Here is a 56,988-nt window from a genome sequence, read left to right as displayed (position 1 = left end):
GCTGGAAGATTTCGGCTGACGCGAAGGGGTGATGCGATGAGCTCATCAACCGCCAATCCTGGCGATCTGCCGGCCACCGAACTGCTCGGCCTGTATCGCAAGAAAGCCCTGTCGCCCGTCGAGGTGACGCAGGCAATCCTGACGCGCATCGAAGCAACGCAGCCGGCCTACAACGCTTATCGCCTGGTCGATGCCGACGCGGCGCTGGCCCAGGCGCGTGCCTCGGAGCAACGCTGGTTGCGTGGTGAAGCGCTGAGCGATGTCGATGGCATTCCTGCGGCGTTCAAGGACTTGTTGCACGTTCGCGGCTGGCCCACGCGCAAGGGCAGCCTGGCGACGCTGGACACGCCACAGGCGGAAGACTCGCCGGTCGCGGCACGCCTGCGTGAAGGTGGCGCAGTCCTGCTCGGCAAGACCAACACCGCGGAGTTCGGCTGGAAGAGCATCACCGAGAGCGCGCTCGCCGGCGTTACGCGCAATGCCTGGAGCACGGCACACACGCCGACCGGCAGTAGTGGTGGCGCGGCGACGGCTGCTGCACTTGGCCTCGGGCCGCTGCAGATCGCGACCGATGGTGGCGGCTCGATCCGCGTGCCTGCGTCGGTGAGCGGCGTGTTCGGTTTCAAGCCCAGCTTCGGTCGCGTGCCGGGCTACCCGCCCGCGCACAACGGCAGCCTGTTCCACCTCGGGCCGCTCACGCGCACGGTGAGTGACGCGGCGCTGCTGCTCAACACCATCAGCGGCTTCGACGCACGCGACTGGACCAGCCTGCCGCAGACCGGGCGTGACTGGCGCATCGGCCTCAATGACGGCGTGCGCGGCCTGCGCATCGCCTACAGCCGCACCCTGGGTTACGTGAAGGTCGCGCCGCATATCGCCGAGGTGATCGACAAGGCAGTCACCGTGTTCAGCGAGCTCGGCGCCATCGTGGAGGAGGTCGATCCGGGTTTTACCGATCCGCGGCCGATTCTCGATGTGCTGGCAGCGGAGCGCGCCATACGCCTCAAGCGCGAGATACCGCCTGAACGCTTCCATCTCGTCGATGAAGAGATCCGCGAGCATGTGGAGCGTGCCTCACCCTATACGCTCACCGACTACGTTGCCGCCAGCGAACAACGCCAGTCGCTGGCCATACTGCTACGGCACTTCCACGAGCGCTACGACCTGCTGCTCACGCCGGTACTGGCCGACTCGGTGCCGAAGCTCGGCGAGCGTGCGAACGCGCCGTTCAGTGTGCCCTTCAATCTCACGCAGCAACCTGCGGCCTCGGTGCCGGCGGGCTTCGATGTGAACGGCTTGCCGGTGGGCTTGCACATTGTCGGCCCGGCGCATCGTGATGATCTGGTGCTGCGTGCGGCGCGGGCCTTCGAGGCGACGCAGGTGCAGCGCTGGCCGTCGGTGGGGTGAGCCGAAGTAGCGCTTGGGCACCCACGTGGTGATGAGAGGCCGCTGGTTCAACCGAGGGGTATGCGCCGCAGTTCCCTCTCCCTGAGGGGCGAAGCAAGGGTTTCGTGCAGCATGCTGCACGCTTGCGTAGCCGACTGGCAGTGCAATGCCAGTCGTGGGGCGCGGAGCGGGGTGGTGCGTCAGCACCGGGAGAGGGGGAAAGCGTCCATGTACGACAGGCTTGGTTGTTGATTCCCCTTACCCCTCTCCCGCCCCTGACGGGGCACCCTCTCCCTAATGGAGAGGGAACGGCAACTGTTTGCCGGCGCTTTGCGTCGTGCCCTAAGCGCACAAACGAGGACAGCATGAGTACCACCCAACCCAACATCATCTTCATCCTCGCCGACGATCTAGGCTATGCCGACCTCAGCGTCTACGGACAGAACGAATACGACACGCCGCACCTCGACAAGCTCGCCGGCGAGGGCGTGCGCTTCACGCAGGCCTATGCGAATTCTGCTGTCTGCTCGGCGACGCGATTCGCACTGATCACCGGCCGCTACCAGTACCGCCTGCGTGGCGGTCTGGAAGAGCCGCTGGCGGGTACGGGCAGGGCGCATGGCTTGCCGCCCGAGCACCCGACCCTGCCATCGCTGCTGCGCGATGCCGGCTACACGACGGCGCTGATCGGCAAATGGCACCTCGGGCAATTGCCGAGCTTCGGCCCGCTCAAGAGTGGTTATGACCGCTTCTTCGGCAACTACGGTGGCGCCATCGACTACTTCACGCACAAGCCGGGCGTGGGCGACGCGCTGGCACCTGATCTCTACGAAGGCGAAGTGCCGGTCGAACGCACCGGCTACTACACGCAGATACTCGGTGACGAAGGCGCGAAGTACATCCGCGAGTCGACCGGCGAGAAGCCGTTCTTCCTGTCGCTGCATTTCACCGCGCCGCACTGGCCCTGGGTCGGGCCGGAGGACGAGGCTGTGTCGCGTAGCCTCGACGATCTGTTCCACTACGACGGTGGCAACCTCAAGATCTACGCGAAGATCGTGCAGGCGCTCGACGCAGCAGTCGGCCAGGTCACCGCAGCGCTTGACGAACGCGGCATTGCTGACAACACCATCGTCATCTTCACGAGCGACAACGGCGGCGAGCGCTTCTCGAAGATGTGGCCCTTCACCGGGCAGAAGACCGAGCTGCTCGAAGGCGGTCTACGCGTGCCGACCATCCTGCGCTGGCCGGCGCGCATCGCGCCGCAAGTTCAGGAGCAGGTGACGATCACCATGGACTGGCTGCCGACCCTGCTCGACGCAGCGGGCGCGAAGGTGGATGCCGATTACCCGCCCGATGGCGAGAGCATCCTGCCCGTGCTCACCGGCAGCCGCGCCAGCTACCCGCGTCAGCTCTACTGGCGCTACAAGGCCAATGCCCAGCGTGCGGTGCGCGACGGCAACTGGAAGTACCTCAAGATCAATGACCAGGAATTCCTCTTCGACGTCGTCGAGGACGTGCGCGAGCGCGCCAACCTCAAGGACAAGCAGCCGGAAGTCTTCCAGCAACTGCGCAACCAGTGGGAAAGCTGGAACAGCTGGCAGCTGCCGCTCAACGACGAGATCTACTCGGCCGGTGTGTCGCCGGACATCCAGGCAGACCGCTATGTGCCCGAAGCGAAGAAGCGGCGGCCGCCGGGTACGCCGTTGAGCTGAAGGCACGCGGAGACGTGTTGCATATGAAGCGACGCGTGACCTCGGTGCGATAGACCCCGACTCCGTCATTCCCGCGAAAGCGGGAATCCAGTGGCTTTGCCGTGCTGGCCTAGGCTGGACGACAAGTTCAACGTCGCTGGATTCCCGCTTTCGCGGGAATGACGGACAGGGGCACGATCAGTCCCCGGCAAGCTTGCGCTGAGTCAAGCAAACGGGCTTTTGCAAAGATGTTATCTGCGTAAGCTTCACGGTTTTTCTTGGTTGGGGAGCCGCCTGCGTCTGGGTATCGTCGGCTCCTTGATTGCGGGGCATCGGTGCTCCGCGAGCCCGGTACGAAACCCGTTTCATGATCAGGATAGAACACCTCTCCCAGCACTATCGGGACGCGCAAGGCGGCGAGCTGCATGCCGTGCGCGACGTTTCGCTGCACATTCCCGCCGGCCAGATCTTCGGCATCATCGGCCGCAGTGGCGCTGGCAAGAGCACGCTGGTGCGCAGCCTGAACCTCCTGCATCGGCCCACGAGCGGCACGGTGCATGTCGCCGGGCGCGCGCTGACAGCACTCACGCCGGACGCACTGCGCCAGGCACGGCGCGAGATCGGCATGATCTTCCAGCACTTCAACCTGCTGACTTCGCGCAATGTGTTCGACAACATCGCGTTGCCGCTGGAACTCATCGGCCTGAGTCGCGACGAGATCCGTCGTCGTGTCGATCCGCTGATCGAACTGGTCGGGCTTTCGGATCAGCGCTTGCGCTATCCGGCGCAACTCTCGGGCGGGCAGAAGCAGCGCGTGGGCATTGCACGTGCGCTGGCGAGCCAGCCCAAGGTGCTGCTGTCCGACGAGGCGACTTCGGCGCTCGACCCGGAAACCACGCGCGCGATTCTCGACCTGCTGCGCAAGATCAATCGCGAGCTAGGCCTGACCATCGTGCTGATCACGCACCAGATGCAGGTCGTCAAACAGATCTGCGATCGTGTCGCAGTGATGGACGCGGGCCGCATCATCGAGGAAGGGAGCGTCATCGACGTGTTCCGTGCGCCCCAGCATGCCGTCACACGCGCACTGCTCGGCGACGTGATCGCGCATGAACTGCCGGCCAGCGTGCTCGCGCGCCTGCGCAGTCAGGCCGTGCGTGGTCGCGTGCTGCGCCTGTCCTTCGTCGGTGATGATGTCGACCGGCCCTTGCTGTCGGAAGCGGTCAGGCGTTTCGGGTTGGACTTCAGCATCCTGCATGGCCAGCTCGACGAGATCCAGGGCCAGCCCTTCGGCAGTCTCACGCTGCTGAGCCAGTCGGACGCGCAGACAATTGCCGCGGTGCAGACTTTCCTCGCTTCGCATGGCGTGCGTAGTGAAGAGTTCGATGTCTTGCCTGCCGTGCAGCCGGTCGAGCTTATAAGTGAAGGAGAGCGCCATGTCGCCTGAGCTGCTCGCGCTTTTCTGGAGCTCCTTTCTCGAGACCCTGCTCATGGTCGGAGTCGCTGGCGCAGTCGGTGGCCTGATCGGTATCCCGCTGGGCATCGCGCTGCACGTCACCGATGCGCAAGGCATGCTGCCGCACCCCTGGCTCAATCGCGTACTCGGCATCGTCGTGAATGCCGTGCGCTCCACTCCGTTCATCATTCTGCTGGTGGCAGTGATTCCCTTCACACGCCTGCTCGCCGGCTCGTCCATCGGTACGACGGCAGCCATCGTGCCACTGACCATCGCCGCCGCGCCCTTCATTGCACGCCTCGTCGAGACGGCTCTGCGCGAGGTTGATCGCGGGCTCGTCGAAGCGGCACAAGCGATGGGCGCCACGCATGTGCAGATCGTCCGCAAGGTGCTGCTGCCTGAAGCGCTACCCGGCATCGTCGCGGCGCTGACCGTCACGCTCGTGAGCCTCGTCGGTTACTCCGCGATGGCTGGGGCCATCGGTGGTGGCGGGCTCGGCGACCTCGGTATCCGCTACGGCTACCAGCGCTTCCTGCCCGAAGTGATGCTGCTGGTCGTGCTGGTGCTGATCGGTTTCGTGCAACTCGTTCAAAGCCTGGGCGACCGGCTGGTGCGGCGTCTTTCGCATCGCTGACGCAGCCTGTGAGAGGCCGTCATTCCCGCTTTCGCGGGAATGACGGAATAGGGATTCGATTTCTTTCTTGAGGGGATATACACATGCAATACCGTCGTCATCTATTGCTCGCCACCTTGTTGGCCACCGCATTCAGCCTGCCTGTCGTGGCGCAAGAAAAACCCATCAAGATCGGCGTCACCGCCGGCCCGCACGCGCAGATTCTCGATGCCGCGCGCAAGGTCGCCGAGCGTGAAGGGCTGAAGATCCAGATCGTCGAATTCACCGACTACATCCAGCCGAATGCAGCGCTGGCTGCGGGCGACCTCGACGCCAACAGCTACCAACACAAGCCTTATCTCGATCAGCAGATCAAGGATCGTGGCTATCCCTTCGCCTCGGTCGGTTACACGATAACCTTCCCGATGGGCGTGTACTCGCGCAAGACGAAGTCGCTGGACGCGTTGAAGGAAGGCGCACGCATCGGCATTCCGAACGACCCTACGAACGGCGGCCGTGCCTTGCTGTTGCTCGAAGCCAAGGGCGTCCTGAAACTCAAGCCGAACATTGGCCTCAAGGCTACGCCGCTCGACATCGCCGACAACCCGAAGAAGGTCCGCATCGTCGAGATCGATGCAGCCCAGTTGCCACGTTCGCTGGATGATCTGGATGCTGCAGCCATCAATGGCAACTACGCCGAGAGCGCCGGCCTCGATCCGATTCGCGACGGCATCGCCGTCGAAGGCCCGACCGGCCCGTATGCCAACTTGATTGCCGTGCGCGCTGCCGACAAGGACAAGCCCTGGGTGAAGAAGCTGGTGACGGCCTATCAGTCGGCCGAAGTGAAGCAATTCATCCGCACGACCTTCAAGGATTCCGTCATCCCTGCCTGGTAAGCAGTCCGTACTGGCCCGCCCGCCATGGATGCCTTGATCCGCGCGCTGCGTGAAGCTCTCGGCCACGCCGCAGTGCTGACTGGCGAGGGGATTCCGGTCGCACACGAGCGTGACTGGAGTGTCGTTCCGGCACAGCGTCCGCTGGCTCTGCTGCGACCCGCGAGTACTGCCGAAGTCGCGAGCGTGCTGCGCCTCGCACACGAAGCTGGCGTGGCGGTGGTGCCGCAGGGCGGGCTGACCGGTCTCGTTGGCGGCGCCACGCCGCGTGCCGATGCGCTGGCGCTGTCTCTCGCGCGCATGAGCGCCATCGAGGAAATCGACGCCACTGCGGCGACGATCACGGCGCAAGCCGGCGCGACGCTGCAGGCCGTGCAGGATGCCGCGACGGCGGCTGGTCTGCTGTTCGGCGTGGATCTCGCCCCGCGCGGCAGCTGCCAGATCGGCGGCCTGATCTCGACCAATGCGGGCGGCACTGGCGTCATCCAGTACGGCAGCATGCGCGCGCAGGTGCTCGGCCTCGAAGTGGTGCTTGCCGATGGCACGCTGCTGTCGATGCTGCGGCCCATGCTCAAGAACAACACGGGCTACGACCTCGCGCATGCCTTCATCGGTGCAGAGGGCACGCTGGGTGTCGTCACGCGCGCCATCCTGCGGCTGCACCCGAAACCACGTACCCGCCTGACCGCGCTGGTGGCTTTGCCCGACTACGCGGCCGCCACGCAACTGCTGCAGACGCTGCGCAGCGCATTGCCCGGCAGCATCGCCGCGTTCGAGCTGATGTGGGACGACTTCCTCGCTGCGGCATCCCGTGCAACTGCACAGGCCTTGCCGTTCGCCGGCGCGCCGCCGCTTGCTGCGCTGGTGGAGTTCAGCGGGCCGGACGCTTCAAGCCTGCAGGCAGGCATCGAAGCGCCGCTGGCTGCCTTGCTGGAAGCAGGCAAGGTGCTGGATATCGTGCTGGCACAGTCCGACACGCAGGCCGCAAAGCTGTGGCGCTTGCGTGAATCCGTCGGCGAGATACTCATGCGCTTCACGCCGCTCAACTTCGACATCAGCCTCCCGCTGGCCGCCATCGGCACATTCGTAGCGGCTTGTCGTGCGCAGCTGCAGGCGCACTGGCCGGGGTGCGAGGCGCTGTTCTTCGGTCACCTCGGCGACGGCAATCTGCACATCATCATCGACGTGACCGGGTTGCCCGATGCAGGCGAAGCGATCGAGGACGCGATCTATGCGCTCGTAGCGCAGGAGCGCGGCAGCATATCCGCCGAGCACGGCATCGGCCTGCTCAAGAAGCACTATCTCGCGCTGAGCCGCAGCCCGGCAGAACTGGCCGCCATGCGTGCCATCAAGCGCGCGCTCGACCCGCGGGGCCTGATGAATCCGGGAAAGGTGCTGGACGTCGATTGAGTAAAGGGGCGCACGAGGGCGTCACCGCTGGAGCTGCAGGCACGGATGCGTGATAATGCCGAAGTCATGTCCGATTGCTGAAGGAATCCGCGCGTGAAAAGCTTTTACGTCTCAGACCTCGACGGCACCTTGCTGGACGGCAGCGGCCAGCTCTCGTCGCAGTCGCTGAACATCCTCAACGAGCTGTTGCATGATGGTCTTGTTTTCACCGTGGCGAGCGCACGCAGCGTGTCGTCCATGCGGCCGATCCTGCATGGCCTGTCGTTGAACCTGCCCGTCATCGAGTTCAACGGAGCGTTCATCACCGACTTCACCACCGGCGAACACCTGAGCGTCAATGCGATGCCGCGCGAAGTGGTCGAGAGCATTTGCGCGCGCATGCGCTTGCATGGCGCCGAACCCTTCATTTCGAGCTTCGACGGCGTGCGCGATCGTGTGCACTACAACGAGATGCGCAACCTCGGCATGCAGAACTATCTGGCGCAACGCCTGGCGCAGCGGGACCCGCGGTTCGGCTGTCCTGCAAAGCTCGAAAAAGCCTTCGCCGAACAGGTCGTGTGCCTGACCCTGATTGGCGAGTACGCACCGCTGGCTGCCTTGCAGAGCGAGATCGAGGCCTTGCATGCCGATGCCGTCGAGACGCACCTGTTCGACGATCTGTACTTCCCCGGCTGGCCCTGGCTCACCGTGCATGACCGGCGTGCGACGAAGGATCAGGCCATACACAGGCTTGCAGTCGACTACGGTCTCGAATCACACGAGCGTGTCGTCTTTGGTGATCAGCTGAACGATGTGGGCATGCTCAAGGCCGCGCATCGAGGCATCGCCGTCGCCAATGCCGTTGATCTCGTGAAGCGCAGCGCATCCCATGTCATCGGCCACCATACGGAGCATGCCGTTGCGCATTTCATCCGTGAGGACTGGCTACGGCAGTAGATCTCACCGGAAGCAGGGCGGCGTGCCAGATCCGACTTGCGTGGCGACCGGTCCCGGATTGCGCTTTGCTTATCCAGGCTACGCAAACTGCATGACGCCGACGCGCCCGTGACGTAGCCTGGATGGAGGACCGCAGGCCCGCAACCCGCGATCAGCCTGCTCAGGACGCGCGCGGCTTGCGCGCCGTGATGAAGATCAGGTAACGCTCGAGCAGGATGCCTTCCGGTTTGCGATAGGCCTCCAGCTTGGTCTGCAAGGCACCGCGGAAGCGCGTTTCTTCGCTGGGGTCGAACTTGCCAAGCGAGTTGCCGAAGGAGCTGCTGCGGCTCCATTCGAGCAGGTCCTGTGCGTGCGGTACGGTGTCGACGATGGTGCGCGTGCCGCCGCGGTAATCGCTGAAGCCGGCGGCGTCGATGAGGGCTTGCAGCTGAGCGTTGCTGACGGCACCGAGCTGGCGACCGTGCGGTTGTTTGTCAGCGGGAATGCCGGCGGCATCCGCTGCGTCGCGCAGCAGGGTGGCGGATTGATGCGGACGCTCAGCATCGCCGCTATTGAGGCCGAGACGGCCGCCCGGTTTGAGCACGCGGAAGATCTCGGCGAGGGCCTTTGGCTTGTCCTCGACCCAATGGAACACGCTATTGAGATAGACGACGTCGAAGCTGTTGCTGGCGAACTGCGACAGGTCTTCAGCGCGGCCGACATGAACCTCGAAGTTCGGCTGGCCCTTGCGTGCAGCGATGTCCACGCGATGAGGCAGGGGGTCGATGCCGAAGACGCGACCATTCGGCGAAACCTTCTCGGCCACATAGGCGCCCAGCAAGCCGGTGCCGCTGCCGATGTCCAGCACCTGTTCGCCGGGTTGCGGATCCAGGTCGGCGATGAGTTGCTTGCCGTGATTGAATTGACGCACGCCGACGCGATCGTAAGTCTCGGCCAGTTCGGGCGAGTCGAGATTGAAGTTGACCTGGCGACGCGGCACCGAGTCGAGGAGGTGTGTCTGACTCATGGCGATGACCTCATGGGATGGGTGGGTGGACCCTTGTCATGCAATATGGGTGCCATCTCGCGGCGGGGATTTGCCTGCCACGGCAGGCCTGTGCGCCAGCTGCATGCAGAGGCCCTTGCCCGGCGCAAGGCTTGCTCAGAATTGGCCACGTCGCCGCTGGCCTTGCTCGTTTGACAGCAGCCTTTTTGCGAATGCGTACGCATGATCTCCCGGCGCTGGCGGTCTTGCGCGACGGCACAGCTCTTGCCTTGTCTGTCTGGTCTTCGCATGCACTGCGAAGCTGGACCCATTATCCGGAGGACATGTCATGAGCATCGAACGTCGAAGTGTGAATACCGCGCGCCAGATCCTGCCCTATCTCTTTCGCGCTGCCGACGTCAGCGGTCGCGATGCGCCGCTGGTGGTCTTCCTGCATGGCGCGAAGGATCGCGGTACCGATCTTGGCCAGTTGCTGGCCTGGGGTTTTCCGAAGATCGTGGCCGAGGCCGATTCGCTGCCGTATCACTTCCTTGCTTTGCAGATTCCTGCCGAAGCCACCTGGCCGGATTGGCGTGACGAGTTGTTCAGCCTCATCGACTCGGTCAGCGCCAAGCACAATGTGGATAGCAGCCGCGTCGTGCTCTCGGGCTTCAGTCTCGGTTCTGCCGGCACCTGGCTGCTGGGCAGCGCCCACGCGGAGCGCTTTGCGGGTCTGGTGATCGTGTCGGGGCGCGTGCCCGAAGGCATTGACGATGCGCGCCTCGACAAGCTGCGCCATACACCGCTCTGGGTGTTCCATGGCGAGCGCGACGACAAGGCCCCGCTGATCGACGCGCAGCACGCCGTCAACGCGCTGCGTGCCAAGGGAAGCTCCGTGTTGTTCACTGTCGTGCCGGAGGGTGACCACTTCATTGCCGAAGCGGCCTATGGGGATCCGGCCCTGCAGCGCTGGCTGGCGAATATTCCAGCGGTGCGGCGGCCGCAGGCGGCTGCGGCTTGAGGAGACGCGACGGCGAGCCTGGCCTCGTCAGTGGCGGCGGAAGGGCGGCAAGGCGCGGAGCGTTCGCATCATTTTCCCTTGCGCGCCTTGTCGAACTTGCGCCAGTACTGGAAGGGGTCTTCGTTCACTTCGATGTCGAGGTCCCCGACCTGCTTTTGTAGCCGCTCCTGCACGTCGAGCACGGCCCGGTTATAGATCAGCGGGCCGATCTCTTCGATGAAGTAGCCAAGCAGGGCGCCGGCGGTGACGTTGCCGATCGGCTCCTCCATGTTCTCGCGGAAGTAGCGTTCGATGGAGGCGACGGCTTCGGCGCGGGCCTCCTTTGATATTTCGATTGTCATGATGTCGCTTCGCAATGATTGTGGGGAGGAACGCCAGCGCGCGTTCCGACTGCCTCATGCCGGGTTCAGCAGGGCCATGGCGTAGGTGTCACAGTACCTGCCGGCAATCAGGCTCGCATTGCGGCGGGTGCCCTCGTGCTGGAAGCCAATGCGCTCATAGAGGGCTATGGCGACCGGGTTGTCCACGCGTACGGAAAGCTCGATGCGCGTGAGTCCCTTGTGCCAGGCCTTGGCGATGGTGGTGTCGAGAAGCTTCCTGCCCAGACCCTTGCCGCGCACGCGCGGCAACAGACCGATGCCCAGCGTGCCGATGTGCGCACGGGATTCGCCCATGACGGGCAGGATGTCGCACCAGCCGACAAGCTCGTCAGCTTCAAGTGCCACGAACTGGCAAAGATCCCGGGCGATGATGTTGCGGTAGAACACGAGGGATTGTTCGAACGGCGGCGCTTGCACGAAAGCGAGGTAACGCTGTTCGCGAGCCACGACGTCGAGCACGGCATGGAGGCTGGCGAAATGTCGCTCTTCGTTGGGGCTGATGGTGAAGTCCATGGTATTCGCGACAGAGGCTGGAACAGCATTCTGCAGCCGCCCGCCAAACCAGGAAAGAGGCGCCTGCGTCAGCGCCCCCAGCGCTGCCGCAGGCGCCAGCCCAGCCACAGGCCTGCCAGCGCGGAGAGCGCGAACACCCAGCCCGATACTGCACCGGCCATGATGCCGGAAAGCAGGGTGCCCACCGTGCAGCCGAGGGCGAGCATGGCGCCCCAGCCCATCAGCACGCCACCGAACAGGTTGCGTGCGAGTGCGCCGAGACCGGGCTTCACGGGCTTGAATTCGCCGGCCAGAAGGGCCGATGCAAAAGCGCCGAGCACGAGGCTGACGACGAAGGCGCCGTTCTTCGACCACAGTGTTTCCTTGATGACGGTCGCGCAGCCGCTGAAGGTGTCCAGCCCCTCCAGTCGCTCGGGCAGCCAGCCTTGTGTATTGGCCGCCGTGCGGGCAATGCTGCCCAGCTCGGCGGTGACGCCGAGGGGGCCGACACGCAGGTAGGAAAGCGCGGCCAGCGTACCGATCAGGATGCCGCCGACATAGGCGGGCCAGCGCCGTTGCCACCAGACCAGGGGCGCTGCCTGCGCCTGCGGACGATGCGCATGCGCCAGCCACAGTGCGAGGCCGCCGAGCAAGGCGAGCTGCAGCGCGACTGAGCCACCGTAGCCGAGCAGATTGGGCAGCCACACCACGGGAGCCTCCTGGATGGTGGCGAGGTAAAGCGTGTTCCAGCTGGCGAAGCCAAGGATGAAGCCGATGCCTGCGCCGAGCAGGGCTACGGGCGAGGCCAGCGAGCCTTCTCCGAGGCGATAGAGATGTGCACTGATGCATGAGCCGGAAAGTGACATGCCCGCGCCGAAGCTGAACGCGCCTGCGGCGAGTACCCAGCTCAATGGGCCGACGTGTGCCTCCGGTGGCAGGCGCCCTGGTGCCGGCACCGGCAGGAAGGCGCCGAAGACGAGGTGATAGCCCAGCGTGCCGACGACCAGCGCGGCGATGATGCCGAGCAGTCCGCGTGCGTCACGCTGGTCGAGGAAGTCGCGCGTCACGCAGAAGAAACAGAAACGCGCGCGCTGCAGCAGCACGCCGAACGCGATGCCGAGCAGGGAGGAGAGCGCGAGGTCGCGCTGGTTCTCCAGGCCGCCTAGCCAGGCGCTCAGGGCGATGGCAAGTGCCAGCACGAGCACGGCAGGCAGCAGGCGCTTGAGCGGGGGAAGCGTGGCAACGGGGAGCGATGAGTCGGGTAGTGCAGACATGGTGGCTGGCTCAATGAGCTGAGGCGAACACATGCAGGAAAAAAAGGGCGCACTGTGCGCCCCATTGCCTTTGAGAGCCCATGAATCCGCAGGTCGGAAAAGCACGGGCTCCGGAAGGTCGCGAACCGCCTCTCGGCTTACTTGCCGCCCCACACCGTACCGGCGAGATTGACGACCGGCACGCCGACGGCGTTGCCGTACTCCGTCCAGGAACCGTCGTAGTTGCGGACGTCATAGCCGAGCAGTTTCTTCAGCGCGAACCAGGTGTGGCTGGAGCGCTCGCCGATGCGGCAGTAGGTAATCACCGGCTTGCTGCCATCGACACCGGCTGCAGCGTAGAGCTTGCGCAGCTCGTCTACCGACTTGAACGTGCCGTCGGCTGCGACAGCCTGGCCCCAGGGGACGTTGGCCGCTCCGGGGACATGGCCGGCACGCACGGACAGTTCCTGCACGCCGGCGGGCGCGAAGACCTTGCCGCTGTACTCATCGGCAGAGCGGATGTCGACGAGGACTGCATTGCTCTTCTTCTCTGCCGCAGCCACCACATCGGGCAGGCGCGCGCGCAGGGCATTGTTGGTCGCGCCGATGCGGATGGTGCCGGCTACGGGCGTACGTGCTACGGCTGCCAGCGGACGGTTCTCTGCCTCCCACTTCTTGCGCCCGCCATCGAGCAGTTTCACGTTCTTCACGTTGTAGATGTCGAAGACCCATGCACCCCAGGCGGCGAACCAGTTGTTGTTGTCACCGTAGAGCACGATGGTATTGCCATCCGACACGCCGGCCTGACGCAACAGTTTCTCGAAGTTCTGCGGTGTAGCGATATCGCGGCGCACCGGGTCGACCAGATCCGTGTGCCAGGCGACGTTGTATGCACCGGGAATGTGGCCGCGCTCGAACACGCCCGGCGTCACGCTCACCTCGATGATGCGCAGCTTCGGGTCGTTGATGTTTTTCTCCAGCCAGTCGGTGCTGACGAGGAACTCAGAGGCCTGCGCGAATGCGGCCGAAGCCCCCAGCAGCGCAGCGGCGGCGATCAGGAAACGGGTCGCCAGGAAACGACCGAACTTGCGTGCGCTTGCAGCACGAGGGTAATGCAGTGGCATGAATGAATCCTCCGTGAAATGACAAGTCATTCTGTAGAGAACTCCCCGGGTAGCAGAACGAATAAGAAATGAATTGCATTGCAGATGCAGCTACAAGCCGGCTCCTCCATCGGAGGTTTGCGCCGGCGCATCCGCCATTTCACGCAAGCCTCTCGGCTTGTCCTTTTGTCTGTCGGTTCGTGCGCAGCCTGTCTGCTGCATGGACAGCAGTGCCTGTTCATCGCGCTTGAATCCCGACAGATTTGATGTGCGCTCCACGTGCGGTCTTCAGGCGCAGGCCTGCTGCAAGCGCAGCAGTTCGGTGAGCACATGTCGACGCGTTGCGCGCAAGGCAGCACTTCAAAGGCCTTGTGCCCATGCTATTGCACTCAGGCAGCCAAGCTTATGCAAATGGCCTGCGTGGAACAGCCCTTGCGTTGTCGTCCTGCCGCGATCCGGCGCGTGGTGTGCCGGGCTTCGCGATGCCCATAATGCAAGGAGCAAACATGACGAAACAGCAGGACTTGGAAGTGCGTCCAGATACGGTGCCGGCTGTTCCTGCCGGCGAGACCATTCAGCAGGGGACTGCAAGTGGACGACGCGCATTCTTCGGCAAGGCCGGCGCATTGAGCGGAGCATTGCTGGCCGGCGGTGCAGCACAAGCGCAGAGCGATGCCGGCGTGCCGGATCTGCGCGTGTTGAACGAGCGCGGTGGCGACCTGAACCAGCAACTGCGTCGCGAGACGCTGCGTGTGCGCGTCGACCGCGCCAAGGCCAACTACGATCAGGCCATCCCTAACCATCAGAACAACGGTGACGAAGAGCGCTATGCCAACAAGATCGGTAGCGATACGCGCGGCCTGCCGCACAACGCGCGCGGCGAGGTCGATCTGAAGGCCTGGGGCGAGTTGAAGGCTGCGCTGGCGACGGGGCTGCCGGCGGACTTCGAGAAGGTCACACTGGGCGGCACGCGCAAGCTGGTGAACCCCATCGGTACGCTGTCGTTGAACCTCACCGGGCTCGGCCCGAACCAGATCGCCATTCCGCCAGCGCCCGCACTTGCCAGCCAGGAGAAGGCCGCCGAGGCGGTCGAGATCTACTGGCAGAGCCTGCTGCGCGATGTGCCGTTCAGCGAGTATCGCGACGATACGCGCAACGAGTTGGTACGTGCGGCAGCGGCCGAGCTGTCGCGCCTGCCGGGCTATCAGGGGCCGCGCAATGCAGAGGGCAAGGTGACGCCTGCGCTGCTGTTCCGCGGCACCGCGCGCTATGTCGATCCGTCGGACCCGAGTGGTCGCAAGGCGAAGAGCGTGGCGCCGGTGGGCGTGCTGGTCGGACCCTACATCTCGCAGTTCCTGCTGCGCGACGTGCCGTATGGCCTGCAATCCATCTCCGGCACCATCCGCGCGCAACTGCCGGGCAATGACTTCCTGCTCAATCCGGAGGAGCTGCTCGGCAATATCAGTGGCCAGGCACACAAGCGTGTCGTGCGGCTGGATGCGAAGCCGCGCTACCTGTCCACCGGTCGCGACCTCGCTGAATACTCACGCGGTGGTGCGCCGGGTTTCTGGGCGGCCTCGCAGATTCTCTCCACGGCGCGTAGCAATGATCCGCTTGTGGTGGGTGGCATCGGTGCGCCGCTGGCGGCCAGCAATCCCTATCTGAAATACAAGGTCACGCAAGGTGCCAACGCGAGTTTCGGCGCACCTTTCGTGCAGTCGCTGATTCCGCTGGCGACGACGCGCGAGATCCGCGCCAACTACTGGCAGAAGTGGTTCGTGCACCGCGTGCCGCGGCCGGAAGCCATCTCCAATCTCGCCCATCAGCGCCTGGCGAAAGGGGTGAGCGACATTCCGCTGCACGATGACTTCCTCAAGTCGGATGCGCTGTCGCGCAGCCATGCGAAATACGGCGTGCATCTGCTGTCGCACGCCTATCCTGATGGCGCGCCGTATCACAGCTCGTATCCAGGCGGCGCCTCGTCAGCTGCGGCCATCCACGCGACCCTGCTCAAGGCATTCTTCGACGAGAGCTTCGTGATTCCCGACCCGGTGCAACCGGACCCGAATGATCCGACGAAGCTGATTGCCTATGTCGGGCCACCGCTCACCGTGGGTGGCGAGCTCAACAAGCTGGCGGCGAATCTGGGGTGGGGCCGCAACTTCGGCGGCATCCACTTCCGCTCGGACGCGGGAGCTTCGCTGCCGCAGGCAGAAGAACTCGCGCTGAGTCTGCTACGCGATGAGCGCTACACCTTCCGCGAAGACTTCGCGGGCTTCAGCTTCACCCGCTTTGACGGTAGCAAGGTGACGATCTGATCGGGGAATGAAAAATGGCGAGCCTGGCTCGCCATTTTTTTGTAGGGCGTCAGTTAGCGAAGCGCATTGCGCCGGATGTTCAGAAGTGGATACGCCTCGCGCTTCTGGTAGGAGCGGGCCATGCCCGCCACATCATGCGTCCAATACCGGCCAGTGCTGTGGAGCTTCCTGCGTGGTCGCGGGCGTGGCCCGCTCCTACATCGCCAGTGATGACGCCCTCAAGCGTCTGTGGATGCAGAGAGCGTGAGCAGGCTCTCAGGGTTTGGGTCTGGCCGCAGCTTCCTTCAGCAGCGCCGACCAGTCGCCACGCAGTGAAATGCCGAAGTCATCGAGCAGGCTGACCGCGATGGCGTCCGCATCGAGTTCGCGTCGCTCGACCTGCCCATCCGCATGGCGGATCGTCAACTGCGCATTCACCAACACGTGGCGTATCGCGTCGCGTGTGCGGGTCACGACAAGATTCTGGTGAAAGCCCGAATCGGGGTGCGTCGAGATCAGCCAGTTGGCGGCCAGCAGGTCGGCAGGTGTTGCTGCGGGCACCACCAGATCGTAGATCGGCAACCACTCCCCGGATATCTGGTACTCGAGCCGCAGTTCACCGTCTATCGGTACGAGGCGCGCAGCTTCGTGATGGGTGGCCTGGGCTTCGTGCACATCCATGCGTAGCGGTGTCGTCAGCATGCAGGCACCGAAGCCGACATCGGCGAGCCAGTCGACGCCATCGAGGCGCACGCGCAGCGCCATGTGGGTGCGCACCATGCCCCGATCCCGCGACCGTGCCCAGCGCGAGCGCGCAATCAGCGGCTCCACCTTGAAGTCCAGCGTGCGCAGTACGCGCAGGAACAGCGTGTTCTGCTCGAAACAATACCCACCGCGCCCCGCGTGGATCAGCTTGGCATCGAGCGCTTCGGCATTCATGTGAATCGCCTCGCGCGCGAACACGTCCAGCGTCTCGAAAGGAATGGAGGCCGGGTGCAGGCGGTGCAAGGCTTGCAGCGTGGCGAGTGTCGCCGTGCGCGAACCGGTGTAGCCGATGCGCGCGAAATAAGCATCCAGATCGACTGGCGCGAAGTCGAGATCGCCAAGATAGAGGCCGCCCATGAGGTCCTTTGCTATGTCGTTGTGTGTGGGAGTTTCATGCCTTCTTGCGCCACGAGGCGAGCCAGCGCTGCAGGCCGGCGCCGACCAGCATGGCGGGCAGGAAGATCCAGGTCTCGCTGTTCGGCGCTGCCAGCGCAGCGATCGCCGGGCTGGGGCAGTAACCGCTGATGCCCCAGCCAATGCCGAAGAGCGCGGAACCGATCAGCAGTTGCGGATCGATTGCCGTCTTTGTCGATAGATGGAAATGCTCATCGAATAACGGTGCCTTGCGTCGCAGGATGAAGCGGAAGCTCACCAGCGTGACGGTGACGGCGCCACCGAGCACGAACAGCAGGCTGGGGTCCCACGCGCCGGCGAAATCCAGAAAGCCCAGCACCTTGGATGGCTGCGTCATCTGCGCAGCGGCGAGGCCGAGACCGAACAGGGCGCCCGCAGCGAGCGCGGCAAGTACTCGGGCGATCATCACTGGATACCCGCGAGGTGACGCACGACGAAAACAGTGACGATACCGATACCGAGGAACACCAGCGTCGCCACCAGCGAGCGCAACGAGAGACGGCCCAGACCGCAGACGCCATGCCCGCTCGTGCAACCACCTGCCAGCGAAGTGCCGAAGCCGACCAGCAGACCACCCAGCGCCAGCAACCATCCCGGGAAGGTGGCACGCGCGAGGGGCGCGCCACCCCAAAACGCATAGTACGCAGCAGCACCCGCGACGAGGCCGAAGAGGAAAGCCAGACGCCACGCCCCTTCGCTTGCAGACCAGGGCAGCAGGCGCGAGACGACACCGCTGACGCCTGCAATGCGGCCCGTGAGCCATAGCAGCACGCTTGCGGCGCTGCCGATGAGCAGGCCGCCGATCAAGGCGCTGTAGGGGGTGAAGTTGCTTACCTGCATGGTTCAGGCCTTATCGGTTAAGTCCGGTATGTTGCCGCAGACGTTTGCATGAGAACGTCTTCGCATCTTAACGAGGTATGCAATGAGTCGATACCAGCGCATTCCGATGAAACCGATAGCCTTGCGCACAAGACATTCATGGCGACGATGACAGACCGTGAAGCGACAGCAGGCTGGATAACGAGCCTACGATCGCAAGCGACTCATCGGGATGAGCAGCAGTCGCATCGCGATTGAGCCAGACGCCCAGCAACCCGGCATTGCGCGCGCCCTCTGCATCGGCGCGCAGCGAGTCACCGACAAACGCCGCTGCCTCGGCCGGACAGGAGACGCGTGCGAGAAATCGCCTGAAGATCTCTGCATCAGGTTTGGCAACGCCCTCGCTCTCAGAGATCAGGATGGCCGAAAAGAAATCCGCGATGCCCAGCGCCTCGATGACCGAGCCTTGCAGGCGCGCCCGGCCATTGGTGATCAGTCCCAGGGTCAGACCGCGGGACCGGAGCGTGGAGAGTGTCTCGAGCGCATCCGCAAAGAGACATGCGGAGAGATGGAAGTTGTCCTCATAGTCGGCCAGCAGCTCCTGCCAGGTGCGGGGCAAGAGCCATTCCGTGGTGAGGATTTGATAGACCCGGTCTTTCCAGACCATGCCGCCCGCATCCAGCGTGATGAAGCGTTCGCGCCACGTGGCGAGCGGCACATGCGGTGCCAACGCAAGGCGCTCGTGCTGGGCTTCGATGAAGAGGCGCAGCGAGGTCTCGCGATCGTGCAGCGTGCCGTCGAGGTCGAAGCCGATTGCCTCGAGCGCTGGCGATGAGGGAGACGCTGCATGGGACATCAGCGGCTATGTCTGGCGAACATGGCGTAGCGCATAGACGTAAGACTTCACGCCCTTCTTGCTGATCCATTCGCACTCGACGGGATGATCGGGATGCTGGTGGCGCAGCTCATCGTCCCAGGGCCTGCCCGTCACCGTGCCGGTCTCGGGATCGAGGGCGACCCAGCCGAGCTGGCTGTCGTATTCGATGAAGAGCTCGGGCTTGTCTTCGCGTGCGAAGCGAGACACGCCGGATTCAGCCTGGACCCGGTGAAAGACGTAGATGAGCCCGTCCAGCAGGCGGTGGAGTTCGAATGTCCGGATTGCTGGAGGAGAGTGCTCTGAGCTCATGCGGTGTGGCAATTGGAGAAGCGCATTGCACCGGCTGTTCTGCACGAGCTGGCCATGCCTGCGACAGCGCACGTCCAATCAAGCTCAGTGCCATCGAGTTGCCTGCATGGCCGGCTCCTGCAGAGCATGGCGCTCAACGCACCGTGCTCGCATCCTGTCCGAAAAGAATCTTCTTCGAGACTTCATCCACCGAGGGCTTGCTGCCGGGATTTACTTCTTCAGCGCGGGCGTACGCACGCAGCGTCGCAGGCCGGGCCTTGATTGCTTCGAACCAGCGTTTCAGGTTCGGGAAGTCGTCGAGATTCTGGCGTTGCTTCTCGTGCGGCACGATCCACGGGTAGCTGGCGATATCGGCGATCGAGTAGTCGCCGGCGATAAACTCGCGATCGGCAAGGCGCTTGTTGAGCACGGCATAGAGGCGCGCCGTCTCTTTCACATAGCGCTCGATCGCATAGGGAATCGCTTCGCTGTATTGCGTGAAGTGGTGGTTCTGTCCGGCCATCGGGCCGAGGCCGCCCATTTGCCAGAACAGCCATTGGATCGTCTCCGTGCGGCCGCGCAGGTCTTGCGGGATGAGCTGCTTCGTCTTGTCGGCGAGGTAGAGCAGGATCGCGCCGGACTCGAAGATGGAGAGTGGCGCGTCACCGTCGGCAGGGGCGTGATCGACGATGGCCGGAATGCGGTTGTTCGGTGCGATCTTGAGGAAGTCTGGCTTGAACTGCTCGCCCTTGCCGATGGCGACGGGAAAGAGTCGATAGGGCAGGCCGGTCTCCTCGAGGAAGAGGGTGATTTTGTGGCCGTTCGGGGTGGTCCAGTAGTGCAGGTCGATCATTTTTTCTGTCTCGTCTTCTTTCTCAGTATTTACTCAACATGCGGAATGACTGGTCGGCGCTGCGCAGTTGCTCGCTGCCTTTGCTCCAGCCCACCGCTTTGCGATAGCCGCCCAGCAGGCCGGCTTGTTCGAGCGCGGCTTCGTCGGCGTGGTCAACGCCGTTCGCGTTGGGCGAGACGTACAGTGCATCCACCGGGCAATACAGCTCGCACATGAAGCAGGTCTGGCAGTCCTCCTGCCGCGCGATGCGGGGTGGCGCATCCGGCACTACTTCGAAGACATTCACCGGGCAGGCTGGCACGCAGAGGTTGCAGGCGATGCAGCGGGTTTCGCTGATGAGTTCGATCACGCTGCGACCTCCACACCTGCCGTGCTCGGCACGGGCGTCGTGGCGGGGCGCGTGGTCACCCAGATATCATCGAGACCGCCGGTCGTGATGAGGTGATGCTGGCCCGCATCGATGGCGGGGAAGTCCTCGCGCTTGTGCATGCCGCGGGTCTCCGTGCGTGCCAGCGCGCTGCGATACATCCAGCGTGCGGTGGCAGTCATCGCGGCGGCTTCGCGTGCGGCGATGGCAGACAAGGCGTCCGGCGCACGCGTGTCGCGCAGCTGGCGCCATAGCGTATCGAGACGGCCGAGGGATTGCGTCAGCGTGTCGGCATGGCGGAAGTAGTTGTACTGGTAGGGGAACACCTCCGCCTGTACGGCCTGCACCTGGCTGCGTACGTCGGCAACGTAGGCACCTCCCGCGACAGGACGCAGGTTGGCACCACCGGCAGACCGCAGCTTGCGGTGTGCCAGGCTGCCGCCTTGCTGGCGCACGAAGTCGGCCGCGCCGGCACCCGCCCAGTATCCGGAGGACATGGCCCATGCGGCGTTGTGGCTACCGCCGCCGGTGAAGCCGCCGCAGATCAGTTCGCGCGTGGCTGCGTCGCCGGCTGCGTAGAGACCCGCGACCGAGGTAGCGCAACTGTCGTCGAGGATGCGCAAGCCGCCCGTGCCGCGCACCGTGCCTTCGAGGCGCAGCGTGACGGGGAAGCGTTGCGTGAAAGGGTCGATGCCGAGGCGGTCGAACGGCAGGAAGAAGTTCGGCTGGGCCAGGCGCAGCGAAGCGTGCAGCGAGGGATCGGCCTTGTCGAGAATTGCATACACCTTTCCGCTCAGCAGGGTCCTGGCGATTGGCGAGCGATGCTGACCGCTGGCGCCTTCGATCACCGAGCCGTCTTCACGCAGGAAGGTCGCGTAGCGATAGAACGCCGTCTTGGTCACCGACGAAATCTCCGGCGAGATGCCGTAGGCACTGGAGAACTCCATGCTGCTGAGCTGGGCGCCGACTTCGGCCGCCATCAGGTAACCGTCACCGGTCAGCACATTGCAGCCCAGCGCGCGCGACAGGAAGGCGCAGCCGCCGGTGGCGATCACGACTGCACCGGCACGCACCTGCCAGTGCTCGTTCTTCTGGCGGCTGACACCCGATGCGCCGGCCACCGCGCCTTGTTCGTCGACCAGCAACTCGAGTGCAGGGCTGTGGTCGAGAATGCGCACGCCGGCCTGCTTCACGCGTTTGCGCATCAGGCGCATGTACTCCGGGCCCTGCAGCGAACCACGACGACGCTGGCCTGCCTCGTCGCTCGGGAAGGGGTAGCCCCACTGATCGAGTTGATGCACATTGGACCAGGTCTGGTCGAGCACGCGTGCCATCCAGCCACGGTCGGCAAGGTAGCCGCCAAGCTGCTCGCGGCTGGCCATCGCTTCTTCGCGCAGGGCCGGCTCGGGTGGAATGAACCACACCCCATTGCCGGAAGGCGCCGCCGCACCCGAGGTGCCGCAGTAACCCTTGTCCGCCAGGATCACGCGCGCGCCATGCGCCGCGGCATTCACGGCCGCCCATGTGCCGGCAGGGCCGCCGCCGACGACGAGAACATCCGCCTCGTATTCGCTCGAGCCCGCGTGACTCGCGATTTCCAGATGGCTATCGAAACTTCCCATATGACCTCCCTGACGACATGCGTGGCAATCAAGGATTCGCTTTCTGCAAGGGCTATGCCATGCGGTAGAGCGTGTCGTGACGGGAGATCGGGCGTTGCGGGTGGTCAGGAATGAACAGTGGGGGCAGCAGGGTGTGGAGGGTGGTGCAGTGGATAGATGTCGTGGGGGCCCGGAGATCGATCACGATACTTGAAAATACATCGTCATCCCGGCGAAGGCCGGGATCCAGATCGTGCGTCGGGTACTGGATCCCGGCTTCCGCCGGGATGACGAGCGTGCGAGAGGTTTTGCTGTCTGAACGCCTGGAGGCAATCTGTAGCGTGGATGCAGGCTCGCCGGAATCCGGGGCTCGCTACCCGGATTGCGCTGCGCTTCATCCGGGCTGCTTGCTTATTTCTTGCAGGGCCATGCAACAGTAAAGCCAACAATCAGGCCGGGTAATACGGCCTTGTTCAGTAGCTCCGGCCGTTGGCTTAGAAACTTGATTGCCACGCGCACAGTCTGCAGTAGTGATGCGTCTTCGGGGATGCAAAAGGTTTTCATGCTCTCCGGCAACATCAATGCCATTTCTGAAAAAGCCGTCATATACCCAGTGCACATAGTTCCGCGCATCAAGGTTTCCGGGTCTCTTGCTCCGCCATCGACGGCCTGCATCAAGCCGCTGCATTGCCTCAGAAATTCATTCCCACTGGTAAGGCCGCTCGCTTCTCCGGCCCGCACCCCCCCGATCATCAACGTCAACACGCAAACCATCAATGCTAATTTCATGTCCCCCCCCTTGCTTGTAAGCGCGACAATATACCCCTGCGGAGACCCGAAAACACCCCAATGGCGCGCTCAAGCCCCCACGGGTCGGTACTATTGGTGAATCAGCAAGCAGGGCGCAATAACCGAAGGGCATTGCGCCGGATGTTTCCACTTGTAAGTCAGCGCCGTGCTCCGGCGCAATGCGCTGCGCTTATTGACGCCCTACACGATGAGCCCAATCCACCGGCTTGCTGGGTGAAAACTATCTGTCATCCATCCCCTTACCCGCAAGTATCTGCGGGGTGCACTTCTCGACGCGCGCGGCGCGCGTGCTCGACTGCTTGGCCGATGAGAAGTGCAGCAGGTAGGCACGTTGACGTCCGGGGGTGAGGGCGGCGAAGGCTTTCTTGAGGGCGGGGGATTTGTCGAGCTGTACCTGGAATTCCGCGGCGACCTCGAATTCGGTCGTCTCCTTGTACTCGACCTTTGCGCCGGATTTCTCGACGTCGATGGCGGCCTGGATGTACTGCTTCAGTACGGCCTTCTGCGAAGTGATTTCCTTCAAGGTCGTGAAGCGGATCTGGCGGCCGCCCTGTACGTTTTTCGTCTGCTGGATGAGGATGCCGTTCGGGTCCGGCATCAGTGCGCCCTTGAAGAAGAGCAGGGCGCAGTACTCCTTGAAGCCGTGGATGATCAGGACATTGCCGTCGTTGATCGTGTAGCAGGGCTGGCCCCATTTGCGCTCTTCGGTGAGTTCGCTGGCGAGTGCGAGCTTGCGCAGCTCCGCAAGTTCGTCGTGCCAGGTCGCTTCTTTCTCGAAGAAGCTGTCGAGTTCCGGATTGGCTTTCGCTGCGGCGCTTTTGCTCATGTGATCTTCCTTAGCTACGTTGGACTTCGGCGGCGAGGCGCTGCAGGTTCTGCTCATTGGCGCCGGCCACGAACTGGGCGATGCCTGCGTAGTGCTCGATGGTGTCGAAGGTCTGGCGCCAGTACACGCCGGTACCGTCGCCCGAGGCTTGCAGCGTGATGGTCAGGATGAAGTGGTGGCCGGAGAGGTGTTCGATCTCGAAGAGTTCGCCGGGCACGAGGCGCGTGAAGCGGCTCTCGTTCGGGTAATCGGTGCCGTCCGGCGCGTGCATGGTGAGCAGCCAGGTGCCGCCGGGCTGGAACTCGAATTTGTGGATGGTATTGCGAAAGCCGTCCGGGCCCCACCAGCGTTCCACGCGGGACGGCTCGCTCATGGCGGCGAAGACCTCGGCGGGTTTCGCCGCGATGAAGATGCTGCGTGCATCCGAACGCTTGTCGATGGGTTCCATGCTGTGCCCTTCCGATTGATGGCCCGCGCGAACGCCTGGAGGCTGCCCGAGATTTCTCGAAACACCTGTCATGCCGGCGAGGGCCGGGATCCAGATCATACGCCGGGTGCTGGGTCCCGGCTTTAGCCGGGATGACGGGCTTGTTCCGGGGGAAAGGGTGTTGGGGGCGGTAGAGGTCATGGGGCCCTACGATGTGTCAGGCGACGTGGGGCGCCGCGCGCTCCTTCTCGTCGATGGCGGTGGTGGGGCTCTCGGCGGCTGCGCTGAGCGGCGCCTCGTTGTGTACCGGCGTGGGCGATGCTTCAGGCAGGAAGCCGCCGGCCTGGCGGCTCCACAGGCGGAAGTATTCGCCCTGGCGTGTCAGTAGCTCGTTGTGCGTGCCGTCGTCGACGATGCGGCCGTTGGCGAAGACGAGAATGCGGTCGAGGTGCGCGATGGTGGACAGGCGGTGGGCGACGACGATGACGGTCTTGCCGTGCATGACTTCGTCCAGCGTGTTCTGGATGGCATTCTCGGTGATGGAGTCGAGAGCCGACGTGGCTTCGTCGAGGATCAGTACCGGTGCGTTCTTGAGGATCACGCGCGCGATGGCGATGCGCTGGCGCTGGCCGCCGGAGAGCTTGACACCGCGTTCGCCCACCATGGCGGCATAGCCTTCCTTGATCTCGGCGATGAACTCGTGCGCGCTGGCCTTGCGGGCCGCGGCGACGACTTCATCATCGCTGGCTTCGACACGGCCGTAGCGGATGTTCTCCAGCAGGCTGCGGTGGAACAGGCTGGGGTCCTGCGGGATCAGCGACAGCTGGGCATGCAGCGAATCCTGCGTGACGTGGCGGATGTCCTGCCCGTCGATGAGGATCTGCCCACCCTGCGGATCGTAGAGGCGCAGCAGGAGGCTGACGAAAGACGACTTGCCCGAGCCGGAGAGGCCGACGAGGCCGACGCGTTGCCCGGCGGGGATGCTGACATCGAGATGCGAGAAGACGCGGGCGCTGTCGTCTTTCTCCCCGTCGTAGGCAAAGCTCACGTCGCGGAATTCGATGGCGCCGCGCGTCACGGCCAGCGTCTTCGCGTCGTCGTCATCGACCAGTTCGTGGCCCTGCACGATGGTGTGTACGCCATTGGCGACGTTGCCGATGTATTCGAAGAACTCGAGGAAGCGGCGGCTGAGGTTGCGTGCTTCGTTGATGATGAGCAGCGACAGGCTCACCGCCATCACGAAGTCGCCCACCGAGATCATGCCGGCATCCCACAGGGTCAGCGCGTAGTAGAGCAAGCCGATCTTGAGCACGGCGGAGGCAGAGAACTGGAACCAGCGTACGCGTTCGGAATAGCCGTTGGAGCGGCGCACGGCTTGCAGTTCGGAGGCCAGCGTGACGTCGAGGTTCTGCCGCTCGAAGCCGAAGCGCGCGAACAGGCGCGCGCTGGTGACATTGGTCACCGAGTCGACGATGACACCGGTGGTCTCGCTGCGAGCCGAGGCGGCCTTGAAGGCATGTGGCTGGCACTTCTTCGCCAGCCAGAAGGAGATGCCGATGAAGCACACCGCCCACACGGAGGCGAAGATGCCAAGCTGTGCGTGTGCGTTGAACAGCAGCGCGATGGATACGCCGATAATGATGGTGATCGGCCAGAACTCCGTGATGATGGACCACAGGGTTTGCGTGACGCCCATCGAAGTCTCGGAGATGCGATGCGCGAGTGCGCCGGCAAAGTTGCCGCTGAAATAACGGTGCGAGTGGTACTGCAGGTACTCATAGACGTGGCGCGAGACGTTTTGCCGCTGACGTGGCCCGAGGCGGATCTGGATCGCACCGGCGAGGCGGCCGAAGATCACTTCTCCGATGCTGAAGGCGAAGAACAGCACCAGGGGGCCGCGCAGGCTGTGGATGATGCTGCCCGCATGTGCGGCGAGCCCCTGTGTGGCGGTAACGGCCTTGATGATGGTCGACAGCGCGTACGGGATCAGGATGCCGCAGGTAGCGTTGAGCGTCTCGAACAACACCATGCCGGCGTAGCGCCAGCGGTATTGCGCAACGAAGTACAGGATGAAGCGGAACGGCGTGGCCGGCAGGTGCGGTACGCCGGGCGCACGCTGGAAGTTGTCGCCCTCTTGCGCGTGGGCGGTTGCGCTCACAGGCCGTGCTCCTTGAACCAGCCTTGCAGCAAGAGCCAGCCGTCTTCCGCCTCGAACTTGCGGAAGCTCGGCCGGTAGTCGGCGTAGAAGGCGTGCGGCGCCTCCGGATAGACATGGATGCGCGATGCGCTGTCGGCGGCAGTCAGCGCGTTCCGCAGGGCCTCGACCGTGTCCAGCGGTATGCCGGCGTCCTGCCCGCCGTAGAGGCCGAGCACGGGGGCCTTGAGTTGCGCAGCGACGTCGATGGGGTGACGTGGTTGCAGCGCGCTCTGGGGCCCGACCAGCTTGCCGTACCAGGCGACAGCAGCCTTCACGCGTGGCTGGTGCGCGGTGTAGAGCCAGGTGATGCGGCCGCCCCAGCAGAAGCCGGTGATGCCGAGGCGATCCACATCGCCACCGTTCGCCGCAGCCCAGGTGACCGTGGCGTCGAGGTCGGCGAGCACCTGCTCGTCGGGCACCTTGCTGACGATCTTCTCGCGCAGCTCGTCGATACTGGCGATCTTCGACGGATCGCCCTGGCGGAAATACAGCTCGGGCGCGATGGCGAGATAGCCGAGTTTCGCGAGACGACGGGCCACGTCGCGGATGTGCTCGTGCACGCCGAAGATCTCCTGCACGACGAGGATGACGGGGTGCTGCGTGCCGCTCGCAGGCGCTGCGCGGTAGGCGGGGATCTCTTCGGCGCCGCGCCTGATGGTGATGTCGCCTTCGATGAGACCTGCGTTATCAGTGTGGATCACGGTGTCGGTCGCCAGTGAAACGGCGGGGGAGAAACCTGCGGGCGTGGATGGCTGACTCATGACGTGCTCTCCTGAGTTCGGTTATACGATCGTCATCCCGGCGAAGGCCGGGATCCAGTACCGGACCTGCAATCTGGATCCCGGCCTTCGCCGGGATGACGGACTTTCGTTGGTGGTTCGGTGTTCTGTCAGATGCTTGCTTTGGCGGTGTCGAGTTCGGCGAGGGATTCCCCATCCTGCTGCCTTGCTTCCTGCCGTCTCTTCTCTTCGGCTTCGACATGCGGGAAGCGGTCCATGCGCGTCAGCACCGGGAAGCGCCACATCCAGAGTCCGGTGACGACCAGCGTTGCGACGCCGCCGATGACGATGGCAGGCAGCAGGCCGAAGGCGCCCGCGGCGAGGCCGGATTCGAATTCGCCGAGTTCGTTGGAGGCGCCGATGAACACCGCATTCACCGCACTGACGCGGCCACGGATTTCGTCGGGCGTTTCCGTCTGCACGAGGATGTGACGGATGTAGACGCTGACCATGTCGCCTGCGCCGGTGAGTAGCAGGGCGATCAAGGCCACGCTGAAGCTGGTCGTCAGCCCCATCATGATCGTCGCGGCGCCGAACACTGCGACGCCGCCGAACATCCACATGCCGACGTGGCGGCGGATCGGCAGGAAGGCCAGCACAACGGCGACCAGTGCCGAGCCCACTGCGGGTGCGGTTCGCAGTAGGCCCAGCGCTGTCGGCCCGGCGTGCAGCACGTCATGTGCGTAGGCAGGCAGCAGGGCGACGGCGCCGCCGAACAGCACGGCGAAGAGATCAAGCGAGATGGCGCCGAGCATCGCCGGCCGTGACCAGACGAAGCGCAGGCCTTCGAGTACGGAACGGGATTGGGTCGGCGCGGCGCTGGTCTGGCGCGTGGTGTGGAGCAACCAGGCCAGCACGGCGGAGATGCCCAGCAGCGCCGCCGCAATCGCATACACGGTCGTTGCGCCCGCGAGGTAGAAGAGGCCGCCCAGTACCGGTCCGGCAATGACTGCGACATGGAAGCTGGAGGAGCTGACGGCAACTGCCTGGCCGAAGTCTTTCTGCGGCACCAGGTTCATGATGATGGCCTGCTGCGCCGGCATGCTGAAAGCACGCGCTGCGCCGAACAGGGTGAGCACGGCGAATACCGGCCAGGCACTGGTCAGGCCGACGAAGGACAGGCCGAGCAGCAGCGACGCACAGATGAGCTGCAGCACGAAGCAGGCGAAGATGATGTTGCGGCGGTCGAAGCGGTCGGCGGCTTGCCCGGCAGGCAGCACCAGCACGATGAAGGGCGCGAACTGCGCCAGCCCGATGAGGCCCAGGTCGAACAGGCTGCCGGTCAGTTGATACACCTGCCAGCCGACCGCCACGCCCTGCATCTGCACGGCCAGCGTGCCGATCAGCTTGGCGACGAGGTAGAAAGAAAAATTGCGATGGCGCAGGACGCCGAGAGATTCTTTTCTAAGCAAGGACATTCAGAAATTACCGGGCCGCACTGAAGCGGTAGTGAGGCGAGGGGATTCGCCGGGCTGCGAGAGGAGGTGTGACAATTTTCCTCTCATGTCGTGCGGGCTGCTGTATCGATTTGTATGTGCTTAAGACCGCAAATCCCGCCATTTCCGTTCGGCCGCGCCGGGGCGCAATAATCGGTCCCGGTTTTGGCCGTTGCAGATGCGTTGCGTGGAACGCGCAGGTGGTATCGTCAGGGGAATCAAGAGGGCTCCGTATGAAACCATTTCGCATGAGCGTGCTGCTGGCGTTGCGCCTCGCCGGGGCCATGACGCTTGTTGCCGGCGGCTCGGCTTGCGCGCAGCAACTCGAACCGCGCGCCTATGCTCCCCTGCCTGTCGACCTGAACGTGCTCGGCTTGGCGGCAGCCTACTCGCGCGGCGACGTGGCGGTCGATCCATCGGTGCCCATCAGCAATGCGCAAGCGAGGCTGGTGGTCGTGGCGCCCTTCTACGCGCATTCCTTCGACCTGCTCGGCAGGCAGGCCGGTGTCTCGCTGGTGATGCCCATCGCCGACATCAATGGCCATGGCGAGCTGCAGGGGCAGGCGCGCGAGGTCAAGCGCACAGGGCTGGGCGATCCCGTCATGCGTTTCTCGATCAACCTGCTCGGTTCGCCTGCGCTGACCGCGCAACAGTTCGCGACCCGCAAGCGCGAGACGATTCTGGGCGCCAGCCTGTCGGTGGTGGCGCCACTGGGCGACTACGACTCGACGAAACTGGTCAACCTCGGCTCCAACCGCTGGGCTTTCAAGCCGGAGCTGGGCCTGTCGCAGCCCGTTGGCGATTGGGATCTGGAACTCTACGCCGGTGTCTGGCTGTTCACCGACAACGACAACTTCTACGGCGGGCTGGTGCGCAAGCAGGAGCCGATGATGTCCACCCAGAGCCACGTGGTCTACACCTTCCAGCCCGGCCTCTGGGCGTCGTTCGATTTCACGTACTACGTGGGCGGCGCGACGACGGTGGGCGGCAAGCCCAAGGACGACCGCAACGACAATAGCCGCGCCGGCTTGACCCTGGCCTTGCCGGTGGCACGCCAGCACGCCTTGAAGCTCTCGTGGTCGCGCGGCGTGACGGTGCGCATCGGCCAGAACTTCACCGTGCTCGGGGCGTCCTGGTCCTACGCCTGGTTCTGAGCCGCTCGTCACCACGAACCGTTGCGAGCCCGCACAGGAATGGCAACAACCGGGTTCGTTCATTTCAGCTCGAAGCCCTGCACGCCGAGTTGCTCCCGCAGTTTGTCGCGGCCGCGCAAGGCCGAGACGCTGCGCACGCGCTCGAGTGTGCGCTCCGTCCAGCGTGCTGGTGGCAGGCCTTGTGAGCGATTGAAGTCTGCAATCAGCGTGTCGTAGCGCGCGATGCCTGCATCGACAGGCGCTGTGTTGTATTGCTCGCGGTGCAGCACCAGCTCCTGCGGCAAGCGCGGCTTGACGCTGGCGGGGCGCGCTGCGTCGGGCACGCCGACAGCCAGTCCGAACAAGGGGAAAACGCCTTGCGGCAAGCCGAGCTCCCGGGCGACTTCGAGTGGCTGGTTGCGCAGGGCGCCGACGTACACCGTGCCGAGGCCCAGCGACTCTGCCGCAGTGACCACGTTCTGTGCGGCGAGCGCGGCGTCGATGGCGCCCATCAGGAAGGTGTCGAGATACTGCAGGCCTTCCGCCTCGACCTGGCCGGCATCGGCAATGTGCTGCAGGCGTGACAGGTCGGCCAGCCAGGCGAGGAACAGGGGCGCTTCTCGAATGAACTCCTGGTCCGCCGCGAGAGTCGCCACGCGCGATTTCCGCTCAGGCTCTTCGAGCGAGACGACGCTGAAAGTCTGCAGGTTCGATGAGCTCGGTGCGGATTGCGCCGCGGCGATCAGCAGCTCGAGAGTGCCGGCGGGCAAGGCGTCCTTGCGGAAACCGCGCACCGAGCGATGCGCGAGCAGCGTCTCCAGCACGGGGTTGATGGCGTCTGGCGCGTAGCGCGAGGCAGAGGCCGGGATGTGATCGGCACCGTAGCGTGCACGCAGGAGTTCGAGTGGATCTGACATGGTGTTTCCCCGTTTTGAATTTGATCTGATCTGTTGCAACAGAGTAGGCGAACTGCCGCGCCCGAATTAGAACCCCGTCATTCCCGCGAAAGCGGGAATCCACGTGTCCCACTTGTTTGTCTTCTTGGTGAGCGTGGATTCCCGCTTTCGCGGGAATGACTTGAGAGAGTGGGGCTGATACGTCACGCAAACCGCGCCACGCTGGTCCCGCGCCAGCCCAGCAAACGTCGCTCGGCAAGCTGCGACAACAGGTTCAGCGAGTAGCCCACCAGGCCGACGACGATGACGCCGAGAATCACCTGGTCGAACCAGAAGTGTTCGCGCCCGTCGACCATCAGGTTGCCGATGCCGGCGCCCGAGGTGAGGACGTATTCGGCACCGAGGGTGGCGATCCACGAGTACATCAGCGCCAGCTGGATGCCGGTGAGAATGGACGGCAATGCCGATGGAATGATCACGCGGCGTATCAGTTGCCAGCGCGAGAAGTCGAACACGCGTGCGACTTCGAGCAGCTCGCGCGGCACGCTGCGGATGCCTTCGTAGGTGTTGAGCACGGTCGGGAAGAATGCAGCCAGCGACAGGAAGGCCACCTTGGAGGGATCGCCCAAGCCGAACCACAGCGAGATGAGCGGAATCCACGCCAGCAGCGACACCTGTTTGACCGTGTGGAAGGTCGGGCCGACGATCTTGTCGACGAGGCGCGACATGCCCATCGCGGTGCCAACCACGAGGCCGATCACCGTGCCGATGGCGAAGCCGATGAGGTCACGCCGCAGGCTGGCGGAGAGCGACTCCCACAGGTAGCCATTGCTCGCGAGTTTCACGAAGGTGTCCCACACCTTGGCGGGTGGCGCGAGGAAGTCGGTGCGTATCCAGCCAAACGTGAATGCGCCTTGCCAGAGGAGCAGCAGCGCGATGGGCAGGGCGATGCCACGCAACGGTTTCTTCCAGCGCGCCGGAATGAAACCGCCGGAGCTTGTGTGTGTGTTCTGACTCATGGGTGTCCCTTAGAAACTCGCGCGGCGCCAGCGCAGCAGGCGTGCTTCGACGATGGCCAGCACTTTGTCCAGCGTGAAGCCGACGGCGCCGACGACGATGACGGCCGAGATCACGACGTCGAGCTGGAACAGCTGACGGCCATAGACCAGCAGGAAGCCGAGGCCTTCGCTGGAGGCCAGCAGTTCCACCGCGACCAGTGCCAGCCAGGCCTTGGTGAGACCGAAGCGCACGCCGCTCCAGATCTGCGGGAAAGCTGCGGGGAATACCACCTTGCGTAGCAACTGCCAGCGCGTGAAGGAGTAGACGCGGGCCACTTCGATGAGACGCGTCGGCACGTTGCTGATGCCCTGGTAGGTGTTGATCGCCACCGGTGCCAGCACGGCCTTGGTGATGAGGATGATCTTCAGCGACTCCTCGATGCCGACCAGCATCATCAGCAAGGGCAGCCAGCCCAGCGAGGGCACCTGCGCGAAGGCGTTGAAGGTCGGATAGAGATAGTCCTTGGCGACGGGAGACAGGCCCATCGCAGTGCCCAGCAAGAGGCCCGCAACGGTACCTGCCGCGAAACCGTAGAGCACGCGCTGCAGACTGATGTTCAGGTTGGTGAGGATGTCGCCGCTGTGCCACAGCTCACCGAAGGTTTGTGCGACGAAGTCCGGCGCGGGCAGGATCTGCTCGGCCACCCAGCCGTACTTCGCGGAAGCCCACCACAGCAGGAAGACCCCGAGCGGCAGTATCCATGCGAGCAAGAGACGCGCTGCCGAATTGCGCAGGCTGGAGAGCTGCTCACGCAACCAGTGTGCGATGCCTTTGCGGGAAGTTGCGCCAGCTGGCGCTTGCGCACCCAGCGGAAGCTCAGGCGCGCGCAGGTTGGCCTGGGGGGTTATGACTAGCGATGACATCCGGGTCTCCCGATGCTGAATGGGGAACTGAACAAGAATCTGAGTGCGATTCGCGAGAAGCATCGTCATCCCGGCTTTCGCCGGGACGACGGTCTATCTTTTGCCGAGCCGGCTTACTTCGCTGCCACCGTGCGCAGATTCGCAGCGGGCGCAGCAGCAGCCTTGGCGGCCGCTGCCTTGATCGGCTTGCCGTTCACGTCGTACGGCGTCCAGAAGTTCTCGAGCTTCAACTCCTTCAGTGCGGCATTGACGAAGCTGCGATCAATCCACGGTTCGACTTCGAAGGTCTTGCGTGTGAGCTTGTACTCGTAGGCGTCTTTCACCACGTCCTTGTAGCGACCAACGAGGAAGGGGTCGAACAGGGGGCTGAAGCGTGGGCTGAGGTCGGGGCCGTAGTCCTCGGCCAGCGTGCTCTCCGAGTACACGCCGGGGATGGCCCACAGCTTCAGCACTTCGGCGCGGTTTTCCGGCAGCGAGCCCCAGTGCGCAGTTTTCACCAGCACCTTGACGATGCGCTTGGTGGTCTCCGGGTACTTGGTCGCGAACTCGTCATCGACATGAACATGAGCCTGGCGCGTGTAGATGGGCGAGTCGCCATTGCTGGTGTAAAGGATCTTCAGCTTGCCTTCATCGCGCAGCGCGAGCAGGTCGAAGCTGCCAAACAACGCGTCGATATCACCATTGAGCAAGGCTGCCTTGCCCGAGGCGGTGTCGAGGTTGACTACCTTGACGTCGCGCTCGGTCAGGCCATTGGCACGCAGCAGGCGGTTGATCGGGGTCTGCGAGTTGGTGCCCTTGAAGAACGAGATCTTCTTGCCGCGCAGTTCCTTGACCGACTTCAGCGTGGAGTTGGGCGGGATGGCCAGGTAGATGTTGCTGCGTGCGCTATTGGGCAGCAGCAGGCGTGTCTTCAGGCCCGCTGCGCGGCCGATGGCAGAGGGCAGGTCGCCATGCATGGCGAAGTCGATCTGTTTGTTGGTGAAGGCTTCGTTGACTGCCGGGCCCGCGCCCTTGAAGAACAGGAATTCGAGCTTGGTGTTGTCGTTCTTGAACTCTTCTTCGAACCAGCCTTTGGCGTACGCGATGCCGGCGGTGCCCGCGGTGTATTGCGGTGGCGTGCCAACCTTGGGGCTGGCGAACGCGAAGCGGATGACAGGTGGTGGCGCTTCGGCCTGGGCCGACAGCGAGAAGCCCTGCGCGGCGATCAGCAGCAGGCCGGCGACCCAGCGTCGCAGGCTACGCTGTCGTTTCGATTTTTCTTCATATGCATTAATCATTTTGTGATGTTCCTGTTCAGTGTCGTGGAGGGTGTCGATGTGTGCCGCCACGCGAATGGCTGGGGTCACTGCCTGTGGTGCACGGACCATGCCAATGGCCATCCCCTTGATTTGAAAGCGTCGACGCAAAGCGACGCGGCAGAACTGCTGCGCGATCAACAGTGCGCTGCTTCGCGATCAGCAGGTGTGGGGGAATGGGCGTTCCGGATTTATTGACGACGCACGAAGAGCGGGCCGGCGCCATGGCACCAGCCCGTTCGTGTGGAGGTGCTGTTACTTGCTTGCCGTTCGCACGGTTGCGGGCGCGGCAGCAGCCTTGGCGGCTGCGGACTTGATCGGCTTGCCGTTCGCATCGAGCGGCGTCCAGAAGTTCTCGAGCTTCAACTCCTTGAGCGCTGCGTTCTGGAAGCTGCGATCAATCCAGGGTTCGACTTCGAAGGTCTTGCGCGACAGCTTGTACTCCAGCGCATCCTTCACCACGTCCTTGTAGCGACCGACGAGGAAGGGGTCGAACAGGGGGCTGAAACGTGGGCCGAGGTCGGGGCCGTAGTCCTCGGCCAGTGTGCTCTCCGAGTACACGCCGGGGATGGCCCACAGCTTCAGCACTTCGGCGCGGTTCTCAGGCAACGAGCCCCAGTGCGCAGTTTTCACCAGCACCTTGACGATGCGCCTGGTGGTCTCCGGGTACTTGGTCGCGAATTCGTCATCGACGTGGATGTGCCCCTGGCGCGTGTAGATGGGCGAGTCACCGTTGCTGGTGTAGAGGATTTTCAGCTTGCCCTCGTCGCGCAGGGTGAGCAGGTCGAAGCTGCCGAACAATGCGTCGATGTCGCCATTGAGCAGGGCCGCCTTGCCGGACGCCGTATCGAGATTCACCACCTTCAGGTCACGCTCGGTCAAGCCATTGGCACGCAGCAGGCGATTGATGGGCGTCTGCGAATTGGTGCCCTTGAAGAAGGACACTTTCTTGCCCTTCAACTCCTTTACCGACTTGAGCGTCGAGTTCGGCGGCACGGCGAGATAGATATTGCTGCGCGCATTGTTGGCAAACAGCAGGCGGGTCTTGAGGCCGGCGGCGCGACCGATGACGGAAGGCAGGTCACCGTGCGACGCGAAGTCGATCTGCTTGTTGGTGAAGGCCTCGTTGACTGCCGGGCCTGCACCCTTGAAGAACAGGAACTCGAACTTCGTGTTGTCGTTCTTGAACTCCTCCTCGAACCAGCCCTTGGTGTAGGCGATGCCTGCGGTGCCGGCGGTGTATTGCGGCGGCACGCCGACCTTGGGGCTGGCAAATGCAAAACGGATGACGGGCGGCGGTGCCTCGGCCTGTGCTGACAGTGACAGGCCTTGCGCCGCGATGAGCAGAAGCGCCCCTATCCAGCGTCGCGCGCGGCCCTGCTGTTTCGGGTTTTCTTCATATGCATTTCTCATGGTTTCATACTCCCTGTTGCGTATCGATATGTGCCGCCATGCGGATGCCTGTGGTCGCAACTCGTACTGCACGGACCATGCCAACGGTCATCTCCTTGATTTGAAAAGGGCGAGAGAAAATCCGCCGGCTCAAGGCGCTGCGAGTGCAACAGCGCACTGCTGTGCGATCACCACGCATGCTCCGTCTCGCAACGGCAAGGGCACATTGCCGTCACTGCACTGCGCATCTAGCGGATGTTGAAAGTGCAGCATCCCGGGCGCATGGGTGCTGGCGATGTAGCAGGCTGGCGGCCCTGTCATCGTCAGAAGCGCCGTGGCTGCTGAAAACCGGGAGTGGCCCGGCATTTGCAATGTGCATGCTTTGCAACCGACAGAGCACGCTGCCCATGCAAAATCCCTCGTGTGTTTCATCTTCCGCTGCACCGCGCCCTTGCCATGCAGGCGCGCGCCTGATTCGCCGCCTGCGCTCGGCGACAAATTCGCTGGCCTGCCGCGTCGCGTGTGGGCTCGGGGTGGCGTTGCTCATCCCGCCTGCAATTGCAGCTATTGCAGCTGATACGGATGCCCTGGCAGCACAGATTGCCTCGCCGCATCGCGCAGAGAGCAACCGTGCGCGCGATGCCTATCGTCATCCGCTGGGCACCCTGGAGTTCTTCGGCCTGCGCGACGACCAGACTGTCGTCGAGATCTGGCCCGGTGGTTCGGCATGGTGGACCGAGATCCTTGCGCCCTACGAGCACGCCAGGGGCCGATACATCGCAGCCATCCCGCCGGAGCAGGGCGCTTCGGAAGAGGCGCTGAAGGGCAACCGCAGCTTCGCCGACAAGCTGGCGAGCGACCCGGCGCGTTACGGCAAGGTGCAGCTCGCGCGGTTTCCCGCGCAGGACATCGTGCCTGCGGGAAGTGCCGACGTCGTCCTGAGTTTTCGCAACCTGCACAACTGGCTGACGACCAACTCTGCCGACGAAGCCTTCGCGAGCTTCTATCGCGCGCTCAAGCATGGCGGCACGCTTGGCCTGGAAGATCACCGCGCGCGCCTGGATGAGCCCGCCGATGCGCAACTGAAGAAGGGCTATGTGCGCGAGGAAGAGGCCGTGCGTCTCGCCGAGAAAGCCGGCTTCCGTCTGGTTGCGCGCTCGACGGTCAACGACAACCCGAAGGACACCAAGGACTATGCCGAAGGCGTATGGACCTTGCCGCCCACCTATCGATTGAAAGCCGAAGATCGCGCGCGCTACAGCGCAATCGGCGAGAGCGACCGCTTCACCCTGAAATTCGTCAAACCCTGAAGGAGGCCTGCATGAGCACAGCCATAGCCGAAAAGAGCCTTGAGAAGCCCGTCGAAAGAATCACCAGCGCCGCGTCGGACACCAAGGCGCTGGACAACACGCGCTTTGCCAGCGCGCCGCTGTTCACACAGTTGTCCCGCGCAGTGCATGACGCTTCGCATCGTCACGGCGCGCCACAGTCGGTCGCCGAGATCAGCATCACCCCCACGGGTGGTGGTGTGGGTGGCGTCGTGCGTAACCTGGACGCCAACCGCCCCTTGAGCGCAGCACTGGTGAGTCATCTGCAACAGGCGCTGGATGAGCACGGGATCCTGATCTTCAAGCAGCAGCGCCTCGCCGATGAGGCATTGCTGGCTTTCTCCACCTACTTCGGCCCGGTGTTCCACTCACCGGCGGATGTGCCCGTGCTGGGTTCGTCGGACCACGGTGGTACCGCGCCTGATGTCGTGCCGGTCGCCAACGTAGAAGGGGGCTACACCGGCCATGGTGAGTTGTTGCCGCACACGGACCATCAATGGACGCCACTGCCGTCCGCAGCCTCCTTGTTGTATGCCGTCGAAGTGCCTGCGCAAGGTGGAGACACGACCTGGTACAACCTCGCGCAAGCCTATGCCGATCTCGACGCCGACACGCGTGCGCGCATCGATACGCTGCAACTGATTACCTATAACCCCTTCGTGCGCACCGCCGGGCAGAAGCGGCCCCTGTATCGCACGCCGGACATTGCACCGCTCGGCCACGCCTTTCCGCACCCCCTGGTGCGTACGCATCCGCGCAGCGGCAAGAAGATCCTGTTCCTCGCCACGCATTCGGAAGTCGAGCTGGTGGGCGTTGCGCCCGAGGTGGGTGTCGCGTTGATCGCCTTCCTGCGCGCCCACATCCAGCAACCGAAGTACCAGTACACCCATCGCTGGGAGGTGGGTGACATCGTGCATTGGGACAACCAGGCGACCCTGCATGCGCGCACCGCTTTCGACGCGAATGACAAACGGGTGCTCAAGCGCGTCAGCCTGGCTGGCGCCCGCCCTTTCTAGAACCCGCAATAAAACGGGCTGCGCACGCGGCTGACGTCGTTGGCTCGCTCGCCGTGCTTGAGCACTGCTCTGCGCGAGCCGCCTTGTCAGCCACGCGCTCGCTCCATTTTCTTGCGGATTCTGGCCACCTGTTCTTGAACATCTAAACGAGAAAGAGAAACCTATGAGCGAACGCAAACTGCGCCTCGGCGCCTTCATCATGGCCACCGGCCACCACATCGCCGCATGGCGCCATCCAGGTTCGCAGGTGGACTCCGGTGTGAACATCGACCACTACATCGAAGTCGCGAAGACCGCCGAGCGCGGCCTGTTCGACCAGGTCTTCGTCGCTGACACGCCGGGCCTGCGCGAGCAGGGCGATCGTGAAGCCTTCAGCCGCCAGGGGCGTGTCTCGTACTTCGAGCCGGTGACCCTGTGGTCTGCGCTCGCGGTGGCGACCAAGCACATCGGTTTCGTGGCGACCGCCTCGACCACCTACGAAGATCCCTTCCTGCTGGCGCGCAAGTTCGCCTCGCTGGATCACATCTCCAAGGGGCGGGCGGCGTGGAATGTCGTGACGACGGGGGCTGACAACGTCTACGGCAACTTCGGCCTCGACAAGCATCCCGATCCCGAAGTGCGCTACGAACAGGCCCACGAGTTCGTCGACGTCGTGAAGGGTTTGTGGGACAGCTACGAGGATGACGCTTTCATCCGCAACGCCGAGACCGGCGTCTACTTCGACCCCGACAAGCTGCACACGCTCAATCATGTCGGCAAGTACTTCAAGGTCAAGGGCCCGCTCAATATCGAGCGCCCGCCGCAAGGCTACCCGGTGATCGTGCAGGCCGGCTCGTCCGAGCCGGGACGCGAGCTGGCCGCTGCAACGGCGGAAGCCATCTTCACCGCATGGACCAGCCTTGCCGAAGCGCAGGCCTTCTACAAGGATGTGAAGTCACGCATGGCGAAGTACAGTCGGCGCCCCGAAGAGCTGCTCGTGCTGCCCGGCATCTCGCCCGTCATCGGCCGTACGCAGGAAGAGGCAGATGCCAAGTGGGCCGAGCTGCAGAAGCTCATCCACCCCTCGGTGGGCCTCAACGAGATCGCCAAGTTCTGGCCGAACGACGATGTGTCCACCTGGGACCTCGACGCACCGCCGCCGTACTACCCGGAGCTGGAGAAGGGCCGCAACAGTCGCCAGAACGTGGTGCTCACGCTGGCCAAGCGCGAAGGTTTCACCGTGCGCCAGCTCTACGAATACCTCGCCGGTGCGCGCGGTCACTGGGTCGTCGTCGGTACGCCGCAGAAGATCGCGGATGAAATGCAGAGCTGGTTCGAGAACGGCGCCGCAGACGGCTTCAATGTCATGCCACCGGTATTGCCGGAATCGCTCAATGACTTCGTCGAGCTGGTCGTCCCCGAGCTGCAACGCCGCGGCCTGTTCCGCACGGAGTACGAGGGCAAGACGCTGCGCGAGAACCTGGGTCTGGACAGACCGGTCAATCAATATACGGTGAAGGGTGAGGCGAAGGCTGCGTAGGCTTCATTGAGCACGCGCCGTTCGTAGGGTGTGCACGCGCAGCGTTGCGCACGTTGTTCGTCCGCGTGCGCGAAGAAAAGCCTTTGCGCACCCTACGAGGCTGCCAAAGCCGCTGGATTCCCGCGTTCGCGGGAATGACGATGTTGGGGCGAGCTTTGGTAGATCATCTGTTTCACCGGGATGATGCATTCAAGAGTCAAAAAAATGGCTGCCCGCGGGCAGCCATTCTTTTTTCCACGTTCGGGACGCAATGCTCAATCGACGCGCAAACCCGGTGGCAGACTGAGCATGGCTTGAGGGCTTGCACCTGCCGCCGGTTTTACGTCGATCACGACCTTCTCGATGCGGCCATTGAAGTGGAACGGCACCTTGTAATCGCGCACGACAGGTGTGCCTGAATCCTCTCCGATATCGAGCGTCTCATCGGCAGAGAACCTGGATGGCACGGTTTCGGGAATGCGGCCCTTGGCGACCTCCTTGCCATCGGCCAGCAATCTTGCCGTGCCGCCCTTGCCCACGCCGCCGCCGTCATAGACAAAATCCAGCACGACCTGGTGCTTGCCCGGCGCCAATCGCGTTGGCGACTTGATCCGGTACTTGTGCTCAGGGTAGTGCGAGCGTGCGTACGCAAAGCTCGGCTTGCCATCCTGCAGCATCAGCGCCACGCCGCCGAACCAGCCACCCTGCGTCATGATGATGCCTTGTCCATTCTTAGGCACTTCGATGTCCGCCGTGATCCTGAACGAGGTGTTCTTGATGTCCGCTGCCATGGGCTCCGTGATACGCACGACACCTTCGCGATAGACGAACTGTGTGCGCCCCTTGTTGGGCTGCGGACGATTGGCCGGGTCTACGCGTTCGATGTAGCGGTCATCGAGTGGGAAGACCTTGTTCTTCTCCGCTTCTGTCTTGAACAGTGCCCGCATCTCTGCAAGCTTCTGAGGTTGCTGGGCTGCCAGGTTCTTCGATTGCGAAAAGTCCTCGGTCAGGTTGTAGAGCTCCCATTCGTAGTCGTTGAACGGATCGGGGTTGGTGGGGCCGCGTCCTTCCCACGGTAGCCGCTTGGGCGTGGTGCTGGCCATCCAGCCGTTGTGATAGATGCCCTGGTTGGCAATGACTTCGAAGTACTGCGTCGTGTGCCGCTCGGGAGCGCTTGCATTGTCGAAGGTGTAGAGCAGGCTGGTCCCGTTCATGGGCACTTGCTTGAAGCCATTGATGGTGTCCGGTGCAGGCAGCTTCGTCGCCTCCAGGATCGTGGGCACGATGTCATTGATATGCGTGAACTGGCTGCGGATGGCGCCTGGGTCCTTGATGTGCCCCGGCCATGAGACCGCCATGCCCGTGCGTGAACCGCCGAGGTGGGAGGCGATCTTCTTGTCCCACTGGAACGGCGTGTTCATGGCATGCGCCCAGCCGTGCGAGTAGTGGTTCTGGAACCACATGCCACCGAATTCATCGATGTTCTTCACCATGTACTCGGGTTTGTCCACGACGCCGTTGACCATGACGGCGATTTCGCTCGTCAAGCCGGTGCCCGTCGGGTCTTCTGCGCTGGCGCCGTTGTCTCCCATGATGTAGATCACGAGCGTATTGTCCAGCTCGCCCATGGCCTTGATGGCGTCAACCACGCGCCCCGCCTGGTAGTCGGCATGCGCAAGCGCAGCCGCATACACTTCCATTTCCCGCGCAGCCACGCGCTTCATGTCCGGAGAGAGCGTGTCCCAGCGCTTGTACTCCTTGGGGGTCGGGTTGAGCGCGGCGTTCTGGGGAATGATGCCGAGCTCCTTCTGGCGCTGGAAGGTCATTTCACGTTGCTTGTCCCAGCCCTGGTCGAACTTGCCCTTGAACTTCGCGATCCAGTCTTTGGGTGCATGATGAGGCGCGTGTGCAGTACCCGGGGCGTAGTAGGCGAAGAATGGCTTCTTGGGCCACACGGCCTTCTGTGTGTTGATCCAGCTGATTGCGTGGTCAGCCATGTCGGCATCGAAGTGGTAGGTGTCTTCCTTGCCGAGATAGGGGTCTATGGGCTTGGTGTTCTCGTACACGGCGGGGCGGAACTGGTGGGCATCAGCCCCCAGGAAGCCATAGAAGTATTCGAAACCGAGACCGGTAGGCCACAGGTTGAACGGGCCCGCAGGCGAGTTCTGCCAGTCCGGCACGTTATGGTTCTTGCCGAACCATGCCGTGGCGTAGCCGTTGTCGGTCATGATCTCGCCAATCGTGCCGACGCTGCGCGAAACCAGGCTGTGATAGCCCGGATACGGCGTCGAGAATTCCATAATGATGCCGGTGGAGGCGACATGGTGATTACGCCCCGTGATCAGCGCCGCACGTGATGGCGAGCACACGGCCGTGGTGTGGAAGCTGTTGTAGCGGAGCCCCTCGCGTGCAATCTTTTCGAGAGTCGGTACTGGCACGGGGCCGCCAAAAGGTGAGCTGGCACCGAAGCCGACGTCGTCCATCATGATCAGCAGCACATTCGGCGCCCCTTCAGGCGCGCTGATTTCGGTTGGCCAATCCAGCTTGTCGGAGTCGCGCACGGCCGGCGCCAGTTTGCCCGCCTTCTGATAGGGCTCTATCGGCAGGTGAAGGCGATCAGGCCAGGCGGCGGGGCCGCTCGTTGCCGTGGTCTGGGCCATTGAGGTCGAACACGCCAGCGCCGCGAGCAATGCAGCGGCGATGGCCAGGACCTTCGTTCTCATGCACATAGGTAATCTCCTTGACGGGGTATTTCCTGCTTCAGCCCACATGGCAACATGCCATTTCAGTAATCACTTGCTTGCGCAAAAAAGCTTTTCCACATCCTTCAAGTGCAATGGCAGTTGCGGAGGCTTTGAGAGCGGGGTTCATGTCGAATCCTGTGATCGTGCGCAGCAAGGCATCTAGGCATGCGACCGGAGAGCGCTCAAGTCGCGCGACAAGGGTGGTCTCTATAGCAGCTTGCCGCATCGTCCCAAGGTGCAGGGCAGCTTGCACCTTGGGGCAGATGGGCGCGTACGGAAGGTGCGCTGCTCCGGTGCGGTCGCCGATCAGCTCAGGCCGGAGTGTGGGAGCCGGGGCGGAGAAATGCTGCTCCAGCCCTCAGGGCCGAGGACTCAGCGATGGACCAGGGAATGCAGGGGTGCGATGTCATCGCGACGCCCGACAGGCACAGCAGGACTATCTAGAGCCCTTGCACTTGAGATCAAGTGACCTCTTCACCCGCGCACCTTCACCGCACGCCCGATGAACTGGATCGGTCCCGTCGGACGACCGATCGGCGATCCGTTTTCCGGTTCAAGCGTCAGCTCGAACAGCTGGTTCGGTTGCAGCGGCGGCAACTTGTCGAGGGTGATCCGGCGCGTCTCGCCAGGCTTGACGAGACCGAGTGAGACGGGGCCGGACCAGCCGTCGGCCTTGGTCCAGAACTGCAGAGATTTCGATGCAGGCACGACGGCCGTGCCCAGCGGGATCAGGCTGAGCTCCTGTGTTGCGTTGGCCTGTACGACCCAGCCCGGCGCCTTGTCTTGCGGCGCGACCAGCACGATGAGGTATTGCGGCCCGGCTGGCGTGCCGAGCTGGGTGTGCAGGGCGACGGCGAGCGCCAGCGCGGCGGCGAAGCCGGTGAGGGCGAGGCCGCGCCAGAGGTGCAGGTTGTTCCACCAGTTTCCAAGCGAAGAGGTGGACGATGCGGGCCGGCTTGCCTGTGTGAAGCCAAGGCTGCGTTCGATGCGCGGCCACAGTGCGGGCGAGGGGTCGGCAGGTGCGGCCAATGACGTGAGGGGCTGCAGGCGGGTTTCCCATGCATCGACGGCGGCTCGCAATGCCGGTTCTGATGCCATACGGGTTTCGACGTCGCGGCGTGCAGCGGCGGAGAGCGTGCCCAGTACGTATTCGCTGGCGAGCGTGTCGATGTCTTCGTTGCCCGGCTTGTCGGTTGCGTCGCTCATCCCATGCACTCCCGCAAAGCGCGCATGCCGCGCTGTATCCAGGCCTTCACCGTGCCGAGAGGCCTGCCGGTCTGTTCGGCAATCTCTCCGTGCGAGCAGCCGTCGACGTAGGCCATGACGATGCAGGCGCGGCGGCCCGGCTCGAGGCCGCCAAGACAATCGCCGAGGCGCCCCAGCTCCACGCGGCGCTCGAAAGGATCATCGGTCGTTGCGTGATTCGCCATGACTGCCTGGTCGTAAATGGAGAGCGCCGCATCTTCATCCACACTGACCTCGCGCAGATGGTTGCGCACGAGATTCAGGGCGGCATGCCGCACGATGCTGAAGATCCAGCCGCGGCCTTCGCCACGCGCTGGATCGAAGCTCGCCGCGCGTTGCCAGATGCTGATGAAGGCGTCATGCAACACATCTTCCGCCCGCTGGTGCTGGCGTACGATGCGCAGTGCCACACCGAACAGGTAGCGACGCTCGTGTTCGTAGATGCGCTGCAGGGCCTGGCGGTCGCCGCGCGCACAGGCCTGCAGGGCCGCATCATGATCGAAGGAATCTGTGTGCAAGATGCTGGCGGGCCGGGCGCGGAAAGCCGGATCGTAACCCAGCCTTCCGCGCGACGCGATGCTGTCGCTTGCTGGAACGCTCAGGATGCGGTCCAGAAGATGTAGTCAGCCTGGTACTTGACGATCTGCTTCTTGCCCTTCGTTTCTGCCGTGCAGGGGCTGGCGGGAGCGATGCCGCCTTGTAGCGCGACCCGCTGGATGTAGGTCACGCCGCTCATGGCGCCGCTGCCGACAGCCGGGTTGGCCTTCACCAGCTGGTACGGCAGGCTGGTCGGGCTGGCGGGTGCGACGGCGAGTTGGGTGCCGGTGATCTTTGAGCCATCCGCTGCTTCCCAGGTGGCTGGCGGGCCATAGTACTTGCCGACCTGCTTGCCGCTGCGGTCGAGGAGCCTGGCGTCGGGGCCGACGAAAACCCATTCGGTCTGGCCCGGTGCATTGGCCTTGTCGCGACATTCATAGGTGATGTCACCCGTGCCGACTGTTTCCATGGCCACGCGGTTGCCGGCGGGAACCTGGATTGGAGCGGGCAGATCGGTTTGCGAGAACTTTGATGCGGTTGGTGCGGGGCCCGACATGGAGCTGCAGGCTGCCAGCAGCACGACGGCGGGCGAAAGGGTTAGAGCACGTGAAAAACGAGGGGCGCGAATTGACGACATGTGATTCTCCCGGAGTTGTAGAGGGGGCGCAGCAAATGCACTGCTGCAGGCTCTACCCGCGAGAGAGCTGAATGGATGCAGCTGGGGGAAAGTATTTCTTCGTAAGCCGCATCGGCGCGATCTGGCAGGGGCAGGAGTGCGTGAGTGCAAGGCGTTGGTGAGCATGGCGATGCCGGGCTTGCACAGCAAGCCCGGCACGACGCGGCGGAATGAAACATTTTCCGGACAACATGTCCGGGTCCATGCCGGGTAGCGATAGTGCCCGCAGGGCGAGCGATTACACAGGCCCCGGCATCATGCGAGAAGCGAAGTCTGCCCGCATGACTTCCTGCAGCAGGCCGTCAACCGACCAGTTCAAAGTCCGGCAACTTGAAGCTCTTGTTGTTCATGGCTTCCGTCGGGCCGTAGAAGCGCATGGCAGGCATCGGTCGTTTGCCGGATGTCGGTATCCAGTTGTTCTCCAGGCCCGCGGGCGCCTTGGGGCCGACGTAGAGCGTCACGCCGCCGTCCGCGTTCTTCTTCATCTTGTCGACGTCGTAGGACGAGAGCGTGGTGCGGTTGCTCTCGCTGTAGATGAAGCCCATGGTCATGCGGTCATACACCGTAAGTGCCCAGAACTGCTTGACGGGCATGTTCGCCGGTACGTCGAGCTTGTAGGTCTTGCCTGCTTCGAGCAGTTTTCCGTTCTTGTCCGCCAGGGCCATCATGTACTGCGTCGCTGGCGTGTCGCTGAGCATCTTCGGCATGTAGGTGCACCAGAAGTACTCGGCAGCGCGTTCGGTGAGGTCGATGTAGTTGTCGTAGGTGAACGTGAAGGTGCGGTTCGTGTCGGTCTGCAGCAGCGAGACGTAGTGCCGGTCGGGCCAGTAGGTGCGCTTGACCATCTCGGTATCGAACCACCAGTGCATGTAGTACCAGGCGTCGATGACGGCCTGGCGCATGGCGCGCTTGGCGGTGTCGTCCGGCGCAAACGGTTTGCCTTTCTCGATGCCGATGGACTTCAGCATGCCCATCATGACCTTGTCGTGCTCGCGGACAGGCTCCACGCTCATGATGGCGTGCATGTCCTGGAAGTGGCGCTCGTCGTAGAAGGGCAGGGTCGGGTAGCGCTGCTCGGAAGGGTCGACGAATTTCTGCTTCGGAGAGCTCTTCGCGTCGGAGAGGTAATACATGCGCAGCTTCTGCGCATAGTGGAAGGCTTCTTCGATGGACCTTCCGGGGGCGCGCACGGAGCGGAAAGCGAGCGCGATGCGGAAGTTCGGCGAAGCTACGTGGATATATCCGCCCGGCACCTTGCCTTTGAAGCCCGGTGGCGTGAACAGGTACTTGCCGCCCTTGCCCTTGTCGAGGCCGGCCGGCCCGACATCGGCAATCGTGAGCTGCCAGGCATCGACGACCTGGCCATACAGGCTGCCTTCGGCGCTCGACGCAGGCACCTCCAGAACGACCGGTCCCTTGCGCAGGTCGGTGTACGCGCCGATGTAGGGCGTCGAGCTGTTCGCGGTGATGGCCTCGAGCTTTGGCGTGGCGGTGTGCGAGTAGGTGATGATGTCGTTGTCCGTCATCCCCAGATCGTCGAAGGCTGCGCGACGGAACGAGTAGATGGCAATGGCAGGCATGTTCCAGAGCACGGCCTCGAACGCGCGCTGGTACTTGATCTGGTAGTCGAAGTCCTTGATGGACGAATTCGCCCCGGCAGGCGGATGCCCGCCCAGCGGCTCGCCGCCGGCCTGTGCCAGCGCTGGGCTGGAACCGAGTAAACCCAGCAGGGGTGTTCCATAAGCCACTGCACTTGCGGCGGTGATGAATGTTCTGCGTTTCATGAGATTAGTTCTCCATCGAGGCCATGCCGATACCGCCAGCACCCTTCTGGGAAGGCGGGTAGTCCTTCATGCTCTTCTCGAAGGCTTCGATGTACGGCGCGAGGATCGGGATGATCCAGCTGCGCTGCTGTTGCCAGCGGAAGTGGTCGCCCGTTTCGGGAGAGCGCTCGTACGGATCGAGCTTGATGTCGATGACGAGGCCGCCAGGTATCGGCTTGGCGGCCTCCATCCACTTGTCCTTGGTGGCCGTGTGAATCTTCCACTGGTCGACACGAACCGCGTTCATGTTGGTCTCTGCGAAGTAGAAGAACTCATGCCGCTTCGACTTGCCATCGGCCTTTGTCAGCATGTCGAGCTGGTTGTAGCCGTCGAGGTGATTCTTGAAGGTCTTGCCGCCGACATTGAGGCCCGTCAGCAACTGCGATTTCACATCCGGCTTGCCCACCGCGGCCATCAAGGTCGGCACCCAGTCTTCGGAGGCCATGAACTCACCGGTCCAGGTGTCAGCCTTGATGTGGTCCGGCCAGCGAACGAGCATCGGCACACGGAAGCCGCCATCCCAGGTGAGCCCCTTCTCGCCGCGGAAGGACGCGGCGCCGCCGTCAGGCCAGTGCGCCAGGTTAACGCCGTTGTCGGAGGTGAACAGCACGATGGTGTTCTTGCTCAGGCCTTCCTGATCGAGCGTGTTGAGCAGCTTGCCCACCAGCGAGTCCAGCTGAAGCAGGGCATCGGCATATTCGGTGTGGCCGCTCTTGCCCAGCCACTGGTTGCTGACGTGAATCTTCTGGTGCATGCGTGAAGGGTTGAACCACAGGAAGAAGGGTTTGTTGGCGACCTTCTGCTTCTTGACCCAGTCGATCGACATGTCGGTGAAGGTGTCGTCGATGGTCTTCATGCGCTCGATGGTGAGCGGGCCTTCGTCGGTAATCTTCTGTTTACCCACGCGGCCCCAGCGCGGCTCTTCCGTCGTGTCGTTGGTATTGGTAGCCACCGCGTGGATCACGTTGCGGGGAATGCCGGGAAACTTCGGATCCTTGGGGAAGTTGGTCATCTCCGCTATCTCCATGATGTTCAGGTGATAGAGGAAGCCGTAGAACTCGTCGAAGCCGTGCACGGTCGGGAGGTACTCGTTGCGGTCGCCGATGTGCGATTTGCCGAACATGCCCGTCGCGTAGCCCTCGGCCTTCAGTAACTGGGCCAGGGTGACGTCGCTGTCCTGTATGCCGACCTTTGCACCGGGTTGCCCTACGGCTGTCAGCCCGGTACGCACCGGATACTGCCCGGTGATGAAGGCCGCGCGGCCAGCGGTGCAGCTTGGCTCGGCGTAGTAGTCCGAGATCATCAGACCCTCCTTGGCGAGGCGGTCGATGTTCGGTGTAGCGACGGCGCCCACTCCGCGGTGATAGGCCGATATGTCCATCGGCGCCATGTCATCGACCATGATGACCACGATATTGGGTTTGTCCGCCGCCTGGGCCGCGGCCAGGGCGGAGATGCCCAGGCCGAGGCTCAGCAGGATGTTTCTCAAAATGTGCATGATGAAACCTTATATGTTGATGCGATAACTGCCGGATGAGTTTCAATAGCTCACTGCTGCAGGCGGAGCACTTGAGTGAGACGAGTCGTCAAGGCTTCACGACCTCGACAGCGGGGAACTTGTAACCGCCGGCCTGCACCGCCTTGCTGGGCCCGTACATGCGAAGGACGACGTAGGCATCCTTCTCCGGAATCGGCAGGAAGTTCTGATTGGAGGCGTTGCCCTTGGCGCCGAGTTCGATCGTGTAATAACCCTTGGCATCCGGCTTCAGGGTGCGGTCTCCACGGCTGTGGCGATTGATGTCGTTGTGTGCCATGAAGTGGTTGTCCGTACCGTAGACGGTGAAAGACCAGAACTCGCTGACATCCGGCGCCTTGAAGTGCAGGCGGTACTTCTTGCCGTTCGAGCCATTGATGGGCTCGCCATCACTGCCCTTCACGGCTTGAAGGTAGACGCTTTCATCGGGAGGCAGTCCCCACTGGCCAAGATACGTCCCCTCTGCAAACAGCTCACGCGAGCCATCGCCCAACTGCTTGCGCGTTCCCAGCAGCTTGCCTGCATCGGTCAGGGTGGGCGCCAATTCCTTGAGGCGCTTCAGGCCTGACTCCTCGGCTTTCTTGGCTGCCGCCAGTTGTTCGCTGGTGAAGTCAGTCTTGCAGGCGGCCAGACCCATGGACGTGTACTGATCGAGCCATTTCTTGTCGGCCTGGGCCATTGAACCGTCACAGAGCACGAAGTTCACCCGCTGCAGCCAATTGGTTTTTGCGGGATCCGGATAAGTGCGCTGCTTGGGTTTGGGGCCAGGCAGCCCGAGGTAGGCCGAGAGTGTCCTGACATTCCAGTCGTCCATGTAGTTCAGGGCTTTTTTCTCGTCGGCAGGCCCGGTGGCCATGATGCGGCCCATCAGCTTCACGAGATTGGAGTCGACACGAATGACCTGGTCGACGCTGCCCGGTACGTCACCTTTCCATTCCTGGGACGCAAACATGAAGTGACCACCTTTGGTTCCACGGGTGCGCGAGCCGATCATGGTGACGGTGTAGTGCCCCATGTCCATGGTGTGCAGGATCCAGTAACGGCCCTTTTCCATGGTCGGCACACTGACGATAACTGGTTCAGCGGCAACATCGAGCCACCCCATCAAGTGCAGGGTGTCGTTATTGATGGTGGGGTGATCGGTGTAGGTGTCATCTGCCAGATGACGGATGTTCTGGAAGCGATTGAGCGGCGTGTCTGTCTTGACCGCCGTTTCATAGAAGAACTTGTAAGCCTCATCCATCGAGTACCCGTAGATGTACGCGTCTTCGGCCAGCTTGTCCGGTATCTGCGCAAAGGCAGGCAATGCAAGCGCGGACAGGGAGGCAGAGACGAGTAATCGTTTTACGGACATCCGCAGGTGTTGCCGGGAAATCTTCGCCAGGCTTGGTAGTGGCGTGCCACGGACCACTGCACTTGCAAACGTGATGAACTCTTTGCGCTTCATGTCGGATCCTTTGACCGTGTTACTTGTGGAACGAGAGCACGCTCTCGCGGAACGGGTCAAGGGTGCTCGTCACATCGGCTTGCCGCATCGTCCCAAGGTGCAGGCTCGGTTGCACCTTGGGGCAGATTGACGTTCCGGCTGGCTGGCTGGCTGGCGGACAGGTGGAAGCCCCCTGTCTGTCAGAGGCGAGCGAATGAAGGCAAGGAGGCTGTAATCATCGCGATGCCGGACAGGCAAAGCAGCCCCAGCACCACGCGGCGGAAAGCGAGGGGGCTGAGCCCTGTGTAGACCTTTGCGCCCAGGATCGCCGGCAGCAGGAGTGCCGGCGCAACGATGGCGAACTTGGGCAGCATGTCCCGCGTGACGACGCCGGAGACGAGCATGGCGACCATCGTGATGCTCAGCGCGGTCAGGTTGAAGTTTTGCTGTATCGCGCGGTGGGCATCCTTGTCGTAGCCGCGCAGCGTGCACCACAGGGCGGGCGCTACGCCGCTGAAGCCGCCGATGCCGCCCATTGCGCCGCCCACTGCGCCGACGATGCCGTCGCTGAAGCGCCCTGTGCCACGGATGGCGGGCAGGCGCGGGGCGAGCAGCATGGCGGGGCAGAAGACCAGCAGTATCGTGCCCAGCGCCAGCTTGAAGTGCGTGGGGTTCAGATGCGGCAGGATCGTGACGCCGACGGGTATGCCGATGACCCCGCCGATGAGGAAAGGCAGCATCACCGGCAGGTCGAGCGCGCGTTTCTCGCGCGTGACTGCGAGCAACTGGCCGACGAGGCTGCCGAACACGGTCATGACGGCTGCGACGTGCGGTTCGACACCCCAGACCCAGAACGACATGGCAACCATGCCGAAGGCGAAACCGGCGATGCCCTGGACAAAGCCGGCGCACATGGCGCCGACGGCGAGAAGGAGAAATTCGTTTGACGGCAAGTGAGGAGCAAGCAGAGATGAGTGAGGAGGTGCGGCTTACGCGGTTTTGTGTGGCGTGGGGTTGAAACGCTCCATGACGCGCGATGGATCCGGTACTTCCTTGAAGCCGTATTGCGCGTAAAGGCCATGCGCATCCTTGGTGAACAGCAGGAAGCGGCGCAGGCCCTGCAGGTCTTCGTGGGCGAGGATGAATTCCATTAAGCGCTTCGACAGACCATGGCCACGATGTGCTTCGAGCACATACACATCGGCGAGGTAGGCGAAGGTGGCCTTGTCGGTCACCACGCGCGCGAAGCCGACTTGTTCATCACCGTGCAGGATGCCGAAGGAGAGTGAGTTCCGGGTGGCGCGTTCGATGGTCTCGAAAGGAACACCTGGCGCCCAGTAGGTCTGGCTCAGGAAGGCGTGGATGGCCGTGAGGTCGAAACGGCTCTGGTCCGTCGTGAAGATGTATTCGCCGGGCATGGTGTGTGGTCGAAGGCAACAGGCAACCCGCATTGTGCCGTATGCCCCGAGGGTCCAGCAGCTCGCGACGTACAAACAACAAAGGCTCCTTGCGGAGCCTTTGTTTGACGATGTCGCGTGATGAATCTGCGATCAGTAGCCGGTGGTCACGCCGATACCGGAAGGCAGCTTGCCCTTCAGGTCTGCCGGCGTGTATGCGCCCGTCGTGGTCCACAGCAGCCAGTCCGTGTAGCTGCGATAGATGCTGGAGCGTGGATCACCGATACGCAGATAGTTGTCACCTGCCGTGCTCACGAGGAACAGGTTGGACGTCGTGACGTCGATGGCGGGTGTGGTGGCGCCGTCGATGTAGGCCTTGATGTTGCCTGCGTTCTTGGACGTCATGGTGATGGCGATCTGGTAGATGTGCGGCACGCTCAGGTCCAGCGTGGTCATCGAGTCAGTATCGGCAATCGTGTCCGTATTGTTGATACGCAAGCCCACGGTCTTCGTGTCGGCGACGATGGTGGCCTCCATGAGCGAGCCCACGACACCGGTGTCGGACATCGCGACGGCGATATCCAGCAGACGGATGCCCGATGCGGCGTTATACGTCACGCCGGCAACCGGCAACACGCGTGCAAGCACGGTGAAGGTCTTGGGGTAGACGTTGTCGTTGCGAATCACATTGACATACTGCGCGACGCTGCGGTTATCGAGTACGGCAGACGAGTTCAGCTCGACGGTGCCATCGCCCTTGACGGTGAAATAGTCCTGGTAGCTGAAGGTCGTGCTGCTGGAACTCGATGAAGAGCTGGACGAGCTGCTCGAGCTCGACGATGAGCTGCTGGACGAACTGCTGGAGCTCGAGACGGTGAACGTGCCCGTCATCATCGTGAACTTTGCCGATGCGCCGGTAGAGAGCGTGATCGAACCGGCTGTGGATGGATGCAGCGAACCGTCGAAGACATTCCAGCCGACGCTGGAGCTTGAAGAAGAGGAGCTGGAGCTCGATGCGGGTGTGCTGGAGCTGCCACCGCCGCCACCTCCACCGCCGCAAGCGGTGAGGGCGAGGCCTGAAATCAGGACGAAAGCAAGACGACTAGCGCGACGAAGGCTAGCCAGTGCCGAGGCGTAATACATGGAATCCCCTTAAGTGTTATGTCAAACGCACGAGGGCGAGCTCGGCGCGCGCGGATATTAGCGCGCGAAACGGGGTAATTCCTTGTGAATTATCAAATTTGTAACAAATAAAAAAACAAGGCAATGGAGCGTTGCGCACGGCGGTACGCGAGGCTTCGTGTTCAGGCTCTTGTCATTACATGGCTGGATTCCTGCAAGCCCTCTCCTGCGGCCGCTGGAGAGGGGAGGGCGGAGAGCAAGGATGTTCCTTGCTGCCCAGCCTGCAGCCTTACTCGATCCGCGCTACCTCATCGAATCCAAGACGCGGATTGCGTGGGAACAGCTTCTCGTTGGTGCCGTAGCCGAGATTCACGAGGAAGTTTGCTTTCCAGCGGCCATCGGGGAAGAAGGCCTGGTTGAGCAGGTCTGCGTTGAAGCCCGACATGGGGCCAGCATCCAGCCCCAGCGCACGCGCGGCGAGGATCAGGTAGGCGCCTTGCAGCGAGCCGTTACGCTGGATCGTCGGTTCGATGAGTGCCGGCGTGTTCTCGAACAGCGGGCGCGCATCGTAGGACGGGAACTGCGTCGGCAGGTGCTCGTGAAAGTGCGTGTCCACCGCGACGATGACCGTCAGCGGCGCGGCCAGTGTCTTGTCGCGATTGCCTGCGGACAGGGCCGGGCCGAGCTTGGCCTTGGCCTCGGGCGAGCGCACGAACACGTAGCGCGCCGGCTGTGCATTGAAGGCCGTGGGGCCCCACTTGAGCAGCTCGTAGAGTTGATGGATGGTCTCGTCGCTGATGGCGTCGTCACGAAACACGTTGTAGGTGCGCGCCGTACGGAAGAGCTGGTCGAGCGCAGCGTCGTCGAGTGCGGCGCGTGGTGCCAGCGCGGAAAGGTCTGCCTGATTGCCCATGATGTGCCTCAGGCCGCTTCGAAGGCTGCTGCAGCCTTCACCGATTCGCGGGCGTTGTAGCGCTCGAGGTAGGCGGCGAGGCCGGGAAATTCGCTGCCGATCTCGATGCCGGCGCGCGGCAGCCAGCGCAGGAAGACGCCGAGGTAGGCATCGGCCACGGTGAAGCGTTCGCCGACCGCCCAGGTCTTGCCTTCGAGCTTGCGCTGCACGATGCGGATCAGGTCGCGCAGGCGCGCGATGCCGCCTTCGCGAATGCTCTTCTGCACTTCTTCATCGGCATGGAACAGGTTGGGGCGATTGACGGGCTTGTAGGCGCCGTGGATGTCGGAGTTGAGAAAGCCGATCCATTCCTGGATCTGTGCGCGCTCGACGGAGCCGGCAGGTGCCGCGAGGCCGGCTTCGGGCTTGAGGTCGGCGAGGAAGGGCAGGATCGCGCCGTTCTCGGTGATGACTTCGCCGCTGTCGGACACCAGGGTAGGTACGCGACCCAGCGGGTTCACCTTGTGGATGGGCGACTCCGGCGTGCGCAGCGGCACCTTGATGAATTCGATTGGCAAACCCAGTTCGCGGGCGGCAACGTGAGCGCCAAACGAGCATGCACCTTGTGCGACATACAGCTTTGTCATGTTTCTTCCTTGTTGTGTGAAGCGAGGTATGGGGTGTGTGAATCAGATTGATCAGACCGGCTTGTGGCCGACCGCGAAAAGCAGGTGGCGGTAGGCCACGATGCCCTCGGCGGTCTGCAGCGCGGTGAAGCGCTCACGCAGGCTTGCCAGCACCTGTTCGCGCACGTGCGGCGTGTAGTCCGTCAGGTAGTTGCCAAAGGAGCTCGCGGCATTGAAATCGATCACCGCCTCCGGATTGGGGAACACATCGGCAAAGCTGCGCAGGATGATCTGGTCGATGAGGAAACCTGCTCCTTCCAGTTGCGCGCCAAGCTCCGAGAAGCCCACTCGATGCGGTGTGGCACCCGTCGCGTTGCGGTACAGCGCATGCTCGGTGAGCACGTCCTGCAGCACGCGCTGGATGTCATGCGGCCGGTCTTTCGATGCGACGCTGATGCCCAGGCGACCGCCGCGCTTGAGTACGCGGAACGCCTCGGCGAGCACCGGCTTCTTGTCCTGCAGCCAGTGGTAGACGCTGTTGAGATAGACCACGTCGAAGCTCGCATCGGCGAATTGCGACAGGTCTTCCGCACGGCCGACGCTGACCTGGTGGTTGGGCGAGGCGCGGCGCCGCGCGATATCCACGCGCAGTGCGAGCGGCTCGATGCCGATGACTTCGCCATGCGGGCCCAGCAGTTCGCTGGCGGCGTATTCGCCGAGGCGGCCTGTGCCGCAGCCGACATCGAGAATGCGTTGCCCGGCAGACACATCAAGGTCGGCGAGCAGCAGCTTGCCGTGCTCGAACTGCTTGTCGCTGATGACGTCGTACTGCTCGGCGAGCTCGGGTGTATCGAGATTGAGACTGGGTGGCATGGATGCATCCCTGGAGATTCGTGGCGATTCAATTCGGATCGTCATCCCGGCGAAGGCCGGGATCCAGATCGGACGTTCAATACTGGATCCCGGCCTTCGCCGGGATGACGAAACATCTATGGGCTTTCAACTCACCACGCAAAGATCAAATCCTGCGCGCGATGCGGGATCTCCTCGACCAGTTCGTCAGGCGGCAGCTGGTTGAACTCACGCAGCACATCGACGCGGATACGATTGAGATCGGCATCCGTGCGCTTGCGCGGGTGTGGCACATCTACCGGCACGATGCGCTTGATGCGGCCGGGGCGAGGCTCCATCACGATGACCTTGTCGCCGAGGAAGACTGCTTCTTCGACATCGTGCGTGACGAGGATCATGGTGATGCCCTCTGCCTGCCAGATGCGTTGCAGCTCGTCCTGCAGCTTGGCGCGCGTCAGCGCATCGAGTGCACCGAAAGGCTCGTCGAGCAGCAAGATCTCGGGGCGATTGACGAGACCACGCGCGATGGCGACGCGTTGCGACATGCCACCGGAGAGCTGGTGTGGGTAGGCCGTCTCGAATCCTTGCAGGCCGACCAGTTCCACGTGCTTCTGCACCGCCTTGCGCCGCTCGGGCTCGGACAGCGGCGAGTTCTCGAGCGCGATGCCGATGTTCTGTTCGACCGTGAGCCAGGGTAGCAGGCGATGCTCCTGGAAGACGATGCCGCGTTTCAGGCTGGTGCCGTGAACACGTGTGCCATCCAGCAGGATGTCGCCCTGGTAGTCATCTTCGAGGCCGATGATGAGCCGCAGCAAGGTGGACTTGCCGCAGCCGCTGCTGCCGACGATGCTGACGAACTCACCCGGCTTGATGTCGATATTGATGCCATCGAGCACGGGCAGGACTTCTCCCTTTACCTCGTACTGCTTGCGCACCTGGCGGATGCTCAGCGTGCCTGAGGCGTGTGCAGCGCCGACGCGCGAGGGTTCGAGGGTGTTGGCTATGGCTTGGCTCATGCTGACTCCGGGGCTCTGGTGCGAGTGATGTTGCTGTTACTGGATCGGGTTCGGGTAGCGCGTGTGGATGGCATCGATGGCGGAGATGACGTTCGCATCCAGCTTGATGGAGGCGCTCTCGATGTTGTCGCGCAGTTGCTCGGCCGTGGTGGCGCCGATGATGGCGCTGGTGACGAATGGCCTGCCGACGGAGAAGGCAATCGCCAGCTGTGCTGGTGTCAGGCCATGCTGGCGCGCAAGCGCCGCGTAGTCCGCCGTGGCCAGTTGGGCCAGGGCCCCGGTGTAGCGAACGAAGCGCTCAAACAGCGTGAGGCGTGCGCCCGCCGGGCGTGCGCCGTTCAGGTATTTGCCTGTCAGCACGCCAAAGGCCAGCGGCGAATAGGCGAGCAGGCTCAGTTGCTCGCGGTGGCCGAACTCGGCGAGGCCGGTTTCATAACTGCGGTTGAGCAGGCTGTAGGGGTTCTGGATGCTGGCGATGCGCGGCAGGCCGGAGAACTCGGCGTGCTTGAGGAATTGGGCAACGCCCCAGGGCGTCTCGTTCGATACGCCGATGTGCCGCACCTTGCCGGCCTTCACGAAGCCTGCGAGTACGGACAGGGTTTCCTCGATGGCCACGCTCTCTTCGTCGGCGACATGCTGATAGCTGAGCTGGCCGAAGGTATTGGTCGTGCGGTCCGGCCAGTGCAGCTGGTAGAGGTCGACGTAGTCGCTGCGCAGGCGGCGCAGGCTGTTGTCCAGCGCTTGCGTGAGGTTTTCCTTGTCGTGGCGCGTCTTGCCGCCGCGAATGTGTGTCGGGTTGTGCTTCTGGCGTGCCGGGCCTGCGGCCTTGGTGGCGACCAGGAAGCGGTCGCGCTTGCCCGCGTTGCCGGGTTTCGCCAGCCAGCTGCCGATGAACTCCTCGGTGCGGCCCTGGGTCTCGGGGCGCGGCGGCACAGGGTAGGCCTCGGCCGTATCGATCAGGTTGATGCCGTAGTCGATCGCGATGTCGAGCTGGCGATGAGCGTCCTGCTCGCTGTTTTGCTCCCCCCAGGTCATGGTGCCCAGCGTGAGGGTGCTGATCTTCAGATCGGTCGTGCCGAATGCGCGATATTCCATGTGCAAGTTCCGTGATGTCCGCCGGGGCGAATTGAGGGCACGAGACTAAGACCGGTCGCTGCAAACGCAAACGACGAATTCTTCAACTGCTTATGCGCATTTGCGGAATGCCGCAGGGGCTGGAAAGGACGGGAAGACATCACCATCAAATGAATATCTAACGCAAAACTTGTTATTTCTCGTGTCGCCGGGCTGTGCGTAGAGTGGGTGACGTATTCCTCACGGGTAATCACTGGTGGGGAACCTTGCGAATCGCCAGCCAGTAGCGCTGTTACCCCGGCGCTGCTGGCCGGAAGAAGTCAGAGGAATCTCATGCCAAGCAACTACCGCCCCGGAAAACTTCTGTCGTTCCCCGATCCGTCTCCGCATGCGCTGTCGATTCGCGCCAAGGCGCTGGTGTTCTCCGATCCGCGCTCGATGGAGCTGCTGGAACAGATCGATCTGCTCGGACCCAGCGACGTCAGCGTCCTTATCCAGGGCGAGTCCGGCACGGGCAAGGAACTCGTTGCGCGTCACCTGCATGAGCAGAGTGGTCGCACCGGCCCTTTCGTTGCGGTCAATTGCGGTGCTTTCTCGGAGACCCTGATCGAGGCCGAGCTGTTTGGTCACGAGGCTGGCGCCTTCACTGGCGCGCAAGGTGCGCGTGCAGGCTGGTTTGAAGCCGCCAATGGCGGCACCTTGTTCCTCGACGAAATCGGCGACCTGCCGCTCGCCATGCAGGTGAAGCTGCTGCGCGTGCTGCAGGAGCGCGAGGTGGTGCGGCTGGGCTCGCGCAAGCCTGTCGCCCTCGACGTGCGCCTGGTTGCGGCGACCAATGTGGATCTGGCACGTGCAGTAGCGTCTGGCCACTTCCGCGTCGACCTGTTCTACCGCGTCAACGTTGCCGCGCTGGTACTGCCGCCGCTGCGTGAGCGCCAGGGCGACATCGAGCCGCTCGCCTGCTATTTCGCTGGCTTGTATGCGCAGCGTATCGGTGTGGCGGAACCGAAGCTGGCGCTGGAGACCGTCGACGCGCTGCGTCACTACACCTGGCCTGGCAACATCCGCGAGCTGGAGAATGTCATCCATTTTGCATTGCTGGTCAGCCGGGGCAATGTGGTTCGACCAGATGATCTGCGCTTCGCCGGCGTTGCCGCGCCGGGCGCCAGCGCAGAGAGCAACCTGACGCC

Annotated in this window: 54 protein-coding genes (2 of these 54 running past the window's edge); 15 read left to right on the top strand and 39 right to left on the bottom strand. The window is 63.3% G+C overall.

The window, feature by feature from the left end; all coding sequences use genetic code 11:
• From VVD49_RS17505 to VVD49_RS17470, 8 genes are all read left to right on the top strand, one after another.
• Positions 1–32 carry the final stretch of an ABC transporter permease gene (locus tag VVD49_RS17505; protein ID WP_327600501.1) on the top strand. It extends 832 nt beyond the left edge of the window, so only the last 32 of its 864 coding nucleotides appear in the window; its start codon lies beyond the left edge, outside the window; the stop codon is at positions 30–32.
• 4 nt (positions 33–36) lie between these two features.
• Positions 37–1,407 carry an amidase gene (locus VVD49_RS17500; RefSeq protein WP_327600500.1) on the top strand — a complete coding sequence of 457 codons (1,371 nt, stop codon included), beginning with the start codon at positions 37–39 and terminating at the stop codon, positions 1,405–1,407.
• Between the two features lie 344 nt (positions 1,408–1,751).
• The gene (locus VVD49_RS17495) at positions 1,752–3,098 is read left to right on the top strand and encodes a sulfatase family protein (protein ID WP_327600499.1); all 1,347 of its coding nucleotides are present in this window, start codon (positions 1,752–1,754) and stop codon (positions 3,096–3,098) included.
• Between the two features lie 346 nt (positions 3,099–3,444).
• Positions 3,445–4,524, top strand: a complete 1,080-nt coding sequence (locus VVD49_RS17490; RefSeq protein WP_327600498.1) for a methionine ABC transporter ATP-binding protein — start codon at positions 3,445–3,447, stop codon at positions 4,522–4,524.
• On the top strand, positions 4,514–5,167 hold the full coding sequence (locus VVD49_RS17485) for a methionine ABC transporter permease (RefSeq protein WP_327600497.1): 654 nt from the start codon (positions 4,514–4,516) through the stop codon (positions 5,165–5,167). Before VVD49_RS17490 ends, VVD49_RS17485 begins: the two co-directional genes overlap by 11 nt.
• 83 nt (positions 5,168–5,250) lie before the next feature.
• Entirely contained in the window at positions 5,251–6,042 is a 792-nt protein-coding gene (locus VVD49_RS17480; protein WP_327600496.1) for a MetQ/NlpA family ABC transporter substrate-binding protein, read from the top strand.
• A 24-nt stretch (positions 6,043–6,066) separates the two neighbouring features.
• The gene (locus tag VVD49_RS17475; RefSeq protein WP_327600495.1) at positions 6,067–7,449 is read left to right on the top strand and encodes an FAD-binding oxidoreductase; all 1,383 of its coding nucleotides are present in this window, start codon (positions 6,067–6,069) and stop codon (positions 7,447–7,449) included.
• Positions 7,450–7,542: 93 nt separating this feature from the next.
• On the top strand, positions 7,543–8,385 hold the full coding sequence (locus VVD49_RS17470; protein ID WP_327600494.1) for an HAD family hydrolase: 843 nt from the start codon (positions 7,543–7,545) through the stop codon (positions 8,383–8,385).
• Between the two features lie 160 nt (positions 8,386–8,545).
• Here VVD49_RS17470 and VVD49_RS17465 read toward each other — a convergent pair whose 3' ends face one another.
• Entirely contained in the window at positions 8,546–9,391 is an 846-nt protein-coding gene (locus VVD49_RS17465; protein WP_327600493.1) for a class I SAM-dependent methyltransferase, read from the bottom strand.
• A 307-nt stretch (positions 9,392–9,698) separates the two neighbouring features.
• Between VVD49_RS17465 and VVD49_RS17460 the strand changes: the two genes are divergently transcribed.
• Positions 9,699–10,370 carry a carboxylesterase family protein gene (locus VVD49_RS17460; RefSeq protein ID WP_327600492.1) on the top strand — a complete coding sequence of 224 codons (672 nt, stop codon included), beginning with the start codon at positions 9,699–9,701 and terminating at the stop codon, positions 10,368–10,370.
• Positions 10,371–10,438: 68 nt separating this feature from the next.
• On the opposite strand, the gene VVD49_RS17455 is transcribed toward VVD49_RS17460, so the two are convergent.
• The 4 genes from VVD49_RS17455 to VVD49_RS17440 form a co-directional block, all read right to left on the bottom strand.
• Positions 10,439–10,711 carry a DUF2164 domain-containing protein gene (locus VVD49_RS17455; RefSeq protein ID WP_327600491.1) on the bottom strand — a complete coding sequence of 91 codons (273 nt, stop codon included), beginning with the start codon at positions 10,709–10,711 and terminating at the stop codon, positions 10,439–10,441.
• Between the two features lie 54 nt (positions 10,712–10,765).
• Complete coding sequence (locus VVD49_RS17450) at positions 10,766–11,263, bottom strand: GNAT family N-acetyltransferase (RefSeq protein WP_327600490.1); 498 nt, start codon at positions 11,261–11,263, stop codon at positions 10,766–10,768.
• Between the two features lie 68 nt (positions 11,264–11,331).
• The gene (locus tag VVD49_RS17445; RefSeq protein WP_327600489.1) at positions 11,332–12,516 is read right to left on the bottom strand and encodes a YeeE/YedE family protein; all 1,185 of its coding nucleotides are present in this window, start codon (positions 12,514–12,516) and stop codon (positions 11,332–11,334) included.
• A gap of 137 nt (positions 12,517–12,653) precedes the next feature.
• Complete coding sequence (locus VVD49_RS17440; protein WP_327600488.1) at positions 12,654–13,619, bottom strand: sulfurtransferase; 966 nt, start codon at positions 13,617–13,619, stop codon at positions 12,654–12,656.
• Between the two features lie 485 nt (positions 13,620–14,104).
• Between VVD49_RS17440 and VVD49_RS17435 the strand changes: the two genes are divergently transcribed.
• Positions 14,105–15,916 (top strand): phosphatase PAP2 family protein, encoded by a 1,812-nt coding sequence (locus VVD49_RS17435; RefSeq protein ID WP_327600487.1) that lies wholly within the window; start codon positions 14,105–14,107, stop codon positions 15,914–15,916.
• 255 nt (positions 15,917–16,171) lie between these two features.
• On the opposite strand, the gene VVD49_RS17430 is transcribed toward VVD49_RS17435, so the two are convergent.
• The 14 genes from VVD49_RS17430 to VVD49_RS17365 form a co-directional block, all read right to left on the bottom strand.
• Entirely contained in the window at positions 16,172–17,017 is an 846-nt protein-coding gene (locus VVD49_RS17430) for an arylamine N-acetyltransferase family protein (RefSeq protein ID WP_327600486.1), read from the bottom strand.
• 34 nt (positions 17,018–17,051) lie between these two features.
• Positions 17,052–17,480 carry a YeeE/YedE family protein gene (locus VVD49_RS17425; protein WP_327600485.1) on the bottom strand — a complete coding sequence of 143 codons (429 nt, stop codon included), beginning with the start codon at positions 17,478–17,480 and terminating at the stop codon, positions 17,052–17,054.
• Positions 17,480–17,914 carry a YeeE/YedE family protein gene (locus VVD49_RS17420; protein WP_327600484.1) on the bottom strand — a complete coding sequence of 145 codons (435 nt, stop codon included), beginning with the start codon at positions 17,912–17,914 and terminating at the stop codon, positions 17,480–17,482. Before VVD49_RS17420 ends, VVD49_RS17425 begins: the two co-directional genes overlap by 1 nt.
• Before the next feature lie 136 nt (positions 17,915–18,050).
• A complete protein-coding gene (locus VVD49_RS17415) occupies positions 18,051–18,749 on the bottom strand; it encodes an HAD family hydrolase (RefSeq protein ID WP_327600483.1) in 699 nt (232 codons plus the stop codon).
• Between the two features lie 6 nt (positions 18,750–18,755).
• Positions 18,756–18,977 (bottom strand): hypothetical protein, encoded by a 222-nt coding sequence (locus VVD49_RS17410; protein WP_327600482.1) that lies wholly within the window; start codon positions 18,975–18,977, stop codon positions 18,756–18,758.
• 235 nt (positions 18,978–19,212) lie between these two features.
• On the bottom strand, positions 19,213–19,911 hold the full coding sequence (locus tag VVD49_RS17405; protein ID WP_327600481.1) for a glutathione binding-like protein: 699 nt from the start codon (positions 19,909–19,911) through the stop codon (positions 19,213–19,215).
• 22 nt (positions 19,912–19,933) lie between these two features.
• Positions 19,934–20,260 (bottom strand): ferredoxin family protein, encoded by a 327-nt coding sequence (locus VVD49_RS17400; protein ID WP_327600480.1) that lies wholly within the window; start codon positions 20,258–20,260, stop codon positions 19,934–19,936.
• The gene (locus VVD49_RS17395) at positions 20,257–21,900 is read right to left on the bottom strand and encodes an FAD-binding protein (protein WP_327600479.1); all 1,644 of its coding nucleotides are present in this window, start codon (positions 21,898–21,900) and stop codon (positions 20,257–20,259) included. Before VVD49_RS17395 ends, VVD49_RS17400 begins: the two co-directional genes overlap by 4 nt.
• Positions 21,901–22,290: 390 nt before the next feature.
• Complete coding sequence (locus VVD49_RS17390; RefSeq protein ID WP_327600478.1) at positions 22,291–22,668, bottom strand: Rap1a/Tai family immunity protein; 378 nt, start codon at positions 22,666–22,668, stop codon at positions 22,291–22,293.
• 241 nt (positions 22,669–22,909) lie between these two features.
• Positions 22,910–23,515, bottom strand: a complete 606-nt coding sequence (locus VVD49_RS17385) for a YdeI/OmpD-associated family protein (RefSeq protein WP_327600477.1) — start codon at positions 23,513–23,515, stop codon at positions 22,910–22,912.
• Positions 23,516–23,525: 10 nt separating this feature from the next.
• On the bottom strand, positions 23,526–23,963 hold the full coding sequence (locus VVD49_RS17380) for an SRPBCC domain-containing protein (protein WP_327600476.1): 438 nt from the start codon (positions 23,961–23,963) through the stop codon (positions 23,526–23,528).
• Between the two features lie 196 nt (positions 23,964–24,159).
• Entirely contained in the window at positions 24,160–26,100 is a 1,941-nt protein-coding gene (locus VVD49_RS17375) for an ABC transporter ATP-binding protein (RefSeq protein WP_327600475.1), read from the bottom strand.
• Complete coding sequence (locus tag VVD49_RS17370; protein ID WP_327600474.1) at positions 26,097–26,900, bottom strand: dienelactone hydrolase family protein; 804 nt, start codon at positions 26,898–26,900, stop codon at positions 26,097–26,099. Before VVD49_RS17370 ends, VVD49_RS17375 begins: the two co-directional genes overlap by 4 nt.
• A gap of 128 nt (positions 26,901–27,028) precedes the next feature.
• Positions 27,029–28,336 (bottom strand): MFS transporter, encoded by a 1,308-nt coding sequence (locus VVD49_RS17365; RefSeq protein ID WP_327600473.1) that lies wholly within the window; start codon positions 28,334–28,336, stop codon positions 27,029–27,031.
• Positions 28,337–28,587: 251 nt separating this feature from the next.
• Here VVD49_RS17365 and VVD49_RS17360 point away from each other — a divergent pair, with 251 nt between their 5' ends.
• The gene (locus tag VVD49_RS17360) at positions 28,588–29,508 is read left to right on the top strand and encodes a transporter (RefSeq protein ID WP_327600472.1); all 921 of its coding nucleotides are present in this window, start codon (positions 28,588–28,590) and stop codon (positions 29,506–29,508) included.
• A 59-nt stretch (positions 29,509–29,567) separates the two neighbouring features.
• Here VVD49_RS17360 and VVD49_RS17355 read toward each other — a convergent pair whose 3' ends face one another.
• The 5 genes from VVD49_RS17355 to VVD49_RS17335 form a co-directional block, all read right to left on the bottom strand.
• Positions 29,568–30,404: an NADPH-dependent oxidoreductase gene (locus tag VVD49_RS17355; protein WP_327600471.1), complete on the bottom strand. Its 837-nt coding sequence runs from the start codon at positions 30,402–30,404 to the stop codon at positions 29,568–29,570.
• A gap of 182 nt (positions 30,405–30,586) precedes the next feature.
• The gene (locus VVD49_RS17350) at positions 30,587–31,402 is read right to left on the bottom strand and encodes an ABC transporter permease (RefSeq protein WP_327600470.1); all 816 of its coding nucleotides are present in this window, start codon (positions 31,400–31,402) and stop codon (positions 30,587–30,589) included.
• A gap of 9 nt (positions 31,403–31,411) precedes the next feature.
• On the bottom strand, positions 31,412–32,305 hold the full coding sequence (locus tag VVD49_RS17345; protein WP_327600469.1) for an ABC transporter permease: 894 nt from the start codon (positions 32,303–32,305) through the stop codon (positions 31,412–31,414).
• 113 nt (positions 32,306–32,418) lie between these two features.
• Positions 32,419–33,582 (bottom strand): ABC transporter substrate-binding protein, encoded by a 1,164-nt coding sequence (locus tag VVD49_RS17340; RefSeq protein WP_327600468.1) that lies wholly within the window; start codon positions 33,580–33,582, stop codon positions 32,419–32,421.
• A gap of 273 nt (positions 33,583–33,855) precedes the next feature.
• On the bottom strand, positions 33,856–35,013 hold the full coding sequence (locus VVD49_RS17335) for an ABC transporter substrate-binding protein (RefSeq protein ID WP_327600467.1): 1,158 nt from the start codon (positions 35,011–35,013) through the stop codon (positions 33,856–33,858).
• 386 nt (positions 35,014–35,399) lie between these two features.
• Here VVD49_RS17335 and VVD49_RS17330 point away from each other — a divergent pair, with 386 nt between their 5' ends.
• The 3 genes from VVD49_RS17330 (at position 35,400) to VVD49_RS17320 (ending at position 38,855) form a co-directional block, all read left to right on the top strand.
• Positions 35,400–36,302 carry a class I SAM-dependent methyltransferase gene (locus tag VVD49_RS17330; protein WP_327600466.1) on the top strand — a complete coding sequence of 301 codons (903 nt, stop codon included), beginning with the start codon at positions 35,400–35,402 and terminating at the stop codon, positions 36,300–36,302.
• Between the two features lie 11 nt (positions 36,303–36,313).
• Positions 36,314–37,336, top strand: coding sequence for a TauD/TfdA dioxygenase family protein (locus VVD49_RS17325; RefSeq protein ID WP_327600465.1), 1,023 nt, complete (start codon positions 36,314–36,316; stop codon positions 37,334–37,336).
• Positions 37,337–37,499: 163 nt separating this feature from the next.
• Positions 37,500–38,855: an LLM class flavin-dependent oxidoreductase gene (locus tag VVD49_RS17320; RefSeq protein ID WP_327600464.1), complete on the top strand. Its 1,356-nt coding sequence runs from the start codon at positions 37,500–37,502 to the stop codon at positions 38,853–38,855.
• A 254-nt stretch (positions 38,856–39,109) separates the two neighbouring features.
• On the opposite strand, the gene VVD49_RS17315 is transcribed toward VVD49_RS17320, so the two are convergent.
• From VVD49_RS17315 to VVD49_RS17245, 15 genes are all read right to left on the bottom strand, one after another.
• A complete protein-coding gene (locus VVD49_RS17315; RefSeq protein WP_327600463.1) occupies positions 39,110–41,557 on the bottom strand; it encodes an arylsulfatase in 2,448 nt (815 codons plus the stop codon).
• Between the two features lie 495 nt (positions 41,558–42,052).
• Positions 42,053–42,784, bottom strand: a complete 732-nt coding sequence (locus tag VVD49_RS17310; RefSeq protein ID WP_327600462.1) for an anti-sigma factor — start codon at positions 42,782–42,784, stop codon at positions 42,053–42,055.
• A complete protein-coding gene (locus VVD49_RS17305) occupies positions 42,781–43,341 on the bottom strand; it encodes a sigma-70 family RNA polymerase sigma factor (protein ID WP_327600461.1) in 561 nt (186 codons plus the stop codon). Before VVD49_RS17305 ends, VVD49_RS17310 begins: the two co-directional genes overlap by 4 nt.
• A gap of 80 nt (positions 43,342–43,421) precedes the next feature.
• On the bottom strand, positions 43,422–43,997 hold the full coding sequence (locus VVD49_RS17300; protein WP_327600460.1) for a DUF3455 domain-containing protein: 576 nt from the start codon (positions 43,995–43,997) through the stop codon (positions 43,422–43,424).
• A gap of 341 nt (positions 43,998–44,338) precedes the next feature.
• Positions 44,339–45,820 carry a DUF1254 domain-containing protein gene (locus VVD49_RS17295; RefSeq protein WP_327600459.1) on the bottom strand — a complete coding sequence of 494 codons (1,482 nt, stop codon included), beginning with the start codon at positions 45,818–45,820 and terminating at the stop codon, positions 44,339–44,341.
• Positions 45,821–45,824: 4 nt separating this feature from the next.
• Complete coding sequence (locus VVD49_RS17290; protein ID WP_327600458.1) at positions 45,825–47,357, bottom strand: arylsulfatase; 1,533 nt, start codon at positions 47,355–47,357, stop codon at positions 45,825–45,827.
• An 88-nt stretch (positions 47,358–47,445) separates the two neighbouring features.
• A complete protein-coding gene (locus VVD49_RS17285) occupies positions 47,446–48,840 on the bottom strand; it encodes a DUF1254 domain-containing protein (protein WP_327600457.1) in 1,395 nt (464 codons plus the stop codon).
• A 179-nt stretch (positions 48,841–49,019) separates the two neighbouring features.
• Complete coding sequence (locus VVD49_RS17280) at positions 49,020–49,772, bottom strand: sulfite exporter TauE/SafE family protein (RefSeq protein WP_327600456.1); 753 nt, start codon at positions 49,770–49,772, stop codon at positions 49,020–49,022.
• A gap of 36 nt (positions 49,773–49,808) precedes the next feature.
• Positions 49,809–50,237, bottom strand: coding sequence for a GNAT family N-acetyltransferase (locus VVD49_RS17275; protein WP_327600455.1), 429 nt, complete (start codon positions 50,235–50,237; stop codon positions 49,809–49,811).
• A gap of 132 nt (positions 50,238–50,369) precedes the next feature.
• A complete protein-coding gene (locus tag VVD49_RS17270) occupies positions 50,370–51,359 on the bottom strand; it encodes a hypothetical protein (protein ID WP_327600454.1) in 990 nt (329 codons plus the stop codon).
• A 268-nt stretch (positions 51,360–51,627) separates the two neighbouring features.
• A complete protein-coding gene (locus tag VVD49_RS17265) occupies positions 51,628–52,251 on the bottom strand; it encodes a malonic semialdehyde reductase (RefSeq protein WP_327600453.1) in 624 nt (207 codons plus the stop codon).
• Between the two features lie 8 nt (positions 52,252–52,259).
• Positions 52,260–52,877: a glutathione S-transferase family protein gene (locus VVD49_RS17260; RefSeq protein WP_327600452.1), complete on the bottom strand. Its 618-nt coding sequence runs from the start codon at positions 52,875–52,877 to the stop codon at positions 52,260–52,262.
• Positions 52,878–52,928: 51 nt separating this feature from the next.
• Complete coding sequence (locus VVD49_RS17255) at positions 52,929–53,729, bottom strand: class I SAM-dependent methyltransferase (RefSeq protein ID WP_327600451.1); 801 nt, start codon at positions 53,727–53,729, stop codon at positions 52,929–52,931.
• A gap of 131 nt (positions 53,730–53,860) precedes the next feature.
• A complete protein-coding gene (locus VVD49_RS17250; RefSeq protein WP_327600450.1) occupies positions 53,861–54,724 on the bottom strand; it encodes an ABC transporter ATP-binding protein in 864 nt (287 codons plus the stop codon).
• A 36-nt stretch (positions 54,725–54,760) separates the two neighbouring features.
• On the bottom strand, positions 54,761–55,819 hold the full coding sequence (locus VVD49_RS17245) for an NADP(H)-dependent aldo-keto reductase (protein WP_327600449.1): 1,059 nt from the start codon (positions 55,817–55,819) through the stop codon (positions 54,761–54,763).
• 312 nt (positions 55,820–56,131) lie between these two features.
• On the opposite strand from VVD49_RS17245, the gene VVD49_RS17240 reads away from it, so the two are divergent.
• A protein-coding gene (locus tag VVD49_RS17240) for a sigma-54 interaction domain-containing protein (protein WP_327600448.1) crosses the window boundary here: on the top strand, positions 56,132–56,988 show its 5' portion. It continues 256 nt past the right edge of the window; the window shows 857 of its 1,113 coding nt (coding positions 1–857); it begins with the start codon at positions 56,132–56,134; the stop codon falls past the right edge of the window.

This window comes from Uliginosibacterium silvisoli, assembly GCF_036017035.1.
GTDB classification, from domain to species: Bacteria; Pseudomonadota; Gammaproteobacteria; order Burkholderiales; family Rhodocyclaceae; genus Viridibacterium; species Viridibacterium silvisoli.
This window is presented reverse-complemented; position numbering and strand designations above follow the sequence as displayed.

Bases quoted from the DNA above. Each gene is read 5' to 3' on its own strand.
- VVD49_RS17285 (WP_327600457.1), bottom strand. From the start codon at position 48,840: ATGAAGCGCAAAGAGTTCATCACGTTTGCAAGTGCAGTGGTCCGTGGC.
- VVD49_RS17405 (WP_327600481.1), bottom strand. From the start codon at position 19,911: ATGATCGACCTGCACTACTGGACCACCCCGAACGGCCACAAAATCACC.
- VVD49_RS17350 (WP_327600470.1), bottom strand. From the start codon at position 31,402: ATGAGTCAGAACACACACACAAGCTCCGGCGGTTTCATTCCGGCGCGC.
- VVD49_RS17315 (WP_327600463.1), bottom strand. From the start codon at position 41,557: ATGAGAACGAAGGTCCTGGCCATCGCCGCTGCATTGCTCGCGGCGCTG.
- VVD49_RS17420 (WP_327600484.1), bottom strand. From the start codon at position 17,914: ATGCAGGTAAGCAACTTCACCCCCTACAGCGCCTTGATCGGCGGCCTG.
- VVD49_RS17395 (WP_327600479.1), bottom strand. From the start codon at position 21,900: ATGGGAAGTTTCGATAGCCATCTGGAAATCGCGAGTCACGCGGGCTCG.
- VVD49_RS17335 (WP_327600467.1), bottom strand. From the start codon at position 35,013: ATGAGAAATGCATATGAAGAAAACCCGAAACAGCAGGGCCGCGCGCGA.
- VVD49_RS17295 (WP_327600459.1), bottom strand. From the start codon at position 45,820: ATGAAACGCAGAACATTCATCACCGCCGCAAGTGCAGTGGCTTATGGA.
- VVD49_RS17310 (WP_327600462.1), bottom strand. From the start codon at position 42,784: ATGAGCGACGCAACCGACAAGCCGGGCAACGAAGACATCGACACGCTC.
- VVD49_RS17380 (WP_327600476.1), bottom strand. From the start codon at position 23,963: ATGGAACCCATCGACAAGCGTTCGGATGCACGCAGCATCTTCATCGCG.
- VVD49_RS17300 (WP_327600460.1), bottom strand. From the start codon at position 43,997: ATGTCGTCAATTCGCGCCCCTCGTTTTTCACGTGCTCTAACCCTTTCG.
- VVD49_RS17275 (WP_327600455.1), bottom strand. From the start codon at position 50,237: ATGCCCGGCGAATACATCTTCACGACGGACCAGAGCCGTTTCGACCTC.
- VVD49_RS17450 (WP_327600490.1), bottom strand. From the start codon at position 11,263: ATGGACTTCACCATCAGCCCCAACGAAGAGCGACATTTCGCCAGCCTC.
- VVD49_RS17480 (WP_327600496.1), top strand. From the start codon at position 5,251: ATGCAATACCGTCGTCATCTATTGCTCGCCACCTTGTTGGCCACCGCA.
- VVD49_RS17445 (WP_327600489.1), bottom strand. From the start codon at position 12,516: ATGTCTGCACTACCCGACTCATCGCTCCCCGTTGCCACGCTTCCCCCG.
- VVD49_RS17270 (WP_327600454.1), bottom strand. From the start codon at position 51,359: ATGTATTACGCCTCGGCACTGGCTAGCCTTCGTCGCGCTAGTCGTCTT.
- VVD49_RS17370 (WP_327600474.1), bottom strand. From the start codon at position 26,900: ATGAGTCAGCCATCCACGCCCGCAGGTTTCTCCCCCGCCGTTTCACTG.
- VVD49_RS17455 (WP_327600491.1), bottom strand. From the start codon at position 10,711: ATGACAATCGAAATATCAAAGGAGGCCCGCGCCGAAGCCGTCGCCTCC.
- VVD49_RS17260 (WP_327600452.1), bottom strand. From the start codon at position 52,877: ATGACAAAGCTGTATGTCGCACAAGGTGCATGCTCGTTTGGCGCTCAC.
- VVD49_RS17250 (WP_327600450.1), bottom strand. From the start codon at position 54,724: ATGAGCCAAGCCATAGCCAACACCCTCGAACCCTCGCGCGTCGGCGCT.
- VVD49_RS17430 (WP_327600486.1), bottom strand. From the start codon at position 17,017: ATGGGCGGCCTCTATCTTGGCGATCTCGACTTCGCGCCAGTCGATCTG.
- VVD49_RS17465 (WP_327600493.1), bottom strand. From the start codon at position 9,391: ATGAGTCAGACACACCTCCTCGACTCGGTGCCGCGTCGCCAGGTCAAC.
- VVD49_RS17325 (WP_327600465.1), top strand. From the start codon at position 36,314: ATGAGCACAGCCATAGCCGAAAAGAGCCTTGAGAAGCCCGTCGAAAGA.
- VVD49_RS17460 (WP_327600492.1), top strand. From the start codon at position 9,699: ATGAGCATCGAACGTCGAAGTGTGAATACCGCGCGCCAGATCCTGCCC.
- VVD49_RS17265 (WP_327600453.1), bottom strand. From the start codon at position 52,251: ATGGGCAATCAGGCAGACCTTTCCGCGCTGGCACCACGCGCCGCACTC.
- VVD49_RS17245 (WP_327600449.1), bottom strand. From the start codon at position 55,819: ATGGAATATCGCGCATTCGGCACGACCGATCTGAAGATCAGCACCCTC.
- VVD49_RS17255 (WP_327600451.1), bottom strand. From the start codon at position 53,729: ATGCCACCCAGTCTCAATCTCGATACACCCGAGCTCGCCGAGCAGTAC.
- VVD49_RS17500 (WP_327600500.1), top strand. From the start codon at position 37: ATGAGCTCATCAACCGCCAATCCTGGCGATCTGCCGGCCACCGAACTG.
- VVD49_RS17340 (WP_327600468.1), bottom strand. From the start codon at position 33,582: ATGATTAATGCATATGAAGAAAAATCGAAACGACAGCGTAGCCTGCGA.
- VVD49_RS17365 (WP_327600473.1), bottom strand. From the start codon at position 28,336: ATGTCCTTGCTTAGAAAAGAATCTCTCGGCGTCCTGCGCCATCGCAAT.
- VVD49_RS17330 (WP_327600466.1), top strand. From the start codon at position 35,400: ATGCAAAATCCCTCGTGTGTTTCATCTTCCGCTGCACCGCGCCCTTGC.
- VVD49_RS17490 (WP_327600498.1), top strand. From the start codon at position 3,445: ATGATCAGGATAGAACACCTCTCCCAGCACTATCGGGACGCGCAAGGC.
- VVD49_RS17435 (WP_327600487.1), top strand. From the start codon at position 14,105: ATGACGAAACAGCAGGACTTGGAAGTGCGTCCAGATACGGTGCCGGCT.
- VVD49_RS17440 (WP_327600488.1), bottom strand. From the start codon at position 13,619: ATGCCACTGCATTACCCTCGTGCTGCAAGCGCACGCAAGTTCGGTCGT.
- VVD49_RS17415 (WP_327600483.1), bottom strand. From the start codon at position 18,749: ATGTCCCATGCAGCGTCTCCCTCATCGCCAGCGCTCGAGGCAATCGGC.
- VVD49_RS17320 (WP_327600464.1), top strand. From the start codon at position 37,500: ATGAGCGAACGCAAACTGCGCCTCGGCGCCTTCATCATGGCCACCGGC.
- VVD49_RS17485 (WP_327600497.1), top strand. From the start codon at position 4,514: ATGTCGCCTGAGCTGCTCGCGCTTTTCTGGAGCTCCTTTCTCGAGACC.
- VVD49_RS17290 (WP_327600458.1), bottom strand. From the start codon at position 47,357: ATGCACATTTTGAGAAACATCCTGCTGAGCCTCGGCCTGGGCATCTCC.
- VVD49_RS17355 (WP_327600471.1), bottom strand. From the start codon at position 30,404: ATGTCAGATCCACTCGAACTCCTGCGTGCACGCTACGGTGCCGATCAC.
- VVD49_RS17475 (WP_327600495.1), top strand. From the start codon at position 6,067: ATGGATGCCTTGATCCGCGCGCTGCGTGAAGCTCTCGGCCACGCCGCA.
- VVD49_RS17425 (WP_327600485.1), bottom strand. From the start codon at position 17,480: ATGATCGCCCGAGTACTTGCCGCGCTCGCTGCGGGCGCCCTGTTCGGT.
- VVD49_RS17345 (WP_327600469.1), bottom strand. From the start codon at position 32,305: ATGTCATCGCTAGTCATAACCCCCCAGGCCAACCTGCGCGCGCCTGAG.
- VVD49_RS17360 (WP_327600472.1), top strand. From the start codon at position 28,588: ATGAAACCATTTCGCATGAGCGTGCTGCTGGCGTTGCGCCTCGCCGGG.
- VVD49_RS17385 (WP_327600477.1), bottom strand. From the start codon at position 23,515: ATGAGCAAAAGCGCCGCAGCGAAAGCCAATCCGGAACTCGACAGCTTC.
- VVD49_RS17390 (WP_327600478.1), bottom strand. From the start codon at position 22,668: ATGAAATTAGCATTGATGGTTTGCGTGTTGACGTTGATGATCGGGGGG.
- VVD49_RS17495 (WP_327600499.1), top strand. From the start codon at position 1,752: ATGAGTACCACCCAACCCAACATCATCTTCATCCTCGCCGACGATCTA.